The sequence below is a fragment of the Streptomyces sp. NPDC002773 genome, assembly GCF_040295605.1.
In the GTDB taxonomy this organism is placed as follows: Bacteria; Actinomycetota; Actinomycetes; order Streptomycetales; family Streptomycetaceae; genus Streptomyces.
The window spans coordinates 57,672-115,026 of sequence record NZ_JBEOVO010000021.1 but is presented as its reverse complement, the minus strand read 5'-3'; the positions used below and the strand labels follow the sequence as shown (position 1 = coordinate 115,026).

Annotated in this window: 47 protein-coding genes and 1 pseudogene (1 of these 48 running past the window's edge); 22 read left to right on the top strand and 26 right to left on the bottom strand. The window is 73.6% G+C overall.

What is annotated here, in order from left to right; all coding sequences use genetic code 11:
- The first annotated feature begins 4 nt into the window (after window positions 1-4).
- Both ABT034_RS24045 and ABT034_RS24040 read left to right on the top strand, forming a co-directional pair.
- Window positions 5-910, top strand: coding sequence for an SDR family oxidoreductase (locus tag ABT034_RS24045; RefSeq protein ID WP_351218464.1), 906 nt, complete (start codon window positions 5-7; stop codon window positions 908-910).
- 211 nt (window positions 911-1,121) lie between these two features.
- Window positions 1,122-2,288: a glycosyltransferase gene (locus ABT034_RS24040; protein ID WP_351218462.1), complete on the top strand. Its 1,167-nt coding sequence runs from the start codon at window positions 1,122-1,124 to the stop codon at window positions 2,286-2,288.
- A 23-nt stretch (window positions 2,289-2,311) separates the two neighbouring features.
- Here the strand turns inward: ABT034_RS24040 and ABT034_RS24035 are convergent, their stop codons facing one another.
- Window positions 2,312-2,683, bottom strand: a complete 372-nt coding sequence (locus ABT034_RS24035; protein ID WP_351218460.1) for a DoxX family protein — start codon at window positions 2,681-2,683, stop codon at window positions 2,312-2,314.
- A 48-nt stretch (window positions 2,684-2,731) separates the two neighbouring features.
- Complete coding sequence (locus tag ABT034_RS24030; RefSeq protein WP_351218458.1) at window positions 2,732-4,927, bottom strand: ATP-binding protein; 2,196 nt, start codon at window positions 4,925-4,927, stop codon at window positions 2,732-2,734.
- A gap of 310 nt (window positions 4,928-5,237) precedes the next feature.
- On the opposite strand from ABT034_RS24030, the pseudogene ABT034_RS24025 reads away from it, so the two are divergent.
- From ABT034_RS24025 to ABT034_RS24010, 4 genes and pseudogenes are all read left to right on the top strand, one after another.
- A pseudogene (locus ABT034_RS24025) lies at window positions 5,238-5,780 on the top strand (phosphoribosyltransferase); the annotation flags it as partial.
- 114 nt (window positions 5,781-5,894) lie between these two features.
- The gene (locus ABT034_RS24020) at window positions 5,895-7,769 is read left to right on the top strand and encodes a transketolase (RefSeq protein ID WP_351218493.1); all 1,875 of its coding nucleotides are present in this window, start codon (window positions 5,895-5,897) and stop codon (window positions 7,767-7,769) included.
- Window positions 7,770-8,006: 237 nt separating this feature from the next.
- Window positions 8,007-9,191, top strand: coding sequence for an alcohol dehydrogenase catalytic domain-containing protein (locus ABT034_RS24015; protein ID WP_351218456.1), 1,185 nt, complete (start codon window positions 8,007-8,009; stop codon window positions 9,189-9,191).
- Between the two features lie 122 nt (window positions 9,192-9,313).
- A complete protein-coding gene (locus ABT034_RS24010; RefSeq protein ID WP_351218454.1) occupies window positions 9,314-9,790 on the top strand; it encodes a hypothetical protein in 477 nt (158 codons plus the stop codon).
- Window positions 9,791-9,819: 29 nt separating this feature from the next.
- On the opposite strand, the gene ABT034_RS24005 is transcribed toward ABT034_RS24010, so the two are convergent.
- The 7 genes from ABT034_RS24005 to ABT034_RS23975 all read right to left on the bottom strand — a co-directional run bounded on the left by ABT034_RS24005 (window position 9,820) and on the right by ABT034_RS23975 (window position 14,505).
- The gene (locus ABT034_RS24005) at window positions 9,820-10,503 is read right to left on the bottom strand and encodes a DUF6766 family protein (protein WP_351218452.1); all 684 of its coding nucleotides are present in this window, start codon (window positions 10,501-10,503) and stop codon (window positions 9,820-9,822) included.
- Window positions 10,504-10,584: 81 nt separating this feature from the next.
- Window positions 10,585-10,989, bottom strand: a complete 405-nt coding sequence (locus ABT034_RS24000) for a hypothetical protein (protein WP_351218450.1) — start codon at window positions 10,987-10,989, stop codon at window positions 10,585-10,587.
- Between the two features lie 117 nt (window positions 10,990-11,106).
- Window positions 11,107-12,285: a baeRF2 domain-containing protein gene (locus tag ABT034_RS23995; protein ID WP_351218448.1), complete on the bottom strand. Its 1,179-nt coding sequence runs from the start codon at window positions 12,283-12,285 to the stop codon at window positions 11,107-11,109.
- Between the two features lie 126 nt (window positions 12,286-12,411).
- Window positions 12,412-12,582 carry a hypothetical protein gene (locus tag ABT034_RS23990; RefSeq protein WP_351218446.1) on the bottom strand — a complete coding sequence of 57 codons (171 nt, stop codon included), beginning with the start codon at window positions 12,580-12,582 and terminating at the stop codon, window positions 12,412-12,414.
- A gap of 16 nt (window positions 12,583-12,598) precedes the next feature.
- A complete protein-coding gene (locus ABT034_RS23985; protein ID WP_351218444.1) occupies window positions 12,599-13,132 on the bottom strand; it encodes a DUF5709 domain-containing protein in 534 nt (177 codons plus the stop codon).
- An 87-nt stretch (window positions 13,133-13,219) separates the two neighbouring features.
- Window positions 13,220-13,447, bottom strand: a complete 228-nt coding sequence (locus tag ABT034_RS23980; protein ID WP_351218442.1) for a DUF6480 family protein — start codon at window positions 13,445-13,447, stop codon at window positions 13,220-13,222.
- A gap of 92 nt (window positions 13,448-13,539) precedes the next feature.
- A complete protein-coding gene (locus tag ABT034_RS23975) occupies window positions 13,540-14,505 on the bottom strand; it encodes an LLM class F420-dependent oxidoreductase (protein ID WP_351218491.1) in 966 nt (321 codons plus the stop codon).
- Between the two features lie 188 nt (window positions 14,506-14,693).
- Between ABT034_RS23975 and ABT034_RS23970 the strand changes: the two genes are divergently transcribed.
- The gene (locus tag ABT034_RS23970; protein ID WP_351218440.1) at window positions 14,694-15,230 is read left to right on the top strand and encodes a cysteine hydrolase family protein; all 537 of its coding nucleotides are present in this window, start codon (window positions 14,694-14,696) and stop codon (window positions 15,228-15,230) included.
- Between the two features lie 48 nt (window positions 15,231-15,278).
- Here the strand turns inward: ABT034_RS23970 and ABT034_RS23965 are convergent, their stop codons facing one another.
- From ABT034_RS23965 to ABT034_RS23955, 3 genes are all read right to left on the bottom strand, one after another.
- The gene (locus tag ABT034_RS23965) at window positions 15,279-15,752 is read right to left on the bottom strand and encodes a hemerythrin domain-containing protein (protein WP_351218438.1); all 474 of its coding nucleotides are present in this window, start codon (window positions 15,750-15,752) and stop codon (window positions 15,279-15,281) included.
- Between the two features lie 96 nt (window positions 15,753-15,848).
- Window positions 15,849-16,268, bottom strand: a complete 420-nt coding sequence (locus tag ABT034_RS23960; protein WP_351218436.1) for a CBS domain-containing protein — start codon at window positions 16,266-16,268, stop codon at window positions 15,849-15,851.
- A gap of 89 nt (window positions 16,269-16,357) precedes the next feature.
- On the bottom strand, window positions 16,358-16,945 hold the full coding sequence (locus ABT034_RS23955; RefSeq protein ID WP_351218434.1) for a type 1 glutamine amidotransferase domain-containing protein: 588 nt from the start codon (window positions 16,943-16,945) through the stop codon (window positions 16,358-16,360).
- Window positions 16,946-17,135: 190 nt separating this feature from the next.
- On the opposite strand from ABT034_RS23955, the gene ABT034_RS23950 reads away from it, so the two are divergent.
- Entirely contained in the window at window positions 17,136-17,291 is a 156-nt protein-coding gene (locus tag ABT034_RS23950) for a DUF5670 family protein (RefSeq protein ID WP_351218433.1), read from the top strand.
- A 324-nt stretch (window positions 17,292-17,615) separates the two neighbouring features.
- The gene (locus tag ABT034_RS23945; protein ID WP_351218431.1) at window positions 17,616-18,536 is read left to right on the top strand and encodes a SigB/SigF/SigG family RNA polymerase sigma factor; all 921 of its coding nucleotides are present in this window, start codon (window positions 17,616-17,618) and stop codon (window positions 18,534-18,536) included.
- Here the strand turns inward: ABT034_RS23945 and ABT034_RS23940 are convergent.
- From ABT034_RS23940 to ABT034_RS23920, 5 genes are all read right to left on the bottom strand, one after another.
- The gene (locus ABT034_RS23940; protein ID WP_351218430.1) at window positions 18,481-18,957 is read right to left on the bottom strand and encodes an ATP-binding protein; all 477 of its coding nucleotides are present in this window, start codon (window positions 18,955-18,957) and stop codon (window positions 18,481-18,483) included. The two genes, ABT034_RS23945 and ABT034_RS23940, sit on opposite strands and share 56 nt — an antisense overlap.
- Entirely contained in the window at window positions 18,941-19,360 is a 420-nt protein-coding gene (locus ABT034_RS23935; protein ID WP_351218428.1) for an STAS domain-containing protein, read from the bottom strand. Before ABT034_RS23935 ends, ABT034_RS23940 begins: the two co-directional genes overlap by 17 nt.
- 169 nt (window positions 19,361-19,529) lie before the next feature.
- Window positions 19,530-19,733, bottom strand: a complete 204-nt coding sequence (locus ABT034_RS23930) for a cold-shock protein (protein WP_351218426.1) — start codon at window positions 19,731-19,733, stop codon at window positions 19,530-19,532.
- 155 nt (window positions 19,734-19,888) lie between these two features.
- Window positions 19,889-20,653, bottom strand: a complete 765-nt coding sequence (locus ABT034_RS23925; protein WP_351218424.1) for a GntR family transcriptional regulator — start codon at window positions 20,651-20,653, stop codon at window positions 19,889-19,891.
- A gap of 94 nt (window positions 20,654-20,747) precedes the next feature.
- The gene (locus ABT034_RS23920) at window positions 20,748-21,515 is read right to left on the bottom strand and encodes a GntR family transcriptional regulator (protein WP_351218422.1); all 768 of its coding nucleotides are present in this window, start codon (window positions 21,513-21,515) and stop codon (window positions 20,748-20,750) included.
- A 175-nt stretch (window positions 21,516-21,690) separates the two neighbouring features.
- Here ABT034_RS23920 and ABT034_RS23915 point away from each other — a divergent pair, with 175 nt between their 5' ends.
- The 8 genes from ABT034_RS23915 (at window position 21,691) to ABT034_RS23880 (ending at window position 30,504) form a co-directional block, all read left to right on the top strand.
- Window positions 21,691-22,950, top strand: coding sequence for an extracellular solute-binding protein (locus ABT034_RS23915; protein WP_351218420.1), 1,260 nt, complete (start codon window positions 21,691-21,693; stop codon window positions 22,948-22,950).
- Window positions 22,947-23,846, top strand: a complete 900-nt coding sequence (locus tag ABT034_RS23910; RefSeq protein ID WP_351218418.1) for a carbohydrate ABC transporter permease — start codon at window positions 22,947-22,949, stop codon at window positions 23,844-23,846. Before ABT034_RS23915 ends, ABT034_RS23910 begins: the two co-directional genes overlap by 4 nt.
- Window positions 23,843-24,676, top strand: a complete 834-nt coding sequence (locus ABT034_RS23905) for a carbohydrate ABC transporter permease (protein ID WP_351218416.1) — start codon at window positions 23,843-23,845, stop codon at window positions 24,674-24,676. Before ABT034_RS23910 ends, ABT034_RS23905 begins: the two co-directional genes overlap by 4 nt.
- Window positions 24,677-24,685: 9 nt before the next feature.
- Window positions 24,686-26,209, top strand: a complete 1,524-nt coding sequence (locus ABT034_RS23900) for a beta-N-acetylhexosaminidase (protein WP_351218414.1) — start codon at window positions 24,686-24,688, stop codon at window positions 26,207-26,209.
- A 60-nt stretch (window positions 26,210-26,269) separates the two neighbouring features.
- Entirely contained in the window at window positions 26,270-27,697 is a 1,428-nt protein-coding gene (locus tag ABT034_RS23895) for a cellulose binding domain-containing protein (RefSeq protein WP_351218412.1), read from the top strand.
- A gap of 213 nt (window positions 27,698-27,910) precedes the next feature.
- Complete coding sequence (locus ABT034_RS23890; protein WP_351218410.1) at window positions 27,911-28,189, top strand: polyprenyl synthetase; 279 nt, start codon at window positions 27,911-27,913, stop codon at window positions 28,187-28,189.
- Window positions 28,182-29,234: a polyprenyl synthetase family protein gene (locus tag ABT034_RS23885; protein ID WP_351218408.1), complete on the top strand. Its 1,053-nt coding sequence runs from the start codon at window positions 28,182-28,184 to the stop codon at window positions 29,232-29,234. The genes ABT034_RS23890 and ABT034_RS23885 overlap by 8 nt, the downstream gene beginning before the upstream one ends.
- Window positions 29,235-29,337: 103 nt before the next feature.
- Window positions 29,338-30,504 (top strand): oxygenase MpaB family protein, encoded by a 1,167-nt coding sequence (locus ABT034_RS23880; protein WP_351218406.1) that lies wholly within the window; start codon window positions 29,338-29,340, stop codon window positions 30,502-30,504.
- A gap of 28 nt (window positions 30,505-30,532) precedes the next feature.
- Here the strand turns inward: ABT034_RS23880 and ABT034_RS23875 are convergent, their stop codons facing one another.
- Window positions 30,533-30,901: a fic family toxin-antitoxin system, toxin component gene (locus ABT034_RS23875; protein ID WP_351218404.1), complete on the bottom strand. Its 369-nt coding sequence runs from the start codon at window positions 30,899-30,901 to the stop codon at window positions 30,533-30,535.
- A gap of 16 nt (window positions 30,902-30,917) precedes the next feature.
- Window positions 30,918-31,145, bottom strand: coding sequence for a hypothetical protein (locus tag ABT034_RS23870; RefSeq protein WP_351218402.1), 228 nt, complete (start codon window positions 31,143-31,145; stop codon window positions 30,918-30,920).
- 149 nt (window positions 31,146-31,294) lie between these two features.
- Here ABT034_RS23870 and ABT034_RS23865 point away from each other — a divergent pair, with 149 nt between their 5' ends.
- Both ABT034_RS23865 and ABT034_RS23860 read left to right on the top strand, forming a co-directional pair.
- Window positions 31,295-31,843 (top strand): flavoprotein, encoded by a 549-nt coding sequence (locus tag ABT034_RS23865; protein ID WP_351218400.1) that lies wholly within the window; start codon window positions 31,295-31,297, stop codon window positions 31,841-31,843.
- A 160-nt stretch (window positions 31,844-32,003) separates the two neighbouring features.
- Window positions 32,004-44,705, top strand: coding sequence for a non-ribosomal peptide synthetase/type I polyketide synthase (locus ABT034_RS23860; protein ID WP_351218489.1), 12,702 nt, complete (start codon window positions 32,004-32,006; stop codon window positions 44,703-44,705).
- Between the two features lie 55 nt (window positions 44,706-44,760).
- On the opposite strand, the gene ABT034_RS23855 is transcribed toward ABT034_RS23860, so the two are convergent.
- On the bottom strand, window positions 44,761-45,273 hold the full coding sequence (locus ABT034_RS23855; protein WP_502973040.1) for a DinB family protein: 513 nt from the start codon (window positions 45,271-45,273) through the stop codon (window positions 44,761-44,763).
- A gap of 292 nt (window positions 45,274-45,565) precedes the next feature.
- On the opposite strand from ABT034_RS23855, the gene ABT034_RS23850 reads away from it, so the two are divergent.
- Entirely contained in the window at window positions 45,566-46,765 is a 1,200-nt protein-coding gene (locus ABT034_RS23850) for a S8 family peptidase (protein WP_351218396.1), read from the top strand.
- A 96-nt stretch (window positions 46,766-46,861) separates the two neighbouring features.
- Here the strand turns inward: ABT034_RS23850 and ABT034_RS23845 are convergent, their stop codons facing one another.
- The 3 genes from ABT034_RS23845 to ABT034_RS23835 all read right to left on the bottom strand — a co-directional run bounded on the left by ABT034_RS23845 (window position 46,862) and on the right by ABT034_RS23835 (window position 52,712).
- The gene (locus ABT034_RS23845) at window positions 46,862-49,444 is read right to left on the bottom strand and encodes a helix-turn-helix transcriptional regulator (protein WP_351218394.1); all 2,583 of its coding nucleotides are present in this window, start codon (window positions 49,442-49,444) and stop codon (window positions 46,862-46,864) included.
- A 172-nt stretch (window positions 49,445-49,616) separates the two neighbouring features.
- The gene (gene bdeA, locus ABT034_RS23840; RefSeq protein WP_502973038.1) at window positions 49,617-50,492 is read right to left on the bottom strand and encodes a bis(hydroxyethyl) terephthalate hydrolase; all 876 of its coding nucleotides are present in this window, start codon (window positions 50,490-50,492) and stop codon (window positions 49,617-49,619) included.
- 180 nt (window positions 50,493-50,672) lie between these two features.
- Window positions 50,673-52,712, bottom strand: a complete 2,040-nt coding sequence (locus ABT034_RS23835; RefSeq protein WP_351218392.1) for a calcium-binding protein — start codon at window positions 52,710-52,712, stop codon at window positions 50,673-50,675.
- 276 nt (window positions 52,713-52,988) lie between these two features.
- Here ABT034_RS23835 and thpR point away from each other — a divergent pair, with 276 nt between their 5' ends.
- Together thpR and bla are read left to right on the top strand one after the other, a co-directional pair.
- The gene (gene thpR / locus ABT034_RS23830; RefSeq protein ID WP_351218390.1) at window positions 52,989-53,606 is read left to right on the top strand and encodes an RNA 2',3'-cyclic phosphodiesterase; all 618 of its coding nucleotides are present in this window, start codon (window positions 52,989-52,991) and stop codon (window positions 53,604-53,606) included.
- Window positions 53,607-53,828: 222 nt separating this feature from the next.
- Window positions 53,829-54,776 carry a class A beta-lactamase gene (gene bla / locus ABT034_RS23825; protein ID WP_351218388.1) on the top strand — a complete coding sequence of 316 codons (948 nt, stop codon included), beginning with the start codon at window positions 53,829-53,831 and terminating at the stop codon, window positions 54,774-54,776.
- Window positions 54,777-55,095: 319 nt separating this feature from the next.
- On the opposite strand, the gene ABT034_RS23820 is transcribed toward bla, so the two are convergent.
- The 3 genes in view from ABT034_RS23820 to ABT034_RS23810 are tightly spaced (each overlapping or abutting the next) and all read right to left on the bottom strand, a layout consistent with a single transcriptional unit that may run on beyond the window.
- Entirely contained in the window at window positions 55,096-55,926 is an 831-nt protein-coding gene (locus ABT034_RS23820; RefSeq protein ID WP_351218386.1) for an ABC transporter permease, read from the bottom strand.
- Window positions 55,923-56,933, bottom strand: a complete 1,011-nt coding sequence (locus ABT034_RS23815) for an ABC transporter ATP-binding protein (protein ID WP_351218384.1) — start codon at window positions 56,931-56,933, stop codon at window positions 55,923-55,925. The genes ABT034_RS23820 and ABT034_RS23815 overlap by 4 nt, the downstream gene beginning before the upstream one ends.
- Window positions 56,933-57,355: the 3' portion of an ABC transporter permease gene (locus ABT034_RS23810; protein WP_351218382.1), read on the bottom strand. The gene runs 381 nt beyond the window's last position; 423 of the gene's 804 nt are visible here — the last part of the coding sequence; the start codon falls outside the window, past its right edge; it ends in the stop codon at window positions 56,933-56,935. Before ABT034_RS23810 ends, ABT034_RS23815 begins: the two co-directional genes overlap by 1 nt.

The window sequence follows — 57,355 nt, the reverse complement described above, 5'->3', positions numbered from 1 at the left end:
GGGTATGGATACGCGGCACACCGAGGAGACGGACGCCGGCCGGGAGACGGACGCCGGCCGGGAGCCGGGCCCCACGGAGGCGGGCGCCGAAGCGCCCGCCGTTCCCGGCGACCTCACCTTCCGGCCCCGCACCGCCCTGGTCACCGGCGCGGACTCGGGCATCGGGCGGGCCGTCGCCGTCCGGCTGGCCGAGCAGGGCCTGGACGTCGGCATCACCTGGCACAGCGACGCGGAGGGCGCCCACGCCACCGCCGACGAGGTGCGGCGGCACGGCCGCCGCGCCGTGGTGGAGCATCTGGACCTCACCCGGCTCCCCGAGGCGGCGGACGTCGTCGACCGGCTCGCCGACGCGCTCGGCAGGATCGACGTCCTCGTCAACAACGCCGGGACCGGCACCGCCACTCCGGTCCTCGACCTGGACCTGGCGACCGTCCGTCAGGTCCTGGACGTGGACCTGGTCGGGCCGCTGCTCTGCTCCCAGCGGGCGGCCCGGCGCATGATCGCCCAGGGCGGCGGTGGCCGGATCGTGAACGTGACGTCCGTCCACGAGCACCAGCCGCGTGTGGGCGCGGGTCCGTACTGCGCGGCCAAGGGCGGGCTCGGACTCCTGACCCAGGTCATGGCCCTGGAGCTGGCCGAGTACGGCATCACGGTCAACGCCGTGGCCCCCGGTGAGATCGCCACGCCGATGACCGGTCAGGAGGACACCGACGTACGGCGGGAGTCCCGGCCCGGTGTTCCGCTGGGCCGACCCGGGGACGCCCGGGAGGTCGCCGCCGTCATCGCCTTCCTGGCCGGCCCCGACGCCTCGTACGTCACCGGCGCGTCCTGGGCCGTGGACGGCGGCATGCTGCGCATGGGCCCGATGGCCGGGTCCCATCTGCGGGAGAACGACTGGCGGCGCCCCTGAGGGGGGCGGGCCGGGGGCGCTCGCGGGGAGAACCGGGGCACGCTCGTAGGGAGGGCCGGGGGCACGCTCGCGGGGAGGGCTGGGGGCGCGCTCGCGGGGAGGGGCGGGGGTGGCTCAGAATGGGCGGCTCGGATCGGAACGTGCTGGACATGGGGGCCGCGTAGTGCGCGTGTTGTTGTCGACGTATGGGTCGCGCGGGAGCGTCGAACCGATGGTGGGACTCGCGGTACGGCTGCGGGAGTTCGGCGCGGACGTGCGGGTGTGCGCGCCGCCGGACGAGGAGTTCGGGGCGCTGCTGGCCGGTTCCGGGGTGCCGATGGTGCCGGTGGGACAGCCCGTGCGTCCGTTGGTGGCCTCGGTGAAGCCCGGCTCTGCGGCCGGACTCGCTCGGCGGGCGGCCGACCTGATGGCCGCTCAGTTCGGGACGGTCGCCGCGGCGGCCGAGGGGTGTGACGTGCTGGTGGCGACCGGTCCGTTGCCCGTCACGGCCGGCGCGCGGTCGGTGGCCGAGAAGCTGGGCATCCGTTACGTGCACGCCAGTCACCAGCCGGTCGTCCTGCCGTCGCCGCACCAGCCGCCCCCGGCGCGGCGGGGCCGTCCGATGCCCCCGGGGGTGGCCGACAACCGGGCGCTGTGGGACCTGGACGCGCAGAACGCGAACGACATGTTCGGTGCGGAGATCAACGCGCACCGGGCGGCGATCGGTCTCGCCCCGGTGGACAACGTCCGCGACTACGCGTTCACCGGGACCCCGTGGCTGGCCACCGACCCGGTCCTGAGCCCGTGGCGGCCGACGGAACTCGACGTGGTGCAGACCGGCGCCTGGATCCGGCCGGACGGACGTCCGCTCCCGCCGGACCTCGCGGCGTTCCTGGACGCCGGGGAACCGCCGGTGTACGTGGGGTTCGGCAGCATGCCCCCGGGCGCCTTGCAGGATGTCGCCCGAGTGGCCGTCGAGGCGATCCGGGCGCGGGGCCTGCGCGCGATCGTCTCCCGTGGCTGGGCCGGTCTGGCCCTCGCCGACGACGGGGACGACTGCCTCGCCGTCGGCGAGGTGAACCACCAGGAGCTGTTCGCCCGGGTGGCCGCCGTCGTGCACCACGGCAGCTCGGGCACCACGACGACGGCCGCCGTGGCAGGGGTGCCGCAGGCCGTCGTGGCGCAGGGCGCGGACCAGCCGTACTGGGCCGGCAGGGTGGCGGCGTCGGGCATCGGCGTGGCGCACGACGGCCCGATGCCGACGGTGGAGTCCCTTTCGGACGCGCTCGACACGGCCCTGGCCCCCGCGATCCGGGCGCGTGCGGCCGCCGTCGCCGGGACGGTCCGCACCGACGGGGCGGTGGTGGCCGCGCGCCTGCTCCTCGACTCGGCCGGCTGAGGTCGGCCGCGTACGGAGGCGTGCTACTGCTCCGCGCGGCCTGCCCGGCGGGCCCAGAGGATCAGGGGGACCTGGAGGGGAAGCCGTGCGTACGCGAGGGTCTTGGCGGTCGTCGAGCGGTTCCGCCAGTCGTAGGCCATCTTGACGTTGGCCGGGAAGACCCCGGCGAAGAACAGGGCCGTGGCGTGGGCGCTCACGCGTCGGGTCGCCGGGAGTGCGAGCCCCGCGGCCAGGGCGAGTTCCACCGCGCCGCTGGCGGCGGTCCAGGTGCGCGGGCTGCCCGGCAGAGCGCGCGGCACAATGGCGTCGAACTGCTTGGGGGCGACGAAGTGGGCGACGCCCGCCGAGGCGAGCAGACCGGCGAGCAGGAGCGCGGAACGTGCGGGCGAGGGCATCGGATTCCTTCGGAGGGGAGGGCCGAGGCTCGGGCGGGCGAACCTTAGTTACTGAGGGGTAAGTATGCCGTAGTCGGCGGCGCCCTGTCCTGCCTTCCACGTCTCAGGCCCGGAGCTGTCCTTGTCGTGTCGCGTCGGCGTACGGGGGCCGTCGGCGGCGGGTTCCAGGTGGTCGAGCAGCCGGCGGAGCGCGGTGTGGGCCTGCGGGGCGGTGTCCGGGCCGGCGGTGAGGTGCCTCAGGGCGCGGTGGGCGCGGTACCGTGCGCGGCCGGTGCGTCCGGCGCTGCGGTCGGCGAAGGCGCGTGCGTAGTGGGCGAGGGCCGTGGCCCAGCTGTCGTCGCGGTTACGGCGCTGGGCGAGGGCGCGGCGGGCGGTGCGGGCGGCGGTCTCGGGTGCGGTGGGGGCCTGGGCGATGGCCAGGGCGGCGAGGCTGACGGTCGGCGGCGGGCCGCCGGGGGCCGCCTCCGGGATGGTGTCGGCCGCCTGGCGGTAGTACCGGGCGGCCGCCTCCGTGTCCTGCCGCCGCCAGGCCAGTGTGCCGTGGACGTGGGCGATGCGGCCGACGAGGGCGTCGTCGCCGGCCATGACGGCGGCGGGCCAGGCGAGGTCGAGGAGGTGATGGGCGGTTCGCGGGTCGTGGTCGGCGATCAGCCAGGCGGCCAGCCATCTTCCGCGTGCCACGAGCGGGCTGTCCGGCGGGAGATGGGGCAGCAGGCCGAGGAGGAGCCGGCTGCCCTCGCCGGCGCGGTCGTGGACCGCCCACCAGAACCAGAGCCGCAGCACGATCTCCAGGGCCGTCTCGGTGTGCTCGCCGGGGGGAGACGGGTCGGGCGAGGGGTGGGGCGCGTGGTCGGGTACGGGGTCGGGCGTGGGGTCGGGTACGGGGTCGGGGTCGGGCGCACGCTCGGGTACGCGGCCCGGCGCCCGCCCAGTGCGGGCCAGTGCCCGCGAAACGAGTGCCATGAGGTCCTCGTACTCGTCCAGGACGATCCGCAGCGCCTGCTGCTGGAGGCCCATGTGCCACAGCGTCTCGGCCACCGCCGCCACGCCGCGGTAGTGGGTCGCGTGCCGGGCGAGCGCGGCCGGGAACTCCCCCGCCCCGCGGAGCCGTTCGCCGCCGAAGTCCCGTGCGGCGCGCGCCATGCGGTAGCGGGGCCGGCGTACCGCACCCGGCTCTCCGTGCACCCGGAGTACCCCCGCCGCGCTCAACAGGGCGAGGCTGGAGGGGACCTGGTCCGGTTCGACCTCGGCTCCCGAGCACAGGAGGACGGCCGTCGCCTCGGTGAACGAGCCCTCGAAGACGCTCGCGCGGTGCCAGACCCTCCGTACGACCGGGTCGCACAGCGCGTGGACCGCACCCATGGAGGCGGCCAGGGACCGGTGCCGCCGGAGCGCGGGGCCCGGACCTGTCAGCCAGCACTGGCCCGACTCCAGACGGGCGCCGAGTTCGCGGAGCGACCCGTCGCCCAGCTGACCGGCTGCGAGTTCGATCGCGAGGGGTACCCCTTCGAGGAGTCGGCACACCCTCCTGACGTCCGGCAGGTCGGAGTCCTCCACCGGCCGGCCGCCGGGCGTGGGGGACGGCGTGCGGGCCAGGAAGAGCTCGACGGCGGGGGACGGCTCCGGCCCGCCCGCCGGGGATTCGACCTCCAGGGGTGCGACGCGCACCACGTGTTCGTCGCCGAGGCCGAGGGCGCGGCGGGCGGTCACGAGGACGCGCAGTCCGGGCACGGCCATCAGGAGGCGCTGCACGAGGCCCGCGCACTCGGTGTGTACGGGGTCGACGTCGTCCAGGACCAGCAGGAGGGGCTCGGCCGGTACGGCGCGCACCGCCGCGACGACGCCCATGTCGTCGCGGGCGGCGGCCGGCGGCCTGCGGGCGTTCGCAGCGTCCCGCGCTGGCACGATCGCGGCCTCCGGGCCCCCAGCAGTCGCGGCGGTGAGGTCCCGGACGAGCCGTGTCGTGAGTGCGCGCGGGCCCACGGGCACGCCGTCGTGCCAGCGCACCCGGACCACGGCCCGCCAGGTCCCGTCGCCCGGGGCGTCGGTGACGGTCAGGGCGAGCCGGCTCTTGCCGACTCCGGCCGCTCCCGTCACGGTCACGAGCCGGTGCCGGGCCAGGGCCGCCCGGAGTTCGGCCAGCTCCGCGTCGCGGCCGACGAGGCTGCCCGTTCCCCCCGGCCGGCCGCCGGGCGCCCGCCCGGGGCCGTCGTCACACGTCCACACCTTCGGGTGCTCGACCACCTGGTCGCCTCGCTTCGATCGGGGACGCCGTGTTCCCGAGGCCTCGTTTCGGCACGGAACCCGCAGGCCCCGCGTGCAGAACCGTCACTGCAAACGGCGTCACGGCAACCAACGCGGGAGCGGCACGCCGAGTGGCGCCGCCGGACGCCGGACCACCCGCCATGACGAACGGCCGAACGCCTGACGCAGACGGGCCCTCGCAGCGGTCATGTCCTTCCTCGAACCGGGTAGTCGCCGGTGTGCCCAGCCTTTGGGCGTCGTGGGCCTTCGTCGGCGGCGTCCGGCATCGCGGAAGGAAGGATGATCTCCGATGCGGTTCCACGATCATCGACAGGCCGGTAAGGAACTCGCCTCCCGACTCGTCGCGCGGGCGGCCGGCGGGGGCCTCGCGGATCCCGTCGTGCTCGCGCTCCCACGTGGCGGCGTACCCGTCGCGGCGGAGGTGGCCCGCGCTCTCGGAACCCCGATGGACGTGCTGGTGGCACGCAAGATCGGTATGCCGGACCGGCCCGAGGTCGGCGTCGGCGCCCTCGTGGGTGAGGACGCACCCGTGTTCGACGAGGCGAGCCTGGCGATGCTCGGGATGAGCGAGGACGAGTTCGCCTCCGAGGTCGCCCGCCAGCGGTCCGAGCTGCACCGCCGCGAGGATCTGTACCGGCAGGGCAGGCCGGCGCCCGCCACGGCCGGCCGGACCGTCGTCCTCGTCGACGACGGGCTCGCCACGGGCGTGACCGCGCGCGCCGCCCTGCGCCATCTGCGCGGCACGCGTCCGGAGCGGCTGATCCTCGCCGTACCGGTCTGCTCGCGGGAGGCCCACGACGCCATGCGCCGCGAGGCGGACGAGGTGATCTGTCTGCACCGGCCGGATTCCTTCCGGTCGGTCGGAGAGTGGTACGAGGAGTTCCCCCAGGTCACGGACAACGAGGTGATCTCGACCCTGCGCACCCCCCGGCTCAGTCCCACGACCATGCTCGGCCCCGGAAGCGGCCTCGACCAGGTCTTCGAGCTCGCCCAGCAGCTCCGCGTGGATTCCATCCGGGCCAGTACGGCCGCGGGGTCCGGGCACCCGACCTCCAGCTTGTCCGCCGCCGACCTCATGGCGGTCCTGCTGACCCGCCACCTGCGGTACGACTGGGAGGCGCCGGACGATCCGGCGGCCGATCACCTCGTCTTCTCCAAGGGGCACGCCTCGCCGCTGCTCTACTCGATGTTCAAGGCGGCCGGGGCGATCGGCGACGACGAGCTGGTGACGACGTACCGCCGCTTCGGCAACCGGCTGCAGGGCCATCCCACGCCCGTGCTGCCGTGGGTGGACGTGGCCACGGGCTCGCTCGGGCAGGGCGTCGCGTACGGCGTGGGGATGGCGCTCGCGGGCCGTGACCTGGAGAAACGCGACTTCCGTGTGTGGGTGCTGTGCGGCGACAGCGAGATGACCGAGGGTTCGGTGTGGGAGGCCCTCGACAGGGCGGGGCACCATCGGCTGGCGAACTTCACCGTGCTCGTCGACGTGAACCGCCTCGGTCAGTGCGGTCCCACCGAACTGGAGTGGGACACCGACGCGTACGCCCGCCGCGTGGAGGCGTTCGGGTGCCGGGCGATCGTGATCGACGGCCACGACGTGGAAGCGATCGACCGGGCCCTGACCACGGCCGCCGACGGACAGGCGCCCACCGTCGTCGTCGCCAGGACCGTCAAGGGGCGGGGCGTGGCGGAGGTCGCCGACAAGAACGGCTGGCACGGCAAGCCGCTGCCGCAGGACATGGCGGACCGGGCCGTCGCCGAACTCGGCGGCGTACGCGATCTGCGGGTGCGCGGGCCCGTGCCGCCCGCCGCGCCGCCCGCGTCCCCGCCCCGTGCGGCCGGGACGGAGGCAGGGGACGTCGAGCTCCCTTCGCTCCCCCGCTTCGACGTCGGCGACGAGGTCGCCACCCGGGTCGCCTTCGGGGGCGCCCTCGCCGCGCTCGGCGCCCGTCCCGACGTCGTCGTGCTGGACGCCGAGGTGGGCAACTCCACGCACGCCGAGGACTTCCGCAAGGACCACCCCGAGCGGTACTTCCAGAGCTACATCGCCGAACAGCAGATGATCGCCGAGGCCGTCGGCATGGCCGTGCGCGGATTCCGTCCGTACGCGACCACCTTCGCCGCCTTCCTCACGCGCGCGCACGACTTCATCCGCATGGCCGCCGTCTCGCAGATCAGCATGGCCCTGTGCGGGACGCACTGCGGCGTCGAGATCGGCGCGGACGGCCCGTCTCAGATGGGGCTCGAAGACCTCGCCATGATGCGCGCCGTCCGCGGGTCCACCGTTCTCTACCCGAGCGACGCCACTTCGGCGGCGGCCCTGACCGTGGCCATGGCCGATCTCGACGGCATCTCGTACCTGCGCACCACCCGCGGGGCGTACCCGGTGCTCTACCCCGACGGCGAGACCTTCCCCGTGGGCGGTGCCAAGGTCCTCCGCCGCAGTGCGCACGACCGGGTCACGCTCGTGGGCGCCGGCGTCACCCTCCACGAGTGCCTCGCCGCCGCCGAGCGTCTTGCCGACGACGGCATTCCGGCGCGCGTCGTGGACCTGTACTCCGTGAAGCCGATCGACATGGACGTCCTCACCGGCGCGGCCCGGGAGACCGGTGCTCTCGTCGTCGTCGAGGACCACCGTCCGCAGGGCGGGATCGGCGAAGCCGTCCTGTCCGCCCTCGCCCCGACCGGCCACCACCCTGCCTTCGCCCATCTCGCCGTCACCGGCCTTCCGGGCTCGGGCACCACGGAGGAACTCCTCGAGGCGGCCGGGATCTCACGCACCCACATCGCCGGGGCCGCCCGCCGGCTCGTCGAGGGGTAGAGGAGCGGCGGTGGTGGTTCCGCCCGCGCGCCGCTGCCCGGTTGGAGGGGAAGCGTCCGGGCAGCGGCATCCGGCGGCTGCCCGGACGCGGCGTGCCCATGCGCGATCGATTCGCCGGGAATGCGTGTATCCGGGGAGTAGTGCCGCTGGTCACGGGTAACCGCCGGGCCGGGCTTCGGGCGGGCGCATCGGGGCACTGCGGCCCGGCCCGGGAAGAGACGGGAAGGTGGCAGAGAGATGAAGGCCGTCACATGGCAGGGCCGGCGCCGGGTCTCGGTGGAGACGGTGCCGGACCCGACGATCCAGGAACCCACCGACGTGATCGTACGGATCACGTCGACCGGGCTGTGCGGATCCGATCTCCATCTGTACGAGGTGCTGGGGCCGTTCCTCGATCCCGGGGACGTACTCGGGCACGAGCCGATGGGTGTCGTCGAGGAGGTGGGCCCCGACGTGCGGCGGCTCCGGCCGGGCAGCCGTGTCGTGGTGCCGTTCAACATCTCGTGCGGCACCTGCGCGATGTGCGCGCGGGGGTTGCAGTCCCAGTGCGAGACGACGCAGGTGCACGCCTACGGCACGGGCGCGAGCCTGTTCGGGTACACCAAGCTGTACGGGCAGGTGCCGGGCGGGCAGGCCGAGTACCTCCGGGTGCCGTTCGGGGACACCCTTCCGGTCCCCATCCCCGAGGGGCCGCCGGACGACCGTTTCGTGTACCTCTCGGACGTCCTGCCCACGGCGTGGCAGGCCGTGCAGTACGCGGAGGTGCCGCCCGGCGGCTCGGTCGCGGTGCTCGGCCTCGGCCCGATCGGGGACATGGCCTGCCGGATCGCGCTCCTGCGGGGAGCCGGTCTCGTCATCGGCATCGACCCGGTGCGGGAGCGGCGCGACCGCGCCGCGGCCCGAGGCGTACACGCGGTGGATCCGTCCGAGGCCGGTGGCGAACTCATCGACCGGGTGAGGGACCTGACGGACGGCCGGGGTCCGGACGCGGTCATCGACGCCGTCGGCATGGAGGCCCACGGGGCGCCGCTCGCCCAGGGGCTGCAGACGCTGGTCGCCCATCTGCCCGACGCCCTGGCCGGGCGCCTGATGCGCCGCTACGGCGTCGACCGGCTCTCCGCGCTGCATCTGGCGGTCGAGCTGGTGCGCCGCGGGGGCACGGTGTCACTGGCGGGGGTGTACGGGGGCGCGGCCGACCCGATGCCGCTGTTCGCGATGTTCGACAAGCAGCTCCGGCTCCACATGGGCCAGGCGAACGTCCTGCGCTGGGTCGATGACCTGCTGCCGCTGCTCACCGACGACGATCCGCTGGGCGTGGACGACTTCGCCACCCACCGCCTTCCGCTCTCCGCGGCGCCGGACGCCTACGACATGTTCCAGACGAAGCGGGACGGAGCGGTGAAGATCCTGTTCACACCGTGAGTGATCCCCTCGCACCGTGAGGTGAGGGCCGACCGTCCGGGCGAGTGCGGGGCGCGGCAGCGGGTACCCGCCGCCGCGAGACGTCCGCGCACGGGACGTGCGTACCGAGGAGGTGGTGCGAGATGCCCCCCAGCACCGTACGAAGGGACGCGGGCCGCAGGCGCCGGACGGCGCCGGCCGCCCTGCTGGCCGCGAGCGCGGCAGCCGTGCTCGTCCTGGCCGGATGCGGGGACGACGGCTCCGACGGCGCCGCCGAGGACCGCGCGGACGCCACCACGGCCGTCTGCGAGGAACTGGCCGGTCTCCAGGGCCACAGCAGCGAGATGCGGAACATCGACTCGTCCGAGACCGTCCAGGGCATCCAGGACGTCCGGGCCGACATGGTCGACGACATGGGCAGCATCGAGAAGGCCGCCGAGGACGCCGGTGTGAGCGTCGACGCGCTCCAGGCCGCCTTCCAGAAGCTCGACGTCGCCATGGACCACCTGGACAGGAACATGAACGCCCCGGCCGCCCTCAGCCAGGTCACCCCGCACCTGGACACGCTGGACAAGGAGATCAGGAATACGGAGGACCTCGCCGGCTGCGTCCGTGAATGAGGCCGATGTGTCAGGACGGGTGGGCGCTGTCAGCCCTCCACCCCGGTCGCCGTGTGGGCGGCGCCCACCGGTTTGGACTCCGGGGAGCCGCGCTGCCGCAGGTAGACCGAGAGGATCACCATCGAGGCGACGGCGAGGAGTTCGGACTGCCAGTTCTGGAGCGTACGGTTCCAGAACTCGGCGGAGACGACGTACGTGCTCCAGCCGACCGGGTCCTGGAGCTCGCGCAGCTGGTTCTCGTTGTAGGTGACCACGCCGGTGACGGACTGCGCCAGCCAGGACAGCAGGAAGATCAGGAGCATGACGATGCCGAGGGAGTTCGAGTAGAGGCTCCGGCGCAGTCCGCCGGCGGAGGCGGAGCGGGGTGACTCCGGTGTCGCGTACGCGCCGAGCTTCTGTTTCTCGTCGGTCTCCCGGCCGATGTCGCCGAGCGGTTTCGACTCCGGCGAACCGCGCTGGACCAGCCAGACGGTGCCGAACACGAAGAGGAAGAACTGGAGGAACTCCGACTGCCAGTTCTCGGTGACGTCGACCAGGAAGTCCGAGGTCAGCACGTACTCCCCGCACCCGAGGGGGTGCAGGTCGGCCGAGGTGAGGACGGTGTTGAGTTCCGCGCAGCCGGCGAAGGCCTGGCCGACGAGCGTGAGGAGGAAGGCCGTACCGAACGCGAGGGTCAGGCAGTTCTGGCGGAGGAACCGTGCGGGGCCGGTCATCGCTGCGTCAGCCCCACCGTGATCGCGAGGGCGAGGCCCGCGGAGACGAGCACCAGGCAGAGCACGAACAGCAGACGCACGTCAGTCCGCCTTCACTTCGCACCGGGCCGGGCGCCCGGGCCTCGGCGTGCAGCCGGCCGCGGTGACCTTCCAGCCGTCCGGGAAGGAGGCGAGGAAGACGCTGTCGCGCGCGAACACCACGCGGGCCTGCTCGCCGTAGACGTCGGTGGCGACCGGCTCGCCCGCGGCGGCGGTGGCGGGGTCGAGGTCGGCCAGGACGGTGGGGCAGGGACCGTCCTGCTCCACCTCTTCGCGGGTACCCGGCGCCAGGGCCGCGCAGGCGCGTTCCGGGTCGGAGGCGCGCAGAGCCGCCCCGAAGTCCAGGGCCGCCGAGCGCGCGGCGGAGGCCCGCTGCTCCACGTCACCGCATCCGGCGAGCCCGAGTGGCAGGGCGCTCATCAGGAGAAGGGCGGCGGCCGGACGCATGGGACGAGGATCGCCCGCCGTACGGCGACGGCCCCGGTCGGGTGGCCTGACACGCGGAGCGTTGCCCCGTGCGGCGTACCGGCCGCCCCGGGGTGCTGCTTCCTGCCCGTGGGGCGGTCAGGGTGCCGCCGTCGGCGAGGGGGGCGGGCCCGGGGTCCAGCGCAGTACGGCGCCGAGACCGCCGGCCGGGCCCCGCATGTCCTCGGGGACCACGAGCACCTCGGAGTCGGCGGCCACGCAGGCGCGCAGCAGGGCGTCGTCGGCGCGGGCCTCTTCGGGTCCGCCGTACCCCCAGCCCCTGGCCTCGGTACGGCCGAGGGCGATGTCGTACGCGCCGGAGCCGACCCACACCGGCCGCCCGGCGTCGGAGGCCCCGTGACCGAGCAGCAGGGTGGCGACCTGGTGCTCCCGCACGGCCTCCACCACCGCCGGTACGCCTTCGGCAGCCGACCCGGGACCGGTGTCGAAGACCGACTCGCGGGGGTCTCCGGGCCGCCCGCGACCCGCGTGGAAGGCGTCGAGCGCGCGCCGTACCCGTTCGCGGGTGAACCGGGCGCGGGCCTCCTCGACCTCACGGCCGAGCTGTTCGCTGGACGCGCCGACCGCTCGGCTGCCGTGCTCCACCTCGACGGCGAGGCTCCGCAGCCGCTGCGGGAGCCGGTCCCGTACGGCCCTGCGCTCGCGTGCGTCCCCGGCCAGGACGAGGAGGGTGCCGCCGTCCTGGGGGCAGCGCCGGGCGAGTTCGGTGGCGATGGTGTCGGCGGTCTCCTCCCAGGCGCCCTCGATCTTGTTGCTGTAGTGCCATGCGTACCGGTCCTGGGGCATGCTGCGGTGGCCGCGACCCTGCCACTCCTCCCCCGCGACCTGGCCCACGGCCGCCCTGCCCTCGGTGCCCCACACCTCCAGGTCGGCGCCCATGCGGTCGATCAGGGCCACCTGGCACCGCGGTTCGTCACCCCGCAGGAACATCAGGGGCGTGATGTGCGGAAGGCCCGTCCAGGTCACTTCCGCCGCGGGCGGGGCCACGTGGAGGGGAAGGTCGAGCACGACCTCCCCGGCCGTCGCGAAGAGGGCGCGGCCCGGCGGAGCGCCGGAGGCCGGCTCGGCCGCGAGCCGTGCGGCGACCGCTCTGAGGGTGGCCGGATCGGCGCCCTCGTCGACGAGGTGTCCGAGGACGGCACGGCCACGCAGTTTCTGGATCTTCGCCCCTTCCTCGGTCGCCCGGCTCGTCTCGATGAAGACGGAGGCCCAGGGGCCGGGGTGCCCCAGGAGAGGCTTCAGGAAGTCGAGGTCCATGGTGTCTCCAGGTGCGGTGTCTCCAGGTGCTTCGGACCGGGCAGAAAGGGTGTCCACCGGATGCTCAGGAACAGGCGGCAGCGTCGGAGCTTCGCTCCGCTCCGGGCGGCGCGGGCTCGTGTCTCCTCACACGCCGTGGCGCCTCTTCCTCTCCTGCTCCTCGTCCTCCTCCTTCCCGCGCTCGCCCTCCGCCTGGGAGGGGGTGGTCTGCCGCATCACGTCGTCGCCGTCCGACGCGTGCTTGCTCGGCTCGGTCCCGGGGTCATTCCCGCGTTCGTTCATACGCTTGTCGCTCATGGGGTCCTCCGCTCCGTCAGGTGGCGTCCGAAGAGCGCGTGTCATCGGACTCGTCCACCGCGGTGTCCACATGCATCGCGGCCTCCTCCGCGGGCGCGGCGCCGTCGTCCAAGCCGACGTCCCGGGCGACCGCGCGGTCGATCCGGCCCGGGGACGTGTCGACCGGTGCCAGGCGGCCGGCGCGGGTGGCGCCCGCCTCCTCGTCGACGGGTTCTCCGTCGCCTTCCGGGAGGTCGCCGATGCCGTCGCCCTCAAGGGGCGGCTCCTCGGGGATCTCCTGGGCGAGCCGGTGGTCGAGCGTGTCGCGCTCCCGCTGTTCCCGCGGCGTGGTGCCGTACCGGTTGACGCCCCGGGGGCGGTCGGGCGGGGAGTAACCGGGGACGGCCATGTCGTCGATCGGGTCCGTCACCAGCGCGTTGTCGGGGTCGAGAGCGCCGGAGGGGCGGTTGGACGCGTCGGAGTGGGTGGGCTGGTACACGTCGTCGCCGCGGGACTCGTCCGGGCCGGTCTGGTCGGCGCTGGTGTCCGGGTCGGACTCGTTGCTGGTCATGGCCGGTTCCTTTCGTCTCGGTCTCGGTGGGGGCGGGGCGGGGGCCGGTCAGCAGGTGGCGCGTCGGCCGGTGGCGGGGGTCGCCGGTCAGTCGGTGGCGAGGATGATCGCGTACACGAGGAAGAACAGGGCGCACACGACGACGAGTACCCACAGGAGCACCAGGGGGCCCCTGCCCCAGCCCCGGCGGAGCGGCCGGTACGGCCCCGTCCCGGTGCTCGTGCCCGATTCCGCCGGCGGCGTCTCTCCCGGTCGGGTGGTTCCGCTGTCCGGGAAGTCCCGGGGGTCGGGGTCGGGGTTGCTCGGTCTGGTCATGACGTTCATCTCCCTGCGAGGTGCGAGGTGTGAGGCCGGACGACCTGACGGCCGTACGGCCGACCGCGACGACCCGACGAGTCCCCGGGTCCCTACATGGCGCGGAGCGCGGGCAGGAGTTTCGTCTCCGCCCAGCGGAGGAAGGGCTGCTGGTGCTCGCCGCCGACCTGGACGAGGGCGAGGTCGGTGAACCCGGCCTCGGCGAAGGGGCGGACCGCTTCCACGACGGCGTCGACGTCGTCCCCGCAGGGGATGCTCTCCGCGACGTCCTCCGGGCGAACGTGCTCGGTCGCCTGGGCGAAGCCCGCCGGCAGGGGAAGCTCGGCATTGAGGCGCCAGCCGCCGAGGGACCAGCGGAACTGCTCGTGGGCTCGGGCCACCGCCGCCTCCCGGTCGGTGTCGTAGCAGATGGGGAGCTGTCCGATGCGCGGCTTGCCGGCGCCGCCCTGCGCGTCGAACGCGTCCACCAGCTCGCGCTTCGGCTCCGTCGCGATCAGCAGGTCGCCGTGGCGGCCGGCGAGCGCGCAGGAGCGGGGGCCCGACGCGGCGATGCCGACGGGTGGCGGGGTGTCGGGGACGTCCCAGAGTTTGGCGTCGTCGACCTGGTAGTGCCGCCCGTGGCGTGTCACGTACTCCCCCTTGAAGAGGGCGTGGATGATCTCGGCGGCCTCGTCGAGCATGTCGAGGCGGACGCGTGCCGAGGGCCAGCCCGCGCCGACGACGTGCTCGTTGAGGTTCTCGCCCGAGCCGAGACCGAGCCGGAACCGGCCTTCGGAGAGCAGTTGCAGGGTCGCGGCCTTCTGCGCGACGACCACGGGGTGGTAGCGGAACGTCGGGCAGGTCACGAAGGTCATCAGCGGAATGCGGGAGGTCGCCTGGGCGGCCGCGCCGAGGACGCTCCAGGCGTACGGCGCGTGTCCCTGCTCCTCCAGCCAGGGGAAGGAGTGGTCGGAGATCACGGAGAAGTCGAAGCCGATCTGCTCCGCCTCGACCACGTGCCCGACGAGCTCACGGGGCCCTGCCTGCTCGGTCATCATCGTGTATCCGATACGCATCATGCCCCGCGACTTGCCACGGCGGGCGTGCCTGAAACGGGTCATTTGCCGGAGACTGGTCGGGATGCCCCGGGGGCCTCGTACCGCGGGAGTTCTCGGATGGCGTGTCGCGGGCGGGCCGGTAGCGTGGACGCCCTGGGGGACGAACCGGGCCGCACCGACGCGGCCGGCCGGACAACCGGGAGTCGGCCTTGGCCAAGTACGCGCTCGTGGTCATCGACATGCTCAACACCTACCGGCACGAGGACGCGGACCAGCTCGTCCCGTCGGTGAGGAGCGCCCTTCCCGGCATCGTCGATCTGCTGCGGCGCGCCAGGGCGGCGGGCATTCCGGTGGTCTACGCGAACGACAACTTCGGCCGTTGGCGCTCCCACCACGGCCAGATCCTCGACATGGCCCTCTCCGGCCACCACCCGGAGCTCGTCGAGCCGGTCAAGCCCGACGACGACTCCCTGTTCGTGGTCAAGGCCCGCCACTCCGTCTTCTACGAGACGCCTCTCGAGTATCTGCTGCGCAGCCTGGACGTCGAGGCGCTCGTCCTCACGGGGCAGGTCACCGAGCAGTGCGTGCTCTACTCCGCCCTGGACGCGCACATCCGGCACTTCGCCGTCACGATTCCCCGGGACGCGGTGGCCCACATCCACGGGGACCTCGCGGACGCCGCGCTGCGGATGGTGGAGCGGAACATGGGCGGTCGGATCGTCGACGCCGCCGACATTCCCTGGTGAGCACGCCCTGGGGCGTGTCCGCCGCGACCCCGATCCGCCGGACACGCCCTAGTCGTCGGCGCTCGGTACGTCGAGCGGGTTGCCCGGCGCTTCCTTCCTGGCCGCCTCCATGCGGTCGCCCAGTTCGAGCAGCCGGTTGCGTCCCATGGCCTTGCGGACGTCGGGGAACCACTCCTGCTCCTCCTCCTCGACGTGGTGGCGCACGTTCTCCATGAGGACGGACATCTTGGCGTCGAACCGCTCGTCCTCCGGGTCGAGCCCGCGGAGCTCCGAAAGCATCCACAGCACGACGTGGTGCTCCTCGACGCTCTCCAGGACGTGATCGGTGGTGTCCGGGGCGGCTTCCCGGGCGGCGGGGTAGAAGACCTTCTCCTCGATCCACGTGTGGGTGGTGAGCTCCCGGATCACCTCGTCCGCGATCTCACGCTTCCGCGCGTACGCGTCGTCACCCGCTCGCTCGAACTCCTTGAACAGCTTCTCCACGGTCTTGTGGTCTTCCCGGAGCAGTACGATCCCGTCCATACGAGCCCTTCCTTCCTTGGTGGCCATCCGGCCGGTGGAGTCACGGACGGGCGGTCCGGTGGCGTCGAGACGCGACGCCACCGGACCGTCCCGGGGTCAGGATTCCTCGGAAACCGACTCGACGAGGTCTCCGACATGCCGGTCGGGCAGGGCCCGGGCGACATCCGCCTGGGCGATGATGCCGACGAGTACGTGGCTGTCGATGACGGGGACCCGGCGGATCTTGTGCTCGCTCATGACGCTCAGGACCTGCTCGACGCTGTCGTCGGCCTGGACGGTGACGATCTCACCCTCCGCGCAGTCACCGGCCGTGCACTGTCCCGGGTCCTTGCCCTTCGCCACGGCCTTCACGACGATGTCGCGGTCGGTGAGCATCCCCTTCAGCTTCTCGTCGGGGCCGCATATGGGCAGCGCGCCCACGTCCAGCTCGACCATCTTCCGGGCGGCGTCGACGAGGGTTTCGTCGAAGCGGACACAGGTCGCGTCGGGGGTCATGATGTCGCGTGCGGTGGTCATGTCTATCGCCTGCACTCATGGTGGTGGTGGCTGTGTCCCACACGCGCCTGCCCCGTCCCGGCCCCCGCATTCCCCGCCTCGTGACCCCGTCACGAGCCGTCGAGCGCGTCGACGATCGCCGCCGAGAAGGCGTCGAGGTCGTCGGGCTTGCGGGAGGTGATCAGGGGGTGGGTCCCGGAGGTGTCGACGACGACCTCCTGGTCCACCCATTCGCCCCCGGCGTTCTCGAGGTCGGGGCGGAGCGACGGGTAGGACGTCAGCTTGCGGTCCCGGGCAAGCCCGCTGTCCACGAGGACCCAGGGTCCGTGGCAGATGGCGGCCACGGGCTTACCGGCCTCGGCGAAGGCCGAGACGAGGCGCCGCGCCTCGTCGTCGACGCGCAGCTGGTCGGCGTTGAGGGTGCCGCCCGGCACGACGACCGCGTCGAACCCGTCGGCTGTGGCGTTTTTCAGCGTCGTGTCGGGCTGGAGGACGGAGCCCGGCTCGCGGTCCGAGACGAGGGTCTGGACGGCCTCGTCCTTCTGCGCGGCCAGCGTGACGCCGGCGCCGGCCGCACGCAGGGCGTCCATCGGCTTCTTCAGTTCGTCCTGCTCCGTCCCGTAGTTCGTGGTGAGGACGAGGACGTTCTTGCCCTCGAGGACGTTTCCTTCGAGGGCGTTCTTTCCGGCGAGCGACACGGCGTGTTCCTCTCTTGCGATCGAACCCCCGTCGTCCCTGCGGCTGACCGCGTGGGCGCCCCTCAAACCTGCCGGAAAGGAGAGGAGTTCCCGGACGCACATGATCTGGTGCAGATGGGGGCAACCGCTCGGGGGACCGAGGGCTTCGCGCCGAGGACCGGCCGGCCCCTGAGGCAATGGAGGTGCCGCCATGGTTCCCCTTCTTCTCGTCCTCCTCGTGATCCTGATCCTCTTCGGCGCGGGATTCGCGCTCGACGTGCTCTGGTGGATTGCCATCGTCGTGCTCGTGCTGTGGCTGCTGGGCTTCCTCATGCGGAGCGGTGGTGGTCGCTGGTACCGGTGGTGAGGCGAGGATCCCTCGACAACGGAAGACGGCCGTGCCCCGGACGATGTCCGGGGCACGGTCACGTCCGGGGCGCGGCCACGTCCGGGGCACGGGCACGTCCGGGGCGCGGCCACGTCCGGGGCGCGGCGGGCTGATGTCCGGCCACCGCAGAGCCGGGGCGCGGATGCAGTAGCGGTGCCGACACACCCGCACGAATTGCGGCAGAATCGTGTCAAACAGCCCCACAACGGGCATCCTCCCTTCAGGACGCTCGACTGACGGGACCCCCGCCACCCGCCCCCGGGCCGGTGACGCGGGCCCTCCGCCACCGTCGAAGGAGCTTTCATGGCCACCGTCGGAGACCGCTCGGTCACCTCGCACCACGCGCCGGAAGCCGCTGGGTCGCCGGGAGCCGTGACGCGCCGGGCGGCGCTCGACGGCCTCCCCGAGCCGACCCGACCGACCGCCGTCTCCACGGACGACGCCCGGACGCTCTCCGTCGCGCTCTTCGAACGGCTGCGGGTCCTGGAAGAGGGGACCCCGGAGCACGCCTACGTCCGCAACACCCTCGTGGAGCTCAACCTCAGCCTGGTCAAGTTCGCCTCCCGCAGGTTCAGGAACCGTGCCGAACCGGTGGAGGACATCATCCAGGTCGGCACGATCGGGCTGATCAAGGCGATCGACCGCTTCGACCCCGAGCGTGCCGTCGACTTCTCCGCCTTCGCGCTGCCCACGATCGTCGGCGAGATGAAACGTTTCTTCCGTGACACCAGCTGGGCGGTACGGGTGCCTCGGCGCCTCCAGGAGATGCGGATCGACCTGGCCAAGGCGGCGGACACCCTGGAACAGGGCCTCGGCCGGCGCCCCAGCCGCGCGGAGCTGGCCGCGCAGCTGCATCTCACGGAGGACGACGTCACCGAGGGCCAGCTCGCGGCGCACGGCTATGCCGCCCGCTCCCTCGACGTCCCCGCGGGCGACGAGGAGTCGGCCCCCGGCGCGAGCCCGCGGCACCTGGCCACCTGCGAGCCCTCGTACGAGCTGATCGAGTCCCTGACGTCGCTGCGGCCGCTGCTCGACCGGCTGCCCGAGCGCGACCGGACGATCCTCGAACTGCGCTTCGGCGAGGAACTGACCCAGGCGGAGATCGGCCGCCGGATCGGCCTCTCCCAGATGCACGTCTCGCGCCTGCTCACCCGGATCCTCGGGGAGCTCAGGACGGGTCTCCTCCAGGAGGAGGACTCCACGGCGGAGGAGACGGACGGCTGATCTCCAGCCACACCACCTTGCCCTCCACTCCCTGCCCCCGGTCCTCGCTGCCCCAGTCGCCGGCCAGCCGGTCGAGCACCATCAGGCCGTGACCACCGGGCAGCGCGGGCGACCGGGCCCCCTGGACGCGGGGATGCTCGGGGCTTGAATCGGCCACCTCCACCCGCAGCCCTCCCCGCCCGTGCCGCAGCACCAGCTCCTCCGGGCCGCCGGCGTGCAGGCACGCGTTGGTGACGACCTCCGACACCAGGAGCAGCACGTCCTCGATCCGCTGTTCGGCCTCTTCGGTCGCCGGGGGGATCCAGCCCCAGTCCGTCAGGGCCTCGGCGGTGAAGTCCCGGCAGCGCGACACCACGCCCCGGGTCCCGTACAGCGCGAGTCGGCGCACCTGCTCGGGGGAGCCGTCAACGCTCTCGGACATGGTGCCCGCCGCCTTCGTGGCCCGGCCCGGAGAGTGCCTCGTCCGTGCTCTCGTACACCTGGAAGACGTCGCGGGCGCCGGTGATGTCGAACATCCGGTCCACCGGCGGGCGCAGTCCGGCGAGGTCAAGCCTCCCGCCCGCCTCCAGCACCCGCATGCGTGCTCTGAGCAGCACGTTGAGCCCGGAGGAGTCGCAGAACCCGAGGCCGGAGCAGTCGACGATGATCCGCCCGCTGCCGTCCCCCTGTTCCAGGGCCTCGCGCAGCGGCTCGACGCCGTCGCGGTCGAGCTCCCCCACCAGTACCAGGACGACGGCGTCCCCGCCCGGCACGGGCCGGACGTCCACGCCGAACCGGCCGGAGAGGTCGTCCGCCTCTTCCCCCGCCCGCTCTTCGTCCACCATGCGCTCACCAGCCTCCTCGTTACCTTTTGCCCTTTCTACACCCCTTCCACGCCCCCGCCGCGCCCACGCCGTCCGGTGTCGACGGCGGCGCGTGGTGCGGGGTGCCGTGACACGCAGACGGCGCCCGTACGAGGCGGGCGCCGTGGAAGCGGGATGCGCGGGGCCAGGGTCAGCCGCGGACGATGTTCTCCGCCTGCGGGCCCTTCTGGCCCTGCGTGATGTCGAACGTCACGGTCTCGCCCTCGTTGAGCTCGCGATAGCCGTTGCCCGAGATGTTGGAGTAGTGAGCGAAGACGTCCGGTCCGCCGCCGTCCTGGGCGATGAAGCCGAAGCCCTTCTCGGAGTTGAACCACTTCACGGTGCCGCTGGCCATGCTCGTCCTTCTGGTCAATCCGGCAGCGGCCCCGGTATCGGGCCGCTGCGGAGCCCTCTTGCGGGCGTCCACTCCAGTCCTCCCCCACCCCGCCGGTCCCTACACACACCATTCCGATCTTCTTACAGCGTTCTTGCGCGCCCGCGCGCGAGTGGTCACTCCACCGTCTCCCACCACGCCCCGCCCCGGGTGTCCCCGGCCCGTGGCGGCTCGGTCATGCCCTCGCGCAGGGCGAGGCGGGAGACGATGCGGTAGCGGTCGCCCCGGTAGAGCGAGCGGACGTACTCGACCGGCCTGCCCGTGGTGTCGGAGGTGGTCCGGTCGAAGAGCAGGGCGGGTGAGAGCACCGGCACGTCGAGGAGGGCCGCCTCCTCCTCGCTCAGTACGGTCGGCTCGATGGACTGGACGGCGTGGGCAGTGCGGATGCCGCGCTTCTCGCGCAGGTGGGCGTAGAAGCCGCCCTCCATGTCGGCGGTGGTGAGTCCGGGCACGAGCTCGGCCGGGAGGTACAGGTGTTCCAGGGCGATCGGAGCCCCGTCGACCCGGCGGAGGCGGGTGACGTGCACCAGCTCCGCCGCAGGGGAGAGCGTCAGCTTGCGGCCGATCCGCGCGCCTGCCCGTACGGTACGGAGTTCGAGGACCGTGCTCGTCCAGGCGCCCCTGCCCCGGGGCGCGCCGGCCGCATGGTGCTCGGCGACGAGTTCCTGGGTGATCTTGGCGGGTGCGACGAACATGCCCCGCCCGTGCTCCCGTACGAGCAGGCCCGTGGCGACAAGTTCGTCGACGGCGGCGCGCAGGGTGGGCCGGGAGACCCCGAGGGTGGCGCAGAGGGTGCGCTCGGAGGGGATGGCGTCGCCGGGGCGGCGTCCGTCGATCACGGTCAGCAGGTGCTGCCGTACCCGCTCGCGCTTGAGCTCCATCGCGTCCCCTCCCGGTGTGCCCCCGGCCGGGGGCTGTCTCCCCGGTGCGCCGCCGGCCGGAGGGTCCCCTCCCCGGTGCGCCGTCGGCTGGGGGTCAGTATGCATCTCCCTCGGTCGAGGAGGTCACGAGGCCGTCGCGGGTGAAGTCGAGACGGGAGACGATGCGGTAGCGGTCGCCGCGGTAGACCGAGTGGACGTACTCGACGGGGCGGCGGGCGGTGTCGAGGGTGAGGCGTTCGATGAGGAGCGCGGGCGAGAGGACGGGGACGTCCAGGAGCGCGGCCTCGTCCTCGCTGACGACGGTGGGCTCGATCGACTGGGTGGCCTCCTGGACGTGGACCCGGTGGTGCTCCCGCAGGTGGTCGTAGAGGTCGCCCGCTTCGAGTTCCTCCGGGGTGAGGGCCGCGCCCACCAGGTCGGCCGGGATGTGCAGGTGCTCGATGGCCATGGGCGCGCCGTCGACCAGGCGGAGCCGTGCGACGTAGAGGAGTTCGGCGGCGGGTGAGAGGCGGAGCCGGCGTCCGATGCGGGCGCCGGCGCGGACGGTGGCGGACTCCAGGACGGTGCTCGACCAGCTGCCGGAGGCGCGGGGGACGGTGAAGGCCGCGTCGTCCGGGGCGAGTCGCTGGGTGATCTTGGCGGGTGCGACGAACATGCCGCGGCCGTGCTCCCGTACCAGCGCGCCGGTGGCGACGAGTTCGTCGACGGCGGCGCGCAGGGTGGGGCGGGAGACCCCGAGGGTGGCGCAGAGGGTGCGCTCGGAGGGGATCGGGTCGCCGGGGCCGCCTCCTTCGATCAGGCCCAGCAGGTGCTCCCGAACCCGCTCCCGCTTCAGCACTCCGCTGGAGGAGCCGTCCTTCATGCCACTTCTCCCTGACTGGTCAACTGGTAAGTCCGATAGTAGCGGGCTCGGTTGACCTGTCGATGGGTGAACAGCTCATGTTTTTCAGGGGATTGACGGCTCCTTCGGTCCGTGCCACCTTCTGGTCACACACCTGACCACTTGACCAATTGGTCAACCATGCATCGAGGTGCTCGTGAAGACTCGTCCCCTCGCCGGCCCCGTCGCCCTGGCGGCGGCCGTCGCGCTCGCCACCACGGCCTGTGGCGGATCCGGCGACCCGGTGACCTCCGGCGGACCGGAGAAGGTCACCGTTTGGATCATGAAGGACAGCGTCACCGACGCCTTCCTCGCCCGCTTCCGCTCCGGCTTCGAGGCGGAGCACCAGGACATCGACCTGGACATCCAGATCCAGGAGTGGGACGGCATCGGTGAGCGGGTGACGGCCGCCCTCGCCAGCAAGGACGCCCCCGATGTCATCGAGGTCGGCAACACCCAGGTCGCGCAGTACGCGGCGAGCGGCGGCGTGCGCGATCTGAGCGGCAAGACCGCCGAGCTGAACGGCGCCGACTGGCTTCCCGGGCTCGCCGAGCCGGGGAAGGTGGACGGTAAGCAGTACGGCATCCCGTGGTACGCGGCCAACCGCGTCGTGATCTACCACAAGGACCTCTTCGCCCAGGCCGGCGTCACGGCGCCGCCGAAGACGCAGGCCGAGTGGCTCGCCGTCACCGCGAAGCTCAACCGGGGCGCCACGCAGGGCATCTACCTGCCCGGCCAGAACTGGTACACCCTGTCCGGCTTCGTCTGGGAGGAGGGCGGCGACCTCGCCGTCCAGGACGGCACGGCGTGGAAGGGGGCGCTGGACACCCCGCAGGCCCTCGCCGGCATGGACTTCTACCGGAAGCTCCAGGCCCTGGGCAAGGGTCCGAAGGACTCCGACGAGGCCAAGCCCCCGCAGGCCGAGGTCTTCGCCAAGGGCGACGTCGCCCAGATCGTCGCCGTGCCCGGCGGCGCGAAGATCGTCGAGGAGATCAACCCCGCGCTGAAGGGGAAGCTCGGCTTCTTCCCCGTCCCCGGCAAGTCCGCGGCGAAGCCCGGCGCGGTCTTCACCGGCGGCTCCGACCTCGTCGTCCCGGAGGCGTCGACCCATCCCGAGGCCGCCTACGAGGTGGTCAAGGCGCTGGCGGGCGAGAAGTGGCAGACGGACATGGCGAGAACGATGAGCTACGTCCCCAACCGCACCTCCCTCGCCCGTGTCATCCAGGACGACGCGGGCACGGCCGCCATGGCCGCCGGCGCGGCCCAGGGCCGGGCGACGCCGAACTCCCCCCAGTGGGCCGCCGTCGAGGCCACCAACCCGATCAAGCAGTACATGACCGCCGTGCTCACCGGCACCGATCCCGCACGGGCGGCCGCGGCCGCCTCGCAGAGCATCACCAAGACCCTCGGCTCGTGAGACGGCCGAACGGGCCGGCTCTCTGGCCCTACCTCCTGGTGGCCCCGACCGTCCTCGGCGGCGTGTTCCTCCTCGGGTACCCCCTCGTCCGCAATCTGCTGATCTCCTTCCAGGAGTACGGCATGGGCGAACTCATCCGTGGCGGCGCCGGGTTCGTGGGGCTGCGCAACTACCGGACCGTCCTCACCGACCCCGAGTTCTGGGAGGTCGTCCGGCGCACCTTCTGGTGGACCCTGGTCAACGTCACGCTGATCATGGTGATCGGCACCCTGGTCGCCCTGATGACGCAACGGCTCAGCCGGCGGATGCGCGTCCTGGTGACGACGGGGCTCGTCCTCGCCTGGGCGAGCCCGGTCATCGCCACCACGACCGTCTTCCAGTGGCTCTTCGCCTCCCGCCTCGGGGTGGTCAACTGGGTGCTGGTCCAACTGGGGTTCGAGTCCTTCGAGGGCTACTCCTGGCTGGCCGACGGCCCCGCCGCCTTCACCGTCCTCGTCCTGCTCGTGGTCTGGCAGTCGGTCCCCTTCGCCGCCATCACGCTGCACTCGGCGCTCCTCACGGTCCCCGCCGAGCTGTACGAGTCGGCCCGGCTCGACGGGGCCGGAGCCTGGCGGATCTTCCGCTCGGTGACGCTGCCGCTCCTGCGGCCGATCTTCGGTCTCGTGCTCTGCCTGGAGGTCATCTGGGTCTTCCGCTGCTTCGCCCAGATCTGGGCCGTGACCAAGGGTGGGCCGGGCGAGGCGACGACCACCCTGCCCGTCTACGCCTACCAGGTGGCCAGGTCCCTGCACCGGTACGACCTCGGGGCGACCGTCTCCACCCTCACCGTCGTGCTCCTCGTGGCCGTACTCCTCGCCTACTTCCGTCAGATGCTCCGACAGGAGGCCGACCGGTGACCCCGCGCGCCCTGCGCCGACTTCCGCTGAACACCGCCGCGGCGCTCGTCTTCGTCCTGGCCGTCTTCCCGGTGTACTGGATGGTCCTCACCGCCTTCCGGCCCACCCGCGACATCCAGTCCGAGACCCCCGGGTTCCTGCCCGGTTCCGTCACCCTGGAGCACTTCCGGAACGCGGTGGCGGCCGACGGCTTCTGGATCTTCTGGCGCAACAGCCTGCTCGTGACCGCCGGCTGCGTCCTGCTCGCACTGGTGGTGGCGCTCGCCGCCGCGTTCGCCGTGGCCCGGATGCGCTGGCGCGGCAGGCGGGGCTTCATCCTCATGGTCTTCATTGCCCAGGTGGCGCCCTGGGAGGCGTTGTTGATCCCGATGTACGTCATCGCCAGGGACGCCGACCTGCTCGACCGGCTCGTGACCCTCAGCCTGGTCTACTTCATGATCACCCTGCCGTTCACCATCGTCACCCTCCGTTCCTTCCTGGCCTCCGTCCCCGCCGAGCTGGAGGAGGCCGCACAGGTCGACGGCTGCACCCGTGCCGCCGCCTTCCGCCGGGTGACCCTCCCGCTGCTCGCCCCCGGTCTCCTCGCGACCTCGCTCTTCGGGTTCATCACCGCCTGGAACGAGTTCGCCTTCGCCAACATGCTGATCATCAAGAACCAGGACGACCGGACTCTGCCCGTGTGGCTCTCGTCCTTCTCCAACGTCTTCGGCACCGACTGGGGCGCCACGATGGCCGCCTCCACCCTCTTCGCCCTGCCCGTCCTCGTCCTCTTCCTGGTCCTGCAAGGCCGGGTCGCCGCCGGAATGACCGGCGGAGCCGTGAAGGGATAACGCCCCGCGATGCCCCTGCCCCGACTCGTTCCCGAACCCGCCCCCCTGTCGCTCCCGCCCCGTCTGGTCCCCGAGCCCACCCGGCTCTCGGTCCTGCCCGGCTCGTTCACCTTCGACGCCACGACCGCGCTCAAGGTCTCGCCCGGCGCGGCGGCCGCCGCCGACCTGCTCCGCGCCCTCCTCCGCCCCGCCACCGGGCTGCCGCTGCCCACGCGCTCCGACGGCGCCGTCGTCCTCGCCGTCGACCCGGCGCTCACCGGCCTCGGCGAGGAGGGGTACGGCCTCACCATCGGCGCCGAGGGGGTGCTGCTGCGGGCCGCCCGCCCGCAGGGGCTCCTCGCCGGCGTCCAAACCCTGCGCCAGCTCCTGCCCGTCGAAGCCCTCCGCGACGAGGCCGTGCCCGGCGTCGCCTGGTCCGTCCCCTGCGTGCAGATCACCGACGTCCCCCGCTTCCCGTGGCGCGGCTCCATGCTCGACGTGGCCCGCCGTTTCCGGCCGGTCTCCTACCTCCGGCGGTACGTCGACCTCCTCGCCCTCCACAAGCTGAACGTGCTCCACCTCCACCTCACCGACGACCAGGGCTGGCGCATGCCGGTCGCCGCGCTCCCCCGCCTCACCGAGGTCGGCGGGGCGCCGCACGGGGGCGCCTACACCCGGGCCGAACTCACCGGCCTCGTCGCGTACGCGGCGGAACGCGGTGTCACCGTCGTCCCCGAGATCGAGATGCCCGGCCATGTCAGGGCCGCCCTCGCCGCGTACCCCGAGCTCGGCAACCACCCGGGCCGCACCTATGACGTCTGGAACCGGTGGGGCGTCTGCGACACCATTCTCGGCGTCCACGACGAGGCCCTCGACTTCTGCCGGACCGTCCTCGACGAGGTGATGGACGTCTTCCCCTCCTCGTACGTGCACATCGGCGGCGAGGAGTGCCCCACCACCGAGTGGCACACCTCCCCCGCCGCGCTCCGCCGCGCCGCCGAGGAAGGGCTGCCGGGCCCGGACGCCCTGCACGGCTGGTTCATGGAGCGGGTCGGACGCCACCTCCTCGACGCCGGCCGGGTGCCGCTCTCCTGGACCGAGAACGGCGCCGACCTCCCGCCGTACTTCACGGTCATGCCCTGGCGGGACGCCGACCACGGCCGCACCGCCGTCCGGCGCGGCCACGAGGTCGTCATGGCACCCCACCGCACCACCTATCTCGACTACCCCCAGTCCACCAGCCCCGCGGAGCCGCCCGGTCAGGCCGGGGAGGTCGTCGACCTGCGCACCGTCCACGGCAACGACCCTGCGCCCGCCGACTGGACCCCCGAGGAGTCCGCCCGGGTCCTCGGCGCCCAGGCCCAGCTGTGGACCGAGTACGTGCCCACCGACGCCCACGCCGAGTACCTCACGTTCCCCCGGCTCTGCGCCCTGGCCGAGGTCGTCTGGACGGGCCGTCACGACTGGCCCGGCTTCCAGGAACGCCTCGACCACCACAGGACCCGGCTCGACACCCTCGGGGTGCCGCGCCGTCTCTCCCCCACGTCCCCGTGACCACGTTTCCGTGACCACTCCCGTACCCCCGCTCCATCCCTTCCAAGGAGAGGAATCCCCATGAGCGACCCGACGAGGTCCAGGAGCCTGCGGCTGCGCGCCGCGCTCGCCGTCGCCGCGGTGACCGGGCTCGGCGCCACCGCCCTCACCGCGCTCCCGGCCGCGGCGGCCGGCGAGGCCGTCACCGTCCAGTACCGGCAGAGCGCCACCGGCAGCGACCAGGTCGAGCCCTGGCTCAAGGTGGTCAACACCGGTACGTCGAGCGTCCCGTTGAGCCAGGTCAAGGTGCGCTACTACTTCAAGGCCGACGCGGGAGCCTCGTACAGCTACGCCTGCTCCTGGGCCGTGAAGGGCTGCGCGAACCTCACCGGGACCTTCGGCACCCTCGCCAATCCCACCGCGACCGCCGACCGCTATCTGGAGGTCGGCTTCACCGCCGGCGCCGGTTCGCTCGCCCCGGGCGCGGACACCGGCGACATGCAGCTGCGCTTCCACCGCTCCAACTGGCAGCCGCTGAACCAGAACGACGACTACTCGTTCGGGCCGGCGCAGACCGCGTACGCCAACTGGTCGAAGGTCACCGCGACCGTGGGCGGCGTCCCGGTCTGGGGCACGGCTCCGGCGGGCAACGAGCCCAGCCCGACGCCGACCGATCCGACCACACCGCCCCCGACCGGAGGGGCGGCGCTCTTCGACGACTTCAACTACACGGGTCACACGGACCCGGCGATCAACACCCACGGCTGGAGCGTGCGCTCCAACTCCGGCGGCCCCGGCGTGCCCGGCGCCACCTGGGCGCCCGAGAACGTCACCTTCGCCAAGGAGGGCACGAACTCGATCATGAACCTGCGGAGCTCGACCGCCGGGACCGGCGAGTCCACCCGGCACACCGAGATCCTCACCCGGGCGACCAAGTTCAAGAACGGGACGTACGCGGCGCGGGTCCGCTTCTCCGACGCGCCGCTGTCCGGCCCGGACGGCGACCGCGTCGTCCAGACCTTCTTCACCATCAACGACCTCAAGGCCCCGATGGCCGACGACTACGCCGAGTACGACTTCGAGTACCTGCCCAACGGCGGCTGGGGCGAGCCCGCCAACATCCTCTACACCACGTCGTGGGAGACGTACCGGCCCGACCCGTGGGAGGCCGTCAACGCGCACTCCGAGGTACGGGCGAGCTACGCCGGCTGGCACGACCTCGTCCTGACCGTCGACGACAACGCGATCGTCTACTACGTCGACGGCCAGGAGTTCGGCCGGCACGACGCCCGCTACCTGCCCGAGCGCCCGATGTCGATCAACTTCAACCAGTGGCTGATCGACCTGGCCGGCCAGACGTCGACGACACCGCGCGCCTACGACCAGAAGGTCGACTACGTCCTGCACGTGAAGGACCAGGTCCTGACGCCGGCCCAGGTCGCCGCGAAGCTCGGCGCGTACCGCTCGGCGGGCACCACCTTCGAGGACACGGTGCCGGCCGCGCAGTAGCGGGGTCGATGCGGCAGACAAGGGGGCCGGGCCACGGGACGCCGTGGTCCGGCCCCTCCCCCGCGTACCGTCATCGCGGCCGGGCCGTCCGTACGTCCGAGCGAAACGATCACTCGTTGGTGAGTTGTGGTGCCGTCCCGTCCCACGTACCGCGACGCTGGCGCATGGGGCGCTCGACCGGCGCCGTCCTGGCGCTGCGGGTGGGGAGATGTCATGACGCGGGAAGCGGGACGCCGTGCGGGTCCGGGAGAGCAGGCGGTGCTTCTGGCCGCGGGGCTCGCGGACGTGGCGGTGAGCACGCTGGGCTCGGCCCTGGGCGCCGTACGGTCCCTGGCGCGACGCTCGGACACGGCGGAGCTGGTCGCGGAGGCCGAACAGGATCTGACGGCACGGGGACGCCTCGTCCTGGACCGCTACGCGACCGTGCCCCCGGCGCATCTGGAGGTTCTCGCCCAGCACGTCCTGGCCCGGCGGGCGGGCGACGGTGGCTGAGCGGTGGGAGCAGGCCGCGTTCAAGGCGCGGGTCGACGAGGTGCTGCACCGGTTCGTCGCCGGCGAAGCGGATCTCCTGGCGGCCGTCGACCCGGCTCTGGCGCCGGTGGCCGAACAGCTGGAGGCCGCGGTCGCGGTCGGGAAGCGGCTGCGGTCGGCGTTCTGCTACTGGGGCTGGCGCGCGGCCCGGCAGCCCGAGAGCGAGGCGCTGCTGCGGGCGGCTGCGTCCATGGAGCTGGTCCACGCGGCCGCCGTCGTGCACGACGACCTCATCGACGACAGTCCGCTGCGGCACGGCCGGCCGACCGCGCATGTGGCCCTCGGCGGTGCCGTACGGCATCATCCGCGCGCGCCGGACGCCGCCCGGTCCCTCGCCATGCTCGTCGGGGACCTGCTCATGTCCCTTGCCGGGCAGTTGTTCGCGACGAGCGGCCTGCCCGCCGCCTATCTCGGCCGGGCCCGCCCGCTGTGGGCGGCGCTGGCCCGGGAGCTGATCGCCGGCGAGTGCCTGGAGATCCTCCACACCGGGGCCGCTCCGGACACGGCGGCGTCGCTGAAGGTGATCCGCTACAAGACCGCCAAGTACACCGTCGAGCAGCCCCTGTTGATCGGCGGCGCCCTGGCGGGGGCAGGTGCGGGGTTGCGGGACGGGTACAGCGCGTACGGGCTGCCGCTGGGCGAGGCGTTCCAGCTCAGGGACGATCTGCTGGGCCTGTTCGGGGATCCGCGGCGCACCGGGAAGGCCGAATCCGACGACGTACGCGGTCACCGGCCGACCACCCTGCTCGCGGAGACGTGGCGCGTCGCGGGGGCCGAGGAGCGGGAGCGGCTGCGCGGCCTGCTGGGCCGGGCCGACCTGGACGAGGAGGGTCTGGAGGCCGTACGCGAGGTGATGCGCGGCCTCGGGACACCCGACCGTGTCGAGCACATGATCGCCGCCCGGGTCGAGGAGGCGCTCGGCGCCCTCCACGAGCTGGAGGTGCCCGCCCCCGCCACCGCCGCCCTGACCGCCCTGGCGCACTCGGCGGCGATCCGCCTGTCCTGAGCGGTATCGCGACGGGTCGGACGGGCTCGACCCGGCCAGCCCGACTCGACCCGGTCGGGATCGCATCGGGATCACATCCGGATCACACACGAGGAGCTTTGCCATGTCCTGGACCGACACATCGATGGACGCTCTCAGGCAGTCCGGTGACGAACTCGCCGACGCCACCGTCGCCGCCCTCTTCGAGCGCGGCGAGATGGGCTCGTTCAACACCCTGATGCGTTTCTTCTCCACCGCCGGCGCTCCGGTGCCGGAGGGCCTGCCCGATGTCGCCAGGGAGTACCTGCGGGCCACGAGCGCCCCGCCGGCCTGGGTGGACTGGGAGGAGATGGAGCGGGCCCGGCTGTTCTTCATCGACAACAACGTGCACATCGCCACCGCCCTGTCGTTCGCCTCCATGCCCGCCTGCTACCTCGTCCCGCACGTGGCGAAGCTGCTTTCGGCGACCCACGGCCTGGACTATCCGTCCACGCGGATGGCGGCGACCGGCCAGTTCACCGTCTATCTGATGCGGCCCGACGCGTTCGAGGCCGGGAGCCGGTTCCTTCCCGCCGCGCAGAAGGTCCGCCTGCTGCACGCCTCCATCCGTCACCACCTCAGGCGCGAGGGCCGGTGGGACGTGGAGGCGTCGGGAGTGCCGATCTGCCAGGAGGACATGATCGGCGGGCAGATGTTCTTCTCGCTGCTCGTCCTGGACAGCCTGCACCGTCTCGGCATCCACATGTCGCACGAGGGGGCGGAGGCGTACTACTACGCGTGGCGTGTGGTCGGTGCCATGCTCGGCGTCGACCAGGACGCCGTCCCCGAGAGCCTCGACGACGCCCGCCGGTTCCTCGACCGGTACATGATCCGGCACATGGGACCGTCCCCGGAAGGCGCCCAGCTCACCCGGCAGCTCATCGAGCTCTACGAGGACGTCGTGCCCGGGACCCTCCTCGACCCGGTCGTCCCCGCTCTCGTCCGCTACCTCGTGGGGGACACCTGCGCCGACTGGCTCGACGTCCCCGGCTCGCCCGCCTGGGACACGGTCGTCAAGGCCGTGCCCCGTCTCCTGGGCGTCCTGGAGACCATCGAGGACCGCTCCCCGCTCGGCGCCTGGGCCCTGGACCGGCTCGGCCATCTCACCACGATGTTCGAGCTGTCCTCGCTCACCCGTGGGCGGGTCATGCACTACGCCGTGCCCGAGCACCTCAGGAAGGAGTACGGGGTCCCCGACGCGCCGTCCCGCACCCGCCGCTGGACACCGCCCGCAGCGACGCTCGCGCCGTGAGACGCGCGCCCTGAGGCGGGGCGGCCGGTCAGCGGGTCCATTCCTTCAGTACGGCCGCGACGCCCCTGACGTCGATGCGGCCCTCGGCCACCCGCTCGACGAGGTCGATGGCCTCCTCCGCCGTCACGCCGATCTGGAAGCCGGAGGCGTGGAGGTAGGCCGCCGCGACGACGACGCCGTACAGCTCGTTGGAGTGCTCGAGGGCCGGGACGCGCACGAACTGCTCCAGGAGCGCGGCGGCCCGGTGATGCGGCTGGTCGTAGACCGGGATGTCCATCACGCGGAAGACATGCCGGGCACGGGCCGCCTCGAACGATCCCCAGTCCGCGATCTCAGGATCACCGGGGATCTCGGACTGGGCGACGACGAGCAGCCAGGACAGATCTATCTGCAGCAACGTTCCGGGCCCGCGCTCAGGCGGCGTCCGCGCCGGCCTGGGCGGGGCGCCCGAAGCGCTCCGCGAACGCCTTGCCGTGCTGGTCGACGAAGGCACGGGCGCCTTCGAGGAACCGCGTGCGCGTCAGATCGGCGTCGAGCACCCGGCCCGCGTAGTCCTCGGCGGGCACGTGCCTCTCGGCCGCGGCCCGCTCCAGCGCCTCGTACGCCTCGTCGCTGATCTCGATCCTGATTTCCCGTGCCATGCGCCCACGGTAGCGGTCCGCCGCCGGGCGCGGCAGGGGGCGGGGCGTGGCTGGGGGCGGGGACGGCAGGGAGCGGGACGGCGGGGAGAGGGCGTGGCAGGGAGCGGGCGTGGCAGGGAGCGGGTGACGTGCTGTGATCGGATAGGGCCATGGATTCTCGGACCCTGTACCTGTTCAGCAGCGCCGCCCCGCCGGTCTTCGACGTCGCCCGGGTCATCGAGGAGGCGCAGGCGGACGGCTGGGACGTCTGCCTCGGTCTCACGCCGACGGCGGCCCGCTGGCTCGCCCATTCCCTCGACGGCCTCGCCGTGCTCACCGGCCACCCCGTCCGCTGGGACTACGGATTCCCCGGCGATCCGGAGATATGGCCGCGGGCGGACGCGATCGTCGTCGCGCCGGCCACGTTCAACACGGTGAACCAGTGGGCGCTCGGGATCACGGACAAGTGGCTCGTCGGGGTGGTCGCGGAGGGCATCGGGAAGGGGATCCCGATGGCGCTGATGCCGTGCGTGAACTCGGCCTACACCGCGCACCCCCAGTTCGAGCGGTCGGTCGAGACGCTCCGGGGCGCCGGGGTGAGGGTCCTGTACGGCGAGGGCGGATTCGTTCCCCACGGCCCGGGCCAGGGGGATCCGGCGACGTTTCCGTGGCGCGTCGCACTGGACGCGGTGGTGGACGTCCTCGACGACTCGGCCTGACGGTCGCGGCCCTCCTGCCGGCCCGGGCCACTCCCCCTGCGCTCCCGGGATGAAGGTCGGTCATCATTACGGGCGGAACAGACCGGACCGGGGGCGGTCGCTCTCGCGCGGACGGTGAGAGGGCACGCCGCCCGGTGGATGCACGGGGGCGTTGACGTTGATGCGGGGAAACGGCGAGACGGTGTTGCTGGACGTGCTGGCCGGTGCGGCCGAGACCGCGCCCGGCCAGGTGATCGTCCATGTGCGCGGGGACGGCGGCGAACGGGCCGTCACGCACGGCGCGCTGCTCGCCGACGCCCTGCGCGTCGCCGGTGGGTTCCTGGAGGCGGGGCTCGCGCCGGGGAGCCATGTGGTGCTGCCCGCCGAACGGAGCGAGGAGTTCCTGCCGCTGTTCTGGGGCGCCGTCGCCGCCGGTCTCGTACCGGTTCCGCTCGCCCCGGACGTACGACGGGTCCTGCCCGTCTGGGAGTTCCTCGGCCGGCCGCCGGTGGCCGTCGGCGAGTCCACCGCGCCGCTGCTCGACGCCCTCTCCGACTCCCTGCCCTCCTCCGTACGCTCTCTCACGCTCGACGCGCTGCGGGAGCACCCCGCTCCGCCACGGCTGCCGGAACGCGCACCCGGCGACGTGGCGTTCCTTCAGTTCTCCTCGGGCAGCACGGGAACGCCCAAGGGGGTCGAGCTGACCCACGCCGCCGTCCTCGCCAATCTGGCGCAGATCCGCGCCGCGGCGGGCATCACCTCCGGGGACGTGCTCGCCACCTGGATGCCGTACTTCCACGACATGGGGCTGATCGGCACCCATCTCGTCCCGCTGTCGGCGGGGATCAAGCAGGTGCGGCTCGAACCCCTCACCTTCGCCAAGCGGCCCGCGCGGTGGCTCGAAGCTGCGGAACGGCACCGGGCGACGTTGCTCTCCGCCGCCAACTTCGCCCTTGCCCTCGTCGAGCGGCGCGTCCCCGAGGACGTGCTCGCGCGCCTCGACCTGACACATGTACGGATGATCCTGGTCGGCGCCGAGCCGATCTCGCCGGCCGTGTGGCGGAGCTTCGTGCGGCGGATGCGGGTGACGGGGCTCGCGGCGGCCGCACCGCAGCCCGTGTACGGCCTCGCGGAGGCCACGCTCGCCGTCACCTTCCCGCCGCCGGGGGAAGTGGCACGGCCGCTGGCCCTGGACCGCGCCGCGCTCACTGCCGGGTGGGCGGTGGACACCGTGCCCGGTCCTGACGCTGTGGAGCTGATGGACGTGGGCAGCCCCGTGCCCGGGTGCGCCGTACGGATCACCGACGAAGCGGGCGAGCCCGTCGACGACCGCCGGGTCGGCCACATCGAGGTCCGGGGGCCGCAGGTGGCGCGTGGCTACCACCGTGCTCCGGAGGCCACGGCGGGCGCGTTCGTCGACGGTTGGCTGCGCACCGGTGATCTCGGTTTCCTGCGCGGGGGGCGGCTCTGCGTGACGGGTCGGTCGAAGGACGTCGTCTTCGTCGACGGGCGTACGTTCCACGCCGCCGACCTGGAGGAGGTGGCCGCAAGCACGCCGGGGCTCGGGCGGGGCCCGGTCGCCGTCGTGGGCTCCACCGATCCGGCGGACGGCGGCGAACGGGTGGTGGTCTTCCTCGCGCCCGCGTCGGCGGCCGTGCCCGTGCCTCCGGGCGTCTTGCGGGAGGTCGGCAGCCGGGTCCGCGAGGCGCTCGGTCACGACGACGTACGGGTCCTGGCGCTGCCGGCCCGGGCATTTCCGCGCACGACGAGCGGAAAGCTGCGGCGGGGGGTGCTGCGCGATCGCTTCGAGCGCGGGGAGTATCCGCAGATCGGGGGGCGGGGGGCGGCTGGGACGGTGGGCGCGGGGGCGGTGGGTCTTGGGGCAGTGGGCCTGGTGGCGGAGGGTTCGGGGTCGGTGGGCCTGGTGGCGGAGGGTTCGGGGTCGGTGGGCCTGGTGGCGGAGGGTTCGGGGTCGGTGGGCCTGGGGGCGGCGGCGCGCAAGGTCGGGGCGGTGTCGGGGGCTGGGGTCGTGACGGAGGCCGGTCGCCAGGTCGGGTTGCCGTCGCGGGCCGTGCCCCGGACTCTGTCCGAGGTCGAAGGCGTCGTCCTCGGCGTATGGGCCCGGGCCCTGGGGTTGCCGGCCGAAGAGATCGGGCCCCACGACGACTTCCGGGCGCTCGGGGGATCGTCGCTCAAGGCCATGGAGGTCCTCGCCGCCCTGGAGGACGAGTTCGGCGTACCGCTGCGCCCGTCCGACATACGCGACCACGCCACGGTGGCTTCGCTCGCGGGGATGCTCGCGACGGTGGGGCCGGCGGGCGGGGTGAGCGGCGGCTCGACCGGCAGCCCGGCTGGGGGCTCGACCAGCGGGCCGGCTGGGGGCTCGACCAGCGGGCCGGCTGGGGGCTCGACCGGCAGTTCGTCCGGCGGTTCGAGCGGCGGGCCGGTTGGGGGCTCGTCCAGCGGCTCGACTGGCGGCTCGTTCTCGGGCGGGTCGCGTCCGTCCGCGGAGTCGGCCGCCGGTGACGCCGAGGCCGTGGTCGCCGTGTCCGCCCTGGCCTGCCGTTTCCCCGGTGCCGACACCCCGGAGGCGTTCTGGGACCGGCTCGCCGAGGGCTACGACGCCGTCACCGCCGTTCCCCCGGGGCGCTGGGCGGACCCTGCGGACGGCGACGGCCGGTGGGGCGCCTTCCTCGACGACCCGGCCGGATTCGACGCGGAGTTCTTCGGCATCGGGGACGAGGAGGCCCGGACGACCGACCCCCAGGCCCGGATCCTCCTGGAGCTCGCCCACGAGGCCCTGGAGCGGGCCGGGTGCGCGGGTCCGCGCCGGCGGGGGCGGCGGGTGGGTGTCTTCGTCGCCGCCGGTGACAGCGGCTACCGGCGGATCCTCGAACAGGCTTACGGAGAGCGGGAATGGCCCGCCTCCGCGCTGACCGGGAACCTCCCCAACATGCTCGCCGCCCGCGTCGCCCACTGTCTCGACCTGACCGGTCCCGCGCTCGCCGTCGACACCGCCTGCTCGTCGGCGCTGGTCGCCCTGCATCTGGCGCGCCGCAGCCTCCAGGCCGGCGAGTGCGACCTCGCGGTCGTCGGCGGCGTCCACCTCAACCTGACGCCCGGCGGGTACGCGCTCCTGGAGAAGGCACAGGCGCTCTCCCCGACCGGTCGCTGTCACGCGTTCGGCGCGGCGGCCGACGGTTTCGTCCCCGGAGAGGGCGGCGCGGCGCTCGTCCTGACGCGTCTCGACGAGGCGGAGGAGGCCGGTGATCCGGTCCTGGCGATACTCCGCGGCACCGCCGTGAACAACGACGGCCGCTCGCTGAGCCTGATGGCCCCCAACCCCCTGACACAGCGTGAGGTCATCACGCGGGCGTACCGCGAGGCCGGTGTCGACCCCGGCAGCGTCTCCTACGTCGAGGCGCACGGCACCGGTACGCCGGTCGGTGACCCCGTCGAGGTGCGCTCGCTCGCGTACGCGTTCCCGCCGCGCGCCGACGGACGGCCCCGATCGCTCGGCTCGGTCAAGACCAACGTCGGGCACCTGCTCAACGCCGCCGGCATGCCGAGCCTCGTGAAGGTGGTGCTCGCCCTCGGCCGGCGCCGACTGCCGCCGTCCCCGCACCCCGTAACCCCCGCGCCCGCGCTCGACCTCGCCGGTTCCGGTTTCGCGCTGCTGGACGAGGAACGGGCCTGGGAGGAGGCCGGTCCGCTCGCCGCGGGAGTCAACGCGTTCGGCTTCGGCGGCACCAACGCCCATGCCGTACTGGAGGAGGCGCCCGCCCGGCCCCCGCGAGACGCTGTCGCGGCAGCGTCGGGCGGCCCTCGGCTGCTCACCCTGTCGGCGCACGGAGCGGACGGGCTGCGTGCCGCCGCGGCCGGGCTCGCGGAACACCTGCGGAACCACCCGCACCTCGACGAGGGCGACGTCTGCGCCACCGTCGCCGCGGCCAGGGACGAGGGACCGGATCGTCTCGCCGTCGTAGCCGACGGCGGCGGCGATGGCGGCGACCTCGCCGACCGGATCGATGCCGCGCTGATGGAAACCGGCCTGCACGACGGCTCCCGGCCAGGCGCCCACCCGCCCCGCGCCGAAGGCCGTCCCGGCGGCTCGCCGCCCCGTCCCGCGCCCGTTCGGTCGCGGGCGCGGATGGTGTTGCTTCTTCCCGGGCAGGGGGTGCGGTCGCTCGGTCGGGCCCGTGCCCTGTACGCGGACGCTCCCGCGTTCCGGGAGGCGCTCGACGAGGCGTCCGGGCAGGTCGGGCTCATCGGTGGGCGCAGTCTCGCCGCGTGGTGTCTCGACGCCGACGTCCCGTCAGGCGCGCTCGCCGGGACCGAGGTCGCGCAGCCGCTCCTCGTCGCATACGGCGTCGCGCTCGCCCGCCAGCTCCGGGCCTGGGGTATCACCCCGGACGCGGTCGCCGGGCACAGTGTCGGTGAGATCACCGCCGCGTGCGTCGCCGGGACGCTTTCGCTCGCGGACGCCGTACGGTTCGCCGCCGAGCGCGGTCGCCTGATGGCGGAGCTGTGCGCGCCCGGTGCCATGGCGGCGGTGCGCTGCGGCGAGGACACGGTCGCCCCTCTGGTGGCCGACGCCGGGGGCGCGCTGAGCGTGGCCGCGGTCAACGGTCCCGACCAGGTGGTCCTGGCCGGGACGGAGGCGGCCGTGGACGGTGCTCTCGCCCAACTCGCCGCCCGGGGGATCGCCGCACGCCGTCTCGGCGTGTCCCGGGCCTTCCACTCCGCCCTGATGGAACCGGCCCTCGGCCCGCTCGCCGTCGCCGCGCGCGCCCTCACGCTCCGGCCGTCGGAGACGCCTCTGCTCAGTACGGTGACGGCCGACTGGCAACCCGTCCTCGACCCGGCGTACCTACAGGACCACGCAAGGCGCCCGGTGCTCTTCGGCGCGACCGTGGACCGGCTGCTGAGCGAGGGGTACGACACGTTCGTCGAGCTCGGCTCCTCCTCCCTCGGCGGCCCTGTGCGCGCTGCCGCGGCGGCGCATCCGCGCGGGGCTCGGATGCTCGCGCTCACCGCGGGGAACCGGAACGGCGCGCGCGGGCTGCTTGAGGACGTCGGCCGGCTCTGGGAACGGGGCGTGCCTCTGGACCGTACGGCGATGGATGCCGGCCGGGCCCGGGTCACCGTACCGACGTATCCCTTCCAGCGGCGGCGCCACTGGCCCGCCACCGCCCCCGCGCCCCGGCCGTTGCTGCACCGATTCGGGTGGGACGACTCCCCACTGACGCCGGGCCCCGGGCCGCGCACCGTCCTCCTGGCCGGCCCTGACTCGCCGTTCGCCCGCGCCTTCGCGGAGCGGCTCGCCGGGCGGGGTGTCACCGTCCTCACGGCGGGGGACCCCATGCCCGGCGGGTCGCCCGAGGCCGTCGTGCTGCTCGCAGGTCCGGCCGTGGAGCCGGATTCGGCGGCGGCGCTGGACGCGGCCCACCGTGGCATGGTGACCGCGCTTCAGGACCTGCTGCCGCAGCTCGCGCTCCACCGCCCCCGCGTGCTCGTCGTCACCGAGGACGTCCATGTCACCGGTGCCGGCCCTGAGCGCCCCCGCCCCACGCAGGCGGTGCTGACCGGGCTGGCCCTGGCGCTGCCCGAGGAGTTGCCCGGGGTCGCTGCCCACAGTGTCGACCTGTGCTCGTTCGACGACGTCGCCGTACGGCTTGACGCGCTCGACCTCGAACTGTCGGCGCGGGTCGTACCGCCGGGTGCTGAAGGGGGCGGTGACGGAGGCGGTGACGGGGACGTGTTCCGACCTGCGCCCGCTGTCGCCTGGCGGGCGGGGCGCCGTCTGGGGCGCACCACCGAGCCGGTCGCCGCACCGGCCGTCGACGGGTCGGGGGCGCGGGAGGCGCTGCCGGTCGACGGCGTGTACCTGATCACCGGAGGAGCCGGAGGGGTCGGTGGCGCGCTCGCCCTCGATCTCGCCCGGCGGGGGCGGCCGACGCTGGTCCTCACCGGCCGCTCGGCGGCGGCGCCGACCGGGCTGCTCTCCGAACTCCGTGCGCTCGGTGCCACCGCGGAGTACCGCGCCGCCGACGTGTCCCGCGAGGCCGACGTCGACGCGCTCCTCGCCGGTCTGCCGCGCCTCGATGTGCTGTTCCACGCGGCCGGTACGGTGCGCCCCGGCACGCTGCGGGCCAAGTCGCCCGACGACGTCGCCGAGGTCCTGGCCGCCAAGACGCGGGGCACCGCCCTGCTCACGCGCGGGCTCCTCGCGCACGGGCTGCACCCCGCCGTGTGCGTGGCGTTCTCGTCGGTCGCCTCGGTGCTGCCGGGACTCGCCGGGGCGATCGGTGACTACGCCGCCGCCAACGCGTACCTCGACGCCTTCGCCGCCGCCGAGCGCGCGGCGGGCCGCCCGTGGCTGGCCGTGAACTTCGCCGCCTTCGCCAGGACGGGACTGCTCGCCGCGGGCGGTGCGTCTGGCCTCGGCGCCGGTGTGGGTGCTGGTGCCGACGCCGGTGAGGGTGCCGACGCCGGAGCGGGCGCCGGTGCCGGTGCCGGTGCCGCGCGAGGGCCCGTGCCGCTGGAGACCGGGGCCGCGCTCGACGCGCTGCGGGTCGCCTGTGGCAGCGGGGCCGGCCAGCTGATGGTCGCCGACCTGACGTCGGGCGGTGCTCCTCGCCGTAACCCCGTCGCCGTCGCCGTACGCCCGTCCCCAGGATCAGCAGTCCGGCCCGCCGCCGCGCACGCGCCGCAAGCGGCGGGCGTCGACCACCGTGCGCGCCGCCCCGAAGAGGCGGGCAGCGTGCCGGCCGTCCTGCGGACATTGCTGTCCGAGGCGCTCCAGGTGCCCCCGGACGACCTCGGGGACGACGTACCGCTGCTCGGCCTGGGGCTCGACTCGCTCATGGCCGTCGATCTCGTCAAGCGGCTGGAGACGGAGCTGGACCGCTCCCTGCCGATCACGCTGTTCTTCGAACACCGGACGCTCGGGGAGCTCGCCCGACAGCTCGGATCGGAGGAAGCCCCTTCCCCCTCCCCGACCCCGGGCCCCGGCCCGGACGTGCAGCCTGCTGGGGCGGCCGACGACGGCTTTCCCTTCCCTCTGACGCCGGTCCAGCTCGCCTTCCACACCCTGGGTGAGTTGTACCCGGACGTCGCCGCCTACGGGTACGTGACACAGGACGTCCGCGGACCGCTCGACGCCGAGCTGCTCGGCAGGGCGCTCGGTCTGCTCGCGGACCGGCACGCCATGCTCCGCATCCGGATCCGCCCCGGGATCGGGGAGGCCGCGCCCGTCCAGGCTGCCGTACCGTCCGGCCACGAGCCGATGCCCGACTGGTACGAGGTGCGTGAGCTGCCGGGAGGGTACCCGGTCGAGGAGGAGCTCGCGCGGCTCGAAGAAGCCCTGCGCAACCGGCCGTTCGATCTCACCGCGGAAGCTCCGATCCGGGCGGTGCTCGTCCGTACCGCGAGCGACGCCGATGCCTCCGCCGCCTCCGCACGGCTCGTCGTCGTGGTGCATCACGCCGCCGCCGACGGCTTCAGTCTGAACGTCCTCGGCGAGGAGCTGTGGGCCCTCTACACCTCCCTCTCGCGCGGCCGGTCGCCTGAACTACCTCCGCTCGCCTCGCACTTCGCCTCCTACGTCGCGCACGAGCGGGCGGAACGGTCGGAGGCCGCCCTCGCTGAAGACCGGGCGTACTGGAGTGAGGTGCTCGCCCGGAGGGGTGAGCCGCTCGCGCTGCCCTACGACGGGGATCCACTGGGCGCCCCCGCTCCCCCGCTCCTCGCCCACCAGGTGACACCCGGGCCCGAACTGTCGGACGCACTGCGCGAGGTGGCCGCGGCACACGGCGTGTCGCTTTTCCACATGTTGCTCGCGGCGTACGCGCGCTGTCTGGCCCGGTGGGGCGGTGGCCGCGAGGACCTGTCCGTCAACGTCGCACGGGCCCGCCGCGAGTCCCGGCTCCCCGGTATCGACCGGCTCGTGGGACCGCTGGCCGACACCCTGCCGATCCCCGTACACGTCAGCCCGGACGACTCGGTGCACGCGCTCGCGGCGCGGCTGCGCGACGCGTGGCCCGAGGGCGAGCGCCACGGCCGCCTCACGAGTCCTGATCTCGCCCGGCTCATGCCCGTGGACGGGGCGGGGCCGCGTACGGCGGGGCCCGCGTCGTTCAGTTTCGCGCGGTTCCCGGTCTCCCTCGACCCCGACTGTCCGGTGGAGGTCCGCCCGGTCTCGGCCGGGACGGCCTCCGCCGCCACCCGGCTGAGCCTGCTGTGCTGGGAGTCCGACGGGGCGCTGTCCTTCTCGTGGAACTTCCCGGCCCGGCTGTTCGAACGGACCACGATCGCCCGCCTGGCCCGCGAACACCTGGCAGAGCTGACCGAGGCCGCCGGGCTCACCGAGGCCGCAGGGGTGTCGGCGAGCGGCCTCGCCCCCCGCGCCACGCCTGCCCTTGTGCGGACGCCGTCGGGTGTCCGACCGGACATCGTGTCGCGGCTGTGCGCCCAGTTCCGCGCGACGCCGGACGCGGTGGCCGTCGACACGGGCGACAGCGTCACGACCTACGCCGAACTCGACCGGGTTTCCCGTGCGCTCGCCGCGCGCCTGCGCGCCCAGGGGGTCGCCCCCGGTGACCTGGTGGGGCTCCTGACCGCGCCGGGCGCCGACACCGTGGCGGGAGTGGTGGGCATCCTGCGCGCCGGGGCGGGCTGGGTTCCGCTCGACGCGGCCCATCCGCCCGCGCGCCTGGCCGACCAGCTGGAGCGGTCCCGTACCCGTACCCTCGTCTGCCACGCGGAGACCCGCACGTCGGCGGTGGAGCTGGCCTCGATCGCGGGCGTCCCGCTCGTCATGGTCGACGATCCTTCGCCCGAACCGGGCTCCGGCGCTGCGGAGTTCACGGCCCCCGGCCCCGACTCCGGCCCCGACTCCCTCGCGTACGTGATCTTCACCTCCGGTTCCACCGGGCGGCCCAAGGCGGTGCCGATCACCCGGCGTTCGATGACGAACTATCTCGACTGGGCGTTGGAGACGTTCGCGTACGACGCGGGTGACCGTCTCGCGCAGACGGCGTCGGTCTGCTTCGACGCGTCAGTACGCCAACTCCTCGCGCCCCTCCTCGTCGGGGCCACGGTGGTCACCCTGCCCAGGCAGCTGCTCCGGGATCCCGAGGCGCTGCTCGACCGCGTCGAGCAGGCCCGGATATCGGTGTGGAGCTCGGTCCCGAGCCTCTGGTCCCGGCTCCTCGAAGCCGCCGAGACCCGGGTGCGGGCCGGTGGTCCGCCGCCGGACCTGTCGGCCCTGCGGTGGATCCACGTCGGCGGCGAGGCGCTCCCGCCCGCTCATGTACGCCGCTGGTACGACCTGTTCGGCCCCGGGCAGCGGATCGCGAACCTGTACGGGCCCACCGAGGCCACGATCAACGCCACGTTCCACATCGTCGACAGCCGTCCCGCCGGCGACGTGCGGGTCCTGCCCATCGGCAGGCCCCTCACCGGCACGGAGGTCGACGTGGTGACGGCGGACGGGCGGCGCTGCGCACCGGGTGAGCCCGGCGAGCTGCTCATCGCCGGGGTGGGGCTCACACCCGGCTACCTGGGCGAACCCGCTCTGACGGCCGCCGCGTTCGTCGGTCGTGACGGGCGCCGCTGGTACCGCAGTGGTGACCGGGTCCGGCGCGACGGGGACGGCGTCCTGGAGTTCCTCGGGCGGCTGGACGATCAGGTGAAGATCCGGGGGCACCGGGTGGAACTTGGCGAGGTCGAGTCGGTGCTGCTCACGCATCCGGCGGTCGCCCGCGCGGCCGTGGTCCACCGGCACGAGCGGCTGAACGCCTTCGTCGAGCGCCGACCGGGCCTGCCGGCTCCGGAACCGACGGCTCTGCGCGCCCATCTGGCCCTGACGCTGCCGGAGTACATGCTCCCGGGCCGGATCCACGTCGTCGACGACCTGCCCCTGACGGGGACCGGGAAGATCGCCCGTACCCGGCTCGGGGTGTCCGGCCCTGGACCCGTCGCCGGGTCCGAAGTGCCTGTCGTCGGCAAGGCGTTGTCGACGCCGCCCTCGACGCCGACCGAAGTCCTGCTCGCCCGCGTCTGGTCCGAGCTGCTCGACAGGGAGGAGGTCCGGCGCGAGGACGACTTCTTCGAGCTCGGCGGTGACTCCCTGCTCGTCCTCCAGGTCTTCGCACGGCTGCGCGAGGAGATACCGTCCCTGCCCCGGCCCACGGTCGTGTACGCCCACCGCACCCTGGCCGCCCTCGCCGCCGCCATCGACGCCACGGACGTGGAGCAGCCCCTCGGCTCCCCGGGCACGCTCCCCCGTGGCGACGCGTACGGCCCCGCCCCGTTCCCGCTCACTCCCTCCCAGCGCGGCTTCCTCCTCACGGAGGCGATGGCTCCCGGCTCGGACACGGCATGGCTGTCGTGTCTGCGGATCGACGGGCCGCTGCGGCGCGAGGCGTTCCAACGGGCCGTCGACGCCTGTGTGGTACGGCATCCGATGCTGCGGACCGTGTTCCCCGCCGGTGTTCGTCCGCCGGTCCAGCAGGAGCTTCCGCCCTCCCTTCGGCTCCCGGTCGACTTCGAGACCCTTGCCGCACCCGGCCTCCTGGCGTCGCGGATCGCCGAGGAGCGGGCACGCCGCTTCGAGCCCTGGGCGTGGCCGCTGCTGCGCCTGCGGCTGCTCTCCCTCGGGCCCGCCGAACACATGCTCGTCGTCCACGCCCACCATCTGATCGGCGACGGCTACAGCGTGGCGCTGCTCGGCCGGGAGCTGCTCTCCGTCTACGACCGGGTCGTACGGGGTGAGTCGGCCGAACTCCCGCCGCTGCACGGCACGTTCCGCGACCACGCGGCAGCCCTTCAGGCACGCACGGCGTGCGGCGCCTCGGGCCGGGCCCGGCTGGAGGAACCGTATCGGCGCCCCGTCCTCGGGGGCCACGCCGGGGCCGGGGCTCCGGGCCAGGTCGCCACGGCACCGCCGTACCGTTCCGCGGGGTTCACCCTCGACGCGGACCAGGTCGCAGCCCTCCGCCGGGTCGCCATCGGCGCGGGGAGTTCGCTCTTCGCGCCGGTCCTCACGGCGTACTACCGGACGCTGGCCGCCACGACCGGGCAGGACGACCTGATTCTCGGTCTGGCCGTCTCCGGCCGCGACGACGCACGGCACGACGCCCACCGGGTGTTCGGTCCGTACGCCGCCGCCGTCCCGCTCCGGCCGGGACCGCCGCCCGGTGCGCGACGGGCGGGCCGTACGTTCGCCGAGGACCTGCGGGCGGTCGTGGACGAGGTCGAGGCCGCGCGTACGGAAGGGGTGGGGGCCGCTAGCGGCGACGGCGGGCTGCCAGTCGCCGCTCAGTTCTTCTTCACGTTTCTGGACTTCTCGTCCCTCGGCCCGCTGAGCGGCGACACGCTGAGCCTGCGGTGGGACGACGGGGACGCCGTCCTCGCGCCCCCTCCGGTGGGCACGGACACGTTCCTCGCGGTGCGGCCGGTCGGTGCGGGGGAACTGAGAGTGACGCTTCGGGCGTCCGTCGCCGCCTTCCCCGACGAAACGGAGTTCGCCGCGTTCACCGGCGCGCTGCGGAGCGGGATGACGGTGGATGCCCTGGCGAAGACGGTTCCGGCGTCGGCGTCGACACCGGCGCGGGTGTCGGCGTCGACACCGGCGCGGGTGTCGGCGTCGACACCGGCGCGGGTGTCGGCGTCGGCGTCAACGTCGGCACCGGCGCGGGCGACGACATCGGCTGCGGCTGCGGGTCTGTCGCCCGCTCTCGGCGCGGCGCTGGACTCCGCTCTCGTGGGCTACCTCCCCCCGCCGGGTCAGCTCGCCGCGCTCGGCGGGCCGGGGGTGGAGGCGGCGTCGCGTGAACAGCTGCGCGGGCTGCTCTTCCCCGGCGGGCGTCCCCGGCTCATGGAGGAGATCAGCACCCCGCTCGGGCGGTCAGGGTTCGTCTGCCTGCCGCTGTTCGCCGACGAGCTCGCGTCGACGCCCGACCTCGCCGGGCGCACGGCCCGAGCCGTCGAGCACGCGGCGACGCTCGGCGCTCGCTGTGTCTCCCTCGCGGGCATGATCCCGTCCCTCACGGCGTACGGCTTCGGCGTACTGCGCGAGACGGACGCGCCGACCGCCCTCACCACCGGGCACGCGGCGACGGTGGTGTCCGTGGTCAGGACCGTCCACGCCGCGCTCGCGCGGACGGGCCGGGAACTCGGCGGGCTCGTCGTCGCGGTGGCAGGTCTCGGCTCCATCGGCGGCTCGTCCCTCGAACTGCTCCTCGCTCGGGCCGCCGAGCCGCCCGCCCGGCTGCTCCTGTGCGACGTCGCGGGCAGTGCGCCACGGCTGCGGCGCCTGGCCGATGACCTGATGGCCAGGGGTCTGGCCCGGAACGTGGAGGTCCACGAGTCCGGTCCTGCGGCGCTGCCGGCCGCCGTGTACGAGGCGGATCTGCTGGTCACGGCCGTCAGCGGGGGCGGTGCGGTGCTCGACGTGGCGCGGCTCCGGCCGGGCGCGATCGTCGTCGACGACTCGTTCCCGCACTGTTTCGACGTGACGAGGGCCCTGGCGAGGATGCGGGAGCGGCGGGACGTCCTGATCGTCGGCGGGGGCCTGCTGTCCGTCGGGTCGGTGGAGCGCCGGACGGCGCAGGGGCTTCCGCCCGCCGTAGCGGCGGGGTACGCGGCGAGGTCGTGGCTTCCCGGCACGATCGCCTCGTGCCGGCTCGAGTCACTGCTGCACGCCGCGCATCCGGAACTCCCCGTGGTGCACGGGCTGGTGGACGGCCGGCTCGCAGCGGCCCATTGGGAGGTCATGGAGGGGGCCGGGGTCGCAGCGGGCCCGCTGCATCTGCTCGGGCAGGCCGTGGGCGCGGAGGGCGGCGACCCGCCGTCGCCCAGGCAGACACCTCACCAGTAGGCCCGTTCGGCGCGGGGCAGGCTCTTTCGGGGGCCTGCCCCTGTCGTCGGGTCCGCTACTGGCCGACCCGGCCGTCGACGCACTCGCGCAGCAGGTCCGCGTGTCCGCAGTGGCGGGCGTACTCCTCGACGCGGTGGACCCACAGCTCGCGGACGGCGGTGCCGTCCTGGATGACCCGGGCGTCCAGGTCCGTGCACGCCAGCAGGGCCGCGTCGGTCGCCGCCTGTTCGCGCGCGAGATCGGCGAACGCGCCGTCGACGAGCGTCTGCTCCGCGACGGCTCCTTCGAAGTCGCCGTCGGCGTCGCCGTACAGCTTCGGTTCCGGTTCACCCGGCGGGATCCACCCGCGCCAGTCCCGCTCCACCTCGGCGAGGTGGCGGACAAGACCGAGCAGGGACATGGTCGACGGCGGCACCGACCGGCGGGCCAACTGCTCCGGGTCGAGGCCCTCGCACTTCATCCGCAGGGTCAGCCGGTAGCCGCCCAGGAAGTCCTGGTACGTCGCCAACTCGCCGTCCGGACTGGGGCCTTCACTGTGCCGGGGATCCTTGTCGGGGTCCGCCCACATGTCGGGGTAGACGCTTGCCCCGCTCCATCGCTCGGGCGCGTCGGTGTCTGTGTTCACGGTGCCGAGGATGCTGAGGGGCGGCCCGATGCACAAACGATTATTCGTGACCGTTTCACGCAGGAGTCCGCCAGAGCGCGTGTGGACCGTGGAGGCGATGCGGAGAGATCATTAAGAAACCTTGTTGAATAAGCCCGTACCCCAGGTTCGCTCTTGATTTGCTCCTGCCAACCCGCACAGGGTTCTCTCGAACGTTTGACGCCCCACACGTCAACACGAGGAGAGATCCCTTTTCATGGCAACTCACAAGCGATCCCACGGTCTTCGCAACGCGGCCATAGCCACAGGTGTGGCGGGCGCCGCCACCGCGGCACTGTTCGCGGGCAACCTCGCCGGGGCGGCCGCCCCGGCCGAGGGGACCGTGCACGGACTCGGCGCACCGGGCGCCGTGGCCGGCAGCTTCGTCGTCATCCTCGACGCATCCGCGAACAAGGCGGATCTCGCGAAGAAGTACGGCGGCACACTCGAACGCTCCTACGGCTCCGAGGTCAACGGCTTCTCCGCGTCCGGCCTCAGCGTCGACGAGGCCAAGCGGCTGGCGGCCGACCCCGCCGTCGGGACGGTCGTACAGAACAAGCGCTTCAGCATCAACGAGACGCAGGAGAAGCCCCCGTCCTGGGGCCTGGACCGGATCGACCAGGCCGACACCGCCGGTGACCAGAAGTACGCCTACCCCGACAACGGCGGCGAGGGCGTCACCGCGTACGTCATCGACACCGGCGTGCGGATCTCCCACCAGGACTTCGGCGGCCGGGCGAGCCACGGCTTCGACGCCGTGGACAAGGACAACACCGCCGACGACGGCAACGGCCACGGCACCCACGTGGCGGGCACGATCGCCGGCACCTCCCACGGCGTCGCCAAGAAGTCCAAGATCGTGGCCGTCCGCGTCCTCGACGACAACGGCTCCGGCACCACCGAGCAGGTCGTCGCGGGCATCGACTGGGTGACGCAGAACCACTCCGGGCCTTCGGTGGCGAACATGAGCCTCGGCGGCGGCGCCGACGAGGCCCTCGACGCGGCGGTCAAGCGGGCCATCGCCTCCGGCGTGACCTTCGCGGTGGCGGCGGGCAACGAGTCCTCCGACGCCGGGCAGGGCTCGCCGTCCCGGGTGCCGGAGGCGCTGACCGTGGCGTCCAGCACCAAGGACGACCAGCAGTCGGAGTTCTCGAACTTCGGCGCCGTGGTCGACCTGTACGCCCCGGGCTCGGAGATCACCTCGGCCTGGAACGACAGCGACACCGGTACGAAGACGATCTCCGGTACGTCGATGGCCGCGCCGCACGTGGCGGGCGCCGCCGTCCTCCACCTGGCGGCCAACCCGTCGGCGACGCCCGCCGACACCGCCGCCGCGCTCACCGGGGCCGCCACGGCGGACGCGATCAAGAACCCCGCGTCCGGCACCGCGAACAAGCTCCTGAAGATCGCGCCGTAGCCACACCGCACCACGGCTCGCACCAGGCGGCCCTCCGCACACGGAGGGCCGCCTTCTTCGATGCCGTCGAGCCGCCGGCCCCCGGCCCGGGGCGGGTCAGCAGCCCGTCGGGCGGGCGTCCCAGCGGCCGACCACCCCGGGGAGTTCGACCCGGGACCGGATGCCCAGCCTGGCGAAGACGCTCCGGAGGTGGTGGTCGACGGTCCGGGGGCTGAGGGTGAGACGGTCGGCGACCTCCCGGTTGGTGGCGCCCCCGGCGACGAGACGGGCGATCCGCTGCTGCTGCGGCGTCAACCGCCCCAGCGCCGCCGGGTCCGTGACCCCGCCCGTGGTGCCGCCGGTGGCGCGCAGTTCGCACCGGGCGTGCTCGGCCCATCCGTCCGCCGCGGCCCGCTCGAAGGTGACCAGGGCGTCGCTCAGCGGACCGCGCGCGTCGCCGGGCCGCCGGCGGCGCCTCAGCCACGTGCCGTACGCGAGGAGGGTGCGGGCGCGCTCGAAGTCGTTGCCGCAGCTGTCGTGGCGGCGGACGGCCTCACCGAACCAGTACGCGGGCTCCTCGCCCGGCGCGAGCAGCGCCCGGCAGCGGGCCAGTTGGGCCGGTGCCGTGCCGTCGATGCCCTGGCCGGCCCAGACCGCGTACTCCTCGGCCGCCTCCCGCGCCTCCGCGCGCCGTCCGGACGCGACGGCCGCCTCCACGAAGCAGGGGATCACCAGCATCCGCAGCGCGAAGTGGCCGCCCCGCGGACCCTGCCGGACGAGCGGGAGCAGCCGCGCGGTCGCCTGTGCGGCGAGACCTCGCCCCGACTCGGCCCGGGCCAGCGCCCATTCGGCGAGGGTCGCGGCCTGGACGAGGCCGTGCGGGCGCGCGGTGTCGAGGGCCCGCCCCGCGTGTTCCGTCACGGTCCGGCCGTCGCCCGCCACCGAGGCCACGAGGGCCAGGACGGCGTGCTGGTGGGCGGCGACGTTGTGCTGGCCGGTCTGTTCGGCCGCCCGCAGGCCCTCGCGCGCGGTGCGCGCGGCCCTGCTGTAGCGGCCGGCCCGGAGTTCGGCGTAGGCGAGGTGTTCCAGGGCCCGGGGTACCAGGGCGGTCCGGTGCTCGGCTCGGGCCCGGGCGAGGGCGCGGGCGTGGACCCGGGCCGCCGCCGCGGTGTCGCCCAGCACGAGCGCGGCCGAACCGGCCCGGAGGAGGAGCCGCGGGTCGTCCTCGGCGCCGTCCCGCGCGACCACCCGCGCCAGGGGGGTACGGGCCTGGTCGAGGCGTACGTCGAGGGCGGCGCGCAGCCCCTCGACGAAGTCGCGTTCCGTGCCCTGGGCCGCCTTCCCGGGGTCGAGGGCGGCCAGGCACGCGGCGACGTCACCCCCGGCCCAGGCGGCCTCCATGGCGAGGAACCGGGCGTCGGCCGCCTCGGCCGGCTCCCGGTCCCCGAGCAACTCCGCCGCCTGGAGCAGCACCTCGTACGCGTCCATGACCGGGCCGCCCGCGAGCGCCGCGAGACCACGGACGAGCTGGGAGCGGCCGCGAACCTCGGGAGCGAGGGCGCGCACGGCGGGAGACGGCCCGAGCCGGTCGGCGCGGTGGCCCTCGCCACGGACGAGGGTGGGGTCCGCGGGGGCGGTGGGAGGGGTAGGAGGGGCCGGGGTGGTCCCCGCGGAGGCCGAGGCGAGTGCCGCGTGGCCGAGGAACGGGTCCTCGAAGCGGAGCGCGTCGTCCCTGCGGCTCAGCAGCCCGCCCGCGATCAGACCGTCCAGCGGTTCGACGGAGGTGCGGGTCGCCCGCGCGGTGGCGAGGACCGCGCCGAGGGCGACCTCGTACGCCCGGGGCGGATCGTTCGGCCGGCCCGGCTTCCACGGCCCGCGGGGTTCCGGCGGCGAGTCGTCGGCGCCGGTGCGGCCGGTCAGGGCGACCACCGCGAGCAGGCGTCGGGAGTCCGCCGGAAGGCTGTCCACGAGACCGCCGTACACCTCGGCGAGGACGGTTCCGTCGACGAGGGGCGCGGTGCCGGTCACCGGAGCGGTCATGAGGCGCCGTACCGCCGCGGCGAGGACACCGGGGTGCCCGGCCGTCTCGTCGAGCAGCCGCTCACCGATCCCGGGCGGTGGCGGCGGCGCGCACAGGTCGCCGAGGAGCGCCCGTGCGCCGTCCCGGGTGAGCCGCCCAAGGCGTACGGTCTCCGCCCCCGGCACCGTGGGTAGGCGGTGGTGACGGGCTGCCGACACGAGCCAGACCGTGCCGCCCGACCGGCTCCCCGGCTCCCGCCAGGCCGTGGTGAGCGCGGCGCGCGAGTGGGCGTCCCACAGGTGCAGATCGTCCAGGCAGATCAGGACGGGACGGCCGGCGGTCAGTCCGTCGACGGCCGGGGCGAGGCCGTTCTCACCCCGCGCGTCCCGCAGCGCCCGGCGCCCGGCGGACGGGTGGGGCGCGAGGGCGGCGCACAGGGACCGGACCCCGCTCCACGCTCCCCGGTGCGGGGGCGCGGCGACCCGGTGGGCGGTGCCGGGGAAGTCGTGGGCCGCCCGCGCGAGCAGCGCGGTGCGCCCCTCGCCGGGGTCGCCGGTGACGAAGAGGACGCCGCCCGCCCCGGTGGCGGCGCGGGCCGACAGCCGGGCCACCGCGGCGAGTTCGGCCGTACGGTCGTACAGCCGCGGGCCTGGGGCGGCGGCTTGGGTCGCTCCGCTCACGGCGATGACGTTACCGACCCGTAGGTAACGGGGGAAGGCTCCCGGGCCCGGGCATGGGCAGGGGCCCAGGCCCGGGAGCCGTGTCCTGTGACGGCGCACAGAACGTCCGGGCGGGCGACGGCAGTCAGTCGCCGGTCGTCAGGCGCCCGACGCCGGCCGACGGCCGTCGGCGTCAGTTGCCGAGCGGGCAGCTGCCCCGGTACTCCTCGATCGTCAGGCTGGGTCGCGGCAGCGGGCAGAGGAACTGCTCGTAGCGGGTGTCGTCGTCGATGAAGCGCTTGAGCCAGGAGATGCTGTACTTCGCGATCGTCGTGTTCGAGGTGTTCGGGGTGAAGTGCGTGGCGCCGTTCAGCTCCAGGTACGCCTTGTCGAGGGAGCCGGGCAGGCTCTCGTAGAAGGGCTCCGAGTGGCTGGCGACGGGGGCGACCGTGTCGCCGTCCGCGCCGATGACCAGGGTGGGCGTGCGGAGTTCGGGCCAGGTCTTGTCCGTGTTCCACCCGGTCAGGGGGATCGCGGCCTTCAACGAGGGCCGGCTCTTGGCGGCTTCGAGGGAGCCCCCGCCGCCCATGGAATGGCCCATGACGCCGAGTCGGGACGTGTCGACCCTGCCGCGCACGGAGCTGCGCTGGGTCAGGTGGTCGAGCGCGGCCAGGAGCTGACGGCCCCGGCTGTCGGGCTGGTCGAGGGTGGTGAGGGTGTCGATGGTGAACACCACGAAGCCCTGCGAGGCCAGGCGCGGTCCCAGCCAGGCGATGGAGGACTGGTAGGCGGTGAACCCCGGCGAGATCACCACCGCGCCGAACGTCCCGTCGCTCGTGGACGTCGGGTAGTAGATGGTGCCGCCGCCGAAGCCGCTGGCGGCGAGGGAGGAGACGCTGGTCTCGGAGACGGCGTACGGGCCACGCAGGGCCTCGATGCTCGACTGGGTGGGTGCGGGGCCCCGCTCGTACGGGTTGGCCGCGGCGTCGGCGGCGCTGACGCCCGGGGTGGCGAGCAGGGTGAGGCAGGCGGCGGTGGCGGTGGCTGCTGCTGCGAGGTGTCGTTTCACGACGGAGTCGTCCTCTCGTGTCGTGTGGCGGCCGCCCCCGGCGGAACCGGGGGCGGCGCGTCCTGGACTGGCCCGGTCACTGTCGACGCGGCGCGGCGCGCGGGCATCGGCAGAACCACCGGTCTCGCCGTCGGTGGAGGGTGTCCGGGGAATGTCGGAGGAGGGACTACCAGGGGACTGTCAGCCGCAGCTGATACGCGTGTCGCCGGGGTCGGTCGTGCAGGTGTCGGTGCCGGGGCCGCCGTTGGCGGTGTCGTTACCGCTGGTGCCGTCGGTGGTGGTGAGGCGGTCGTTGCCGTAGGTGCCGGTCAGGGAGTCGTTGCCCGGACCGCCGTTCAGGGTGTCGTCGCCGAAGCCGCCGTCGATGTTGTCGTTGCCGAAGCCGCCGTGGGCCGTGTCGTTGCCGTAGCCGGCGCGGATGATGTCGTTGCCGCCGAGGCCGCAGATCACGTCGTTGCCGGATCCGCCGTTGAGGGTGTCCGCGCCGCCGGTGCCGATGATCGTGCAGCCGCGGGCGTTGTTCACCGAGGTGGTGGCGGTGGCCCTGTTGTTCGAGGGCGTCGGGTCCTGCGGGGTGCCGCTGACGTCGGCCGTGTTCGTGAGCGTGCCGGTGGCCCGGGGCTCCGCCGTCACCGTGACCGTCGCGCTCGCACCGGGGGCCAGCGTGCCGAGGGTGCAGGTGGCGCTCGTCGGGGTGGTCGTGCAGCCGCCCTGGGAGGGGACGGCGGAGACGAGGGTCGCGCCGGCCCCGGAGAGCGTGTCCGACAGAGTGACGCCGGTCGCGGTGGCGGTGGACGTGGCGGCGTTGGTGACCGTGACCGTGTAGGTGGCTCGGTCGCCGATGCTCACGGTGGTCGTGCCGGTCTTCGTCACCCTCAGGTCCGCCGCGCTCGGCGGGGGCGGGGTCGTACCGTCACCGCCCTCGTAGCGGGCGAGGGCGAAGGCGAAGCCCGCCCCGTACCCGGCGGCGACGATCCTGCCGTCCGGCTGTACGAGCACGCCGCGGATCTCGTCGAAGTCGTTGAAGCCGGTCACCACGAAGCCGTCGCCGCCGAAGCCGGTGTCCACCGTGCCGTCGGGGTGGAGGCGGAGCAGGCCGAAGTCGTTGGCCTCGGAGCTGTTCGGGTCGTCCGCCCGCCCCGCGAGCACGATCTTCCCGTTCTGCTGGAGCGCCATGTCGTACGCGGCTCCGCCGCCGCCCGGGGGGTTGACCGCGGTACGGCCGCCGGTGCCGAAGCCGGCGTCGGGGCTGCCGTCGGCGTTGTAGCGGAGGGCGATGAAGCCGACGTCGCCGGAACCCGCGGCGACGATCTTTCCGTCGGGCTGTACGGCCACGGCGTTGCCGAACTCGGTGCCGCCGAAGTCCGTGGCGACCATGCCGTCACCGCTGAAGCCGGTGTCGAGGCTGCCGTCGCTGTGGTAGCGGGCCACCCCGATGTTGAAGGCGGTGTTTCCCACGTAGCCGACCGAGACGATCTTGCCGTCCGGCTGGAGGGCCATCGCGCGGGCGATGCCACCGCTGTCCTGCGGTGAGGTGGGCGTGAAGCCCGCGACCACGGCTCCGTCGCCGCCGAGGCTGGGGTCGAGGCTCCCGTCGGTGCGGAGACGGACCAGCGCGAACCCGCTGCCACTGCCCTTGCCCACGGCGACGATCCGGCCGTCGGGCTGCACCGCCACGTCCGCGCCGTCCGCGGATCCGCCGAACTCGTCGACGCGCACCAGGCCCCCGTCGCCGAAGCTCGTGTCGAGGCTGCCGTCGCTGTGGTAGCGGGCCACGGAGAAGAAGCAGCAGCCCCCGCCCTCCTCCGCGAGCACCTCGGTGGTGCCCACCACGACGATCTTTCCGTCGGACGGCTGGATCGCGACCGCGTTGGCCGAGTGCGAGCCGCCGCCGAAGTCGCTGGTGACCGTGCCGTCCCCGCCGAAGCCCGGATCGAGGCTGCCGTCGGTGAGGTACCGGGCGAGCGTGAAGCCGGCCTCGCTCACCCCGACCACGACCAGCTTGCCGTCGGACTGCCGGGCGAGGTCGTGGCCTTCCGCGTAGTTGGTGATCCGGGTCGTCACCCGGCCGTCGGATCCGAACGTCGGGTCCAGGTCACCCGGGGCGGCCAGCGCGGTGCCGGGCAGCGCGAGTACGAGCGCCGTGCCGAGCGCGACCGGTACCCCGGCCCTCCCGCCGGGCCTGCGTCGTCGTGCCGGTCTCAGCTGTACGTGGGTCATGGATGGACGAACCTCCGTCTTTTCGGGGGTGTACGGGGAGCAGCGCACAGCTTCGTCGCGGAATCGGGCCCCGCGGGCGCGGGCCGTGCCGGACTACGCCCACCGGACCCCGCGAACCACCCCCGTGGGGGAGCGCGCGGGGCGCGATCGACGGGCCCGTTGCTCCGGCCGGGGTCGCGGTGGTGTGCACCGCCCGACGGCGGGTCCGCCTTGGACACCGCGTACCCTCACCTCGGAACAGCGGCGTCGGACGCGGGGCGAGCGGGGAAACGGAAGATGACTGAGGTGCGCGGGCAGGGGGCCGGGCCCGGTGGGGACGAGCGGGACCGGGCGGCGACCGTTCGCGTCTTCATCGCCCTCGCTCCGCCGGACGAGGCGAAGGACGAGCTGGCGCGGGAGCTGCGCAGCGCGTACGACGCGTATCCGCACATGCGGTGGAACCGTATCGAGGACTGGCACATCACCCTGGCGTTCCTCGGCGAGCTCCCCGTCGCGACCGTTCCGCTCCTGCGCCCGCCGCTCGGGGACCTCGCGGCCTCGCGGCGGCCCGTCGAACTGGGGCTGCGCGGCGGCGGGCACTTCGACGAGCGGGTGCTGTGGAGCGGGATCGACGGGGACCTGGAGGGGCTGCACCGGCTCGCCGCCGACGTCCGTGCCGTGGTCCGGGAGTGCGGTGTCCCCTTCGAGGACCGGCCGCTCCGCCCCCATCTGACCCTCGCCCGCGCGCGCCGCGACGACCTGTCGAGCGTGGTGGACGTCGCCGACGGGCTCGCCGGCTTCACCGGCTGCCGCTGGCGGGCCGACCGGCTCCACCTGGTCGGCAGCAACTTCGGCCGGGGGCCGGGGCCGATCCGGTACCGGGACATCGAGGCGTGGCCGTTCGACGGGCGCTGAGCCGGGGGTTTCGCCGGACCGGGGAAACACGCGGGGGCTGAGGGGTGCGTGGGCGCTACGGGGTGCGGGGGCGCCGAGGGGTGCGTGGGAGCTCCGGGATGCGGGGGCGCCCGGGGGGGGTACGTGGGCGCTGCGGGGTGCGTGGGGCGCTGCGGGTCGCAACCGATCCGGGTCCCTGGCACGTGTTCCCCTGTGCAGTGATCGCCACGGAAGGGAACCACGTTGTCCGTCCCAGGTCTCACCCCGTCCCGTCGCACCGCTCTCGTCCTCGGCGCCGGTGCCGCGCTCGCGACCGTCTCACCTCTCGCCGGGTCTGCGTACGCCTCCTCCCCCGCCGGGCGGGACCCCGGGGGGAAGGACCCCGGCGGGAAGCGCCTCGTCGCGCGGCTGCGGGAGCTGGAGCGGCGGCACTCCGCCCGGCTCGGCGTGTTCGCCCGCGACGTGCGGACGGGGCGCTCGGTGGCGTACCGCGCCGAGGAACGCTTCCCGATGTGTTCGGTCTTCAAGACCCTCGCCGTCGCGGCCGTCCTCCGCGACCTCGATCGCGACGGCACGTTCCTGGCGCGGCGCATCCGCTACACCGAGGCGTACGTCGAGCGGTCGGGCTGGTCCCCCAGGACCGAGCTGCCCGAGAACCTCGCCCACGGGATGACCGTCGCCGAGCTCTGCGACGCCACCCTGCGCTACAGCGACAACACCGCCGCGAACCTGCTCCTCCGCGAGCTGGGCGGTCCGACGGCGGTCACGCGGTTCGCCCGGTCGGTCGGCGACGGTACGACGCGGCTCGACCGCTGGGAGCCCGAGCTGAACTCGGCGGAGCCCTGGCGGGAGACCGACACCTCGACGCCCCGCGCCATCGGCCGGACGTACGGGCGGCTCCTGCTCGGCGACGCACTCCCCCGCGAGGACCGGGAGCGGCTCACCCGCTGGATGCTCGCCAACACCACCAGCGGCGAGCGGTTCCGCAAGGGGCTGCCGGCGGACTGGCTCCTCGCCGACAAGACCGGCGGCGGCCGGTACGGCGGCAACAACGACGCGGGCGTCACCTGGCCGCCGGACGGCGGTCCGATCCTGCTCGTCGTGATGACGACGCGGTTCGAGGAGGACGCGCCGCCCGTCGATCCGCTGGTGGCCGACGCGGCGGCCCTGGCGGCGGCGGAACTCCGCTGACGCGAGCGGGAACGAGAGCCGGGAACGAGAGCCGGGAAATCGGCTCGATTAAATGGGTTGAGCGTCGCCTCCGGCCTTCCTAGGCTGTGGGTACACGCTGAAAGGAGGTGATCCGAGAACATGGTTTCTTTTCGGATTCGTGAGGTGACTGCGGGCTAACGGCCTGCCGTCGCACTCTGTGCACCTCGGCAGGTCATCTGCCGAAAACCACGCAGTCACCCGACCCGTGGGCCGCCGGTGATCCGGCCGGCTCCCGTCCGAACTCGAGCGGACGGGACCAAGGCCCACGGGTCGTCCGCGTTCCCGCGGGCCGCACACGTCAGGCCAGGCTCAGGGCGCCCGTCCGCCTGGCCCGTGCCTCGCCCACCCGCAGGATCAGCGAGGCCGCCACGAGGAGCAGGGCGCTCAGCGCTCCAAGGCCGAGCAGTGTCGGGGCGAGTTCGCCCGCCGTCCGGTGTTCGAGCAGCGCCCCGCGGACCGCGAGCAGGCTGCCGGTCAGCGGGAAGACCGCGCCGACGACCTGGACGGCCACCGGCAGGGCGAAGTGCGGGAGCCGGACGCCCGAGACGAACCAGAGGGGCTCGTCGAGGATCGTGTACAGGAAGGCCGAGTCCCGGGAGAAGACCAGCAGGCTGTTGAGGAACGCGCCCCACGCCACGGCCGGGATCAGCAGGGCCAGGAGGACGATCCCGTACATCCACCAGCCCGCGACGGACAGCGTGCCGAAGCCGGTCAGGGCGGCGACGGTGAAGCAGGTGAGCAGCCAGGCGTTCTGGAGGAGCGCGCCCGCGCCGTTGGCGATCATCAGGGTGAGGCGGCCCGCCGGGGAGAGGAAGAGCAGTTCCAGGGTGCCGGTGGTCCGCTCGAAGGAGAGGTGCCAGGCGCTCTGGACGAGGGAGAAGAAGAAGGCGTACGCGAGGGTGCCGGTGGCCAGGAACGCGAGGAGGCGCTCGGGGTCGGCGGCGAGCGGCCAGTTCTCCGCGGCCCGGGAGGCCGTGGCGACGGGCCGCAGGGTGTAGTAGGTGGTGGCCAGTTGGAGGATCGGCCAGACGAGCATCGAGAAGACGACGAGCGGCTGGCCGAAGAGCCGGCGGTGCTGCTTGAGCGTTTCCGCGGCGAAGACCCGCAGGGCGTGCCGGAGCTGGTTCACCGGGCGGCGCCCTGGGCCGCTGCCGTTGTCACGAGGCCCGCCTCGCCGGTCTCGGCGAGTGTCAGGATCGCGTCCTCCAGGCTGGCCTCGGCGATCTCCAGGCCGCCGATGGAACCGCCGGCCCCGACCACGGCCGCCGCGAGCGGGCCGGCCATGTCGTCGGGGTGGCGCAGGGTGATCAGTTCGCCGCCGTCGGGGAGGGGTTCGCGGATCGCTCCGAAGGTGTCCGCGACGGCCCGGGTGCGGTCGGTGGGGTCGGTGACGGTGAGGCGGACCGTGCGGTGGCTGCCGGTCGCGGTCTTCAGTTCGGCCGGGCTGCCCTGGGCGAGGTGGCGGCCGGCGGAGATCACGTACACATGGCCGCAGAGCTCCTCCACCTCGGCCAGGTAGTGCGAGGTCAGCAGGACTCCGGTGCCGTCGTTCGCGGCCAGGTCCGCGACGACGCGCCTCAGGTCGCGGGCGATCGGGGCGTCGAGGCCGAGGGTCGGTTCGTCCAGGAGGAGGTAGTCGGGGCGGTTGATCAGGCCGCGGGCGATGGCGAGGCGCTGGGTCATGCCGCGCGAGTACCGCTCGACCATGGTGTCGGCGGCCTCGGTCAGGCCGACGAGGTCGAGGAGCTCGTCGGTCCTGCGGCGCAGTTCCGCCCTGGGGACGTCGTAGAGCTGGCCGAAGTACCACAGGTTCTCGCGGCCGGTCATGCGGGTGTAGACCATGCGCTCGCCGCCGGCGATGAGGTTGATGCGGCGGCGGACGGCGCGGGCGTCGGTGACCGCGTCGAGGCCGTCGACGCGGACGGTGCCGGCGCTGGGGCGCAGGAGGGTGGCGAGGATCTTGATGGTGGTGGTCTTGCCGGCGCCGTTGAGGCCGAGGAGGCCGGTGACGCGGCCGCGCGGGATGTCGAGGTCGAGGCCGTCGACGGCGCGCTTGAGGCTGCGGGGGCCGAAGAGGCCCTTGTCCCGTACGGCGAATTCCTTGTGCAGGCCGCGGACTTCGATCGCGGTGGTCATCAGTACGTCCTTTCGACGGCTCGGGCCTCGGCCCGCGGCAGGCAGGCCAGCCCCAGGAGGAGGTAGGCGCCGGTGAGGGCGGCGCTGACGGCCAGCCTCGGGAGGAGTTCGGGGAGGGTGTGGCCGCCGGTGAAGCTGCCGTGCAGGACGTCCATCGCCGAGGTGGTGGGGAGGATTTCGGCGAACCAGCGCACGGGCTCCGGGAGGTAGTCGCGCGGGAAGGTGAAGCCGCCGACCAGGCCGAGCACGATGAAGACGGTGTTCTGCGAGATGTGGGCCTCGCCCGCCGCGATCATCAGTCCGCCGAGGCCGACGGAGAGCGCGAAGACGGCCCCGATCAGCGCGAGGCCGCCGAGCAGCGCGCCGGGTACGGAGGAGACCGGCACGGTGATGCCGAGGACCGCGACGACGAGACCGAGGGC

Coding starts and splice junctions, on each gene's coding strand:
- ABT034_RS23925 (WP_351218424.1), bottom strand. CDS start 20,653: ATGGAGCTCAAGCGCGAGCGGGTACGGCAGCACCTGCTGACCGTGATC.
- ABT034_RS23815 (WP_351218384.1), bottom strand. CDS start 56,933: ATGACCACCGCGATCGAAGTCCGCGGCCTGCACAAGGAATTCGCCGTA.
- ABT034_RS23960 (WP_351218436.1), bottom strand. CDS start 16,268: ATGACCACCGCACGCGACATCATGACCCCCGACGCGACCTGTGTCCGC.
- ABT034_RS23965 (WP_351218438.1), bottom strand. CDS start 15,752: ATGGACGGGATCGTACTGCTCCGGGAAGACCACAAGACCGTGGAGAAG.
- ABT034_RS24045 (WP_351218464.1), top strand. CDS start 5: ATGGATACGCGGCACACCGAGGAGACGGACGCCGGCCGGGAGACGGAC.
- ABT034_RS23855 (WP_502973040.1), bottom strand. CDS start 45,273: ATGTGGGCGGACCCCGACAAGGATCCCCGGCACAGTGAAGGCCCCAGT.
- ABT034_RS23860 (WP_351218489.1), top strand. CDS start 32,004: ATGCGGGGAAACGGCGAGACGGTGTTGCTGGACGTGCTGGCCGGTGCG.
- ABT034_RS23935 (WP_351218428.1), bottom strand. CDS start 19,360: ATGGTGGACGAAGAGCGGGCGGGGGAAGAGGCGGACGACCTCTCCGGC.
- thpR (WP_351218390.1), top strand. CDS start 52,989: ATGACTGAGGTGCGCGGGCAGGGGGCCGGGCCCGGTGGGGACGAGCGG.
- ABT034_RS23835 (WP_351218392.1), bottom strand. CDS start 52,712: ATGACCCACGTACAGCTGAGACCGGCACGACGACGCAGGCCCGGCGGG.
- ABT034_RS23890 (WP_351218410.1), top strand. CDS start 27,911: ATGACGCGGGAAGCGGGACGCCGTGCGGGTCCGGGAGAGCAGGCGGTG.
- ABT034_RS23880 (WP_351218406.1), top strand. CDS start 29,338: ATGTCCTGGACCGACACATCGATGGACGCTCTCAGGCAGTCCGGTGAC.
- ABT034_RS24015 (WP_351218456.1), top strand. CDS start 8,007: ATGAAGGCCGTCACATGGCAGGGCCGGCGCCGGGTCTCGGTGGAGACG.
- ABT034_RS24000 (WP_351218450.1), bottom strand. CDS start 10,989: ATGCGTCCGGCCGCCGCCCTTCTCCTGATGAGCGCCCTGCCACTCGGG.
- ABT034_RS24040 (WP_351218462.1), top strand. CDS start 1,122: ATGGTGGGACTCGCGGTACGGCTGCGGGAGTTCGGCGCGGACGTGCGG.
- ABT034_RS23865 (WP_351218400.1), top strand. CDS start 31,295: ATGGATTCTCGGACCCTGTACCTGTTCAGCAGCGCCGCCCCGCCGGTC.
- ABT034_RS23995 (WP_351218448.1), bottom strand. CDS start 12,285: ATGGACCTCGACTTCCTGAAGCCTCTCCTGGGGCACCCCGGCCCCTGG.
- ABT034_RS23870 (WP_351218402.1), bottom strand. CDS start 31,145: ATGGCACGGGAAATCAGGATCGAGATCAGCGACGAGGCGTACGAGGCG.
- ABT034_RS23930 (WP_351218426.1), bottom strand. CDS start 19,733: ATGGCCAGCGGCACCGTGAAGTGGTTCAACTCCGAGAAGGGCTTCGGC.
- ABT034_RS23850 (WP_351218396.1), top strand. CDS start 45,566: ATGGCAACTCACAAGCGATCCCACGGTCTTCGCAACGCGGCCATAGCC.
- ABT034_RS24035 (WP_351218460.1), bottom strand. CDS start 2,683: ATGCCCTCGCCCGCACGTTCCGCGCTCCTGCTCGCCGGTCTGCTCGCC.
- ABT034_RS23990 (WP_351218446.1), bottom strand. CDS start 12,582: ATGAGCGACAAGCGTATGAACGAACGCGGGAATGACCCCGGGACCGAG.
- ABT034_RS23975 (WP_351218491.1), bottom strand. CDS start 14,505: ATGATGCGTATCGGATACACGATGATGACCGAGCAGGCAGGGCCCCGT.
- ABT034_RS23920 (WP_351218422.1), bottom strand. CDS start 21,515: ATGAAGGACGGCTCCTCCAGCGGAGTGCTGAAGCGGGAGCGGGTTCGG.
- ABT034_RS24010 (WP_351218454.1), top strand. CDS start 9,314: ATGCCCCCCAGCACCGTACGAAGGGACGCGGGCCGCAGGCGCCGGACG.
- ABT034_RS23985 (WP_351218444.1), bottom strand. CDS start 13,132: ATGACCAGCAACGAGTCCGACCCGGACACCAGCGCCGACCAGACCGGC.
- ABT034_RS24020 (WP_351218493.1), top strand. CDS start 5,895: ATGCTCGGCCCCGGAAGCGGCCTCGACCAGGTCTTCGAGCTCGCCCAG.
- ABT034_RS23940 (WP_351218430.1), bottom strand. CDS start 18,957: ATGTCCGAGAGCGTTGACGGCTCCCCCGAGCAGGTGCGCCGACTCGCG.
- ABT034_RS23900 (WP_351218414.1), top strand. CDS start 24,686: ATGCCCCTGCCCCGACTCGTTCCCGAACCCGCCCCCCTGTCGCTCCCG.
- ABT034_RS23895 (WP_351218412.1), top strand. CDS start 26,270: ATGAGCGACCCGACGAGGTCCAGGAGCCTGCGGCTGCGCGCCGCGCTC.
- ABT034_RS23980 (WP_351218442.1), bottom strand. CDS start 13,447: ATGACCAGACCGAGCAACCCCGACCCCGACCCCCGGGACTTCCCGGAC.
- ABT034_RS23950 (WP_351218433.1), top strand. CDS start 17,136: ATGGTTCCCCTTCTTCTCGTCCTCCTCGTGATCCTGATCCTCTTCGGC.
- ABT034_RS23945 (WP_351218431.1), top strand. CDS start 17,616: ATGGCCACCGTCGGAGACCGCTCGGTCACCTCGCACCACGCGCCGGAA.
- ABT034_RS24005 (WP_351218452.1), bottom strand. CDS start 10,503: ATGACCGGCCCCGCACGGTTCCTCCGCCAGAACTGCCTGACCCTCGCG.